Origin of the sequence: Klebsiella sp. JN_Kp126 (genome assembly GCF_033843325.1) — a bacterium.
In the GTDB taxonomy this organism is placed as follows: domain Bacteria; phylum Pseudomonadota; class Gammaproteobacteria; order Enterobacterales; family Enterobacteriaceae; genus Klebsiella; species Klebsiella michiganensis.
The window spans coordinates 115,184-165,350 of the sequence record NZ_JAWXQV010000042.1 but is presented as its reverse complement, the minus strand read 5'-3'; the positions used below and the strand labels follow the sequence as shown (position 1 = coordinate 165,350).

50 protein-coding genes and 2 pseudogenes (1 of these 52 only partly in view) are annotated in these 50,167 nt (G+C 56.6%); 21 read left to right on the top strand and 31 right to left on the bottom strand.

The genetic code is table 11. The features are described 5' to 3' along the window. On the top strand, positions 1 to 199 hold a 199-nt coding region (locus tag SIK97_RS03705; RefSeq protein WP_319610924.1), incomplete at its 5' end, for a hypothetical protein. A gap of 372 nt (positions 200 to 571) precedes the next feature. Here SIK97_RS03705 and SIK97_RS03700 read toward each other — a convergent pair. Further along, positions 572 to 724: pseudogene (locus tag SIK97_RS03700) on the bottom strand (NmrA family transcriptional regulator); the annotation flags it as partial. Between the two features lie 69 nt (positions 725 to 793). On the opposite strand from SIK97_RS03700, the gene SIK97_RS03695 reads away from it, so the two are divergent. Next, positions 794 to 1,357 carry a DJ-1/PfpI family protein gene (locus SIK97_RS03695; RefSeq protein ID WP_025107032.1) on the top strand — a complete coding sequence of 188 codons (564 nt, stop codon included), beginning with the start codon at positions 794 to 796 and terminating at the stop codon, positions 1,355 to 1,357. 235 nt (positions 1,358 to 1,592) lie between these two features. Then, positions 1,593 to 2,138 carry a chorismate mutase gene (locus SIK97_RS03690; protein ID WP_171972735.1) on the top strand — a complete coding sequence of 182 codons (546 nt, stop codon included), beginning with the start codon at positions 1,593 to 1,595 and terminating at the stop codon, positions 2,136 to 2,138. 170 nt (positions 2,139 to 2,308) lie between these two features. On the opposite strand, the gene SIK97_RS03685 is transcribed toward SIK97_RS03690, so the two are convergent. The 8 genes and pseudogenes from SIK97_RS03685 to SIK97_RS03650 all read right to left on the bottom strand — a co-directional run bounded on the left by SIK97_RS03685 (position 2,309) and on the right by SIK97_RS03650 (position 11,546). Then, positions 2,309 to 3,532, bottom strand: coding sequence for an acyl-CoA dehydrogenase family protein (locus SIK97_RS03685; protein ID WP_025107003.1), 1,224 nt, complete (start codon positions 3,530 to 3,532; stop codon positions 2,309 to 2,311). 10 nt (positions 3,533 to 3,542) lie between these two features. Then, a complete protein-coding gene (locus tag SIK97_RS03680; protein WP_047724003.1) occupies positions 3,543 to 4,964 on the bottom strand; it encodes an MFS transporter in 1,422 nt (473 codons plus the stop codon). Positions 4,965 to 5,139: 175 nt separating this feature from the next. Next, entirely contained in the window at positions 5,140 to 6,018 is an 879-nt protein-coding gene (locus SIK97_RS03675) for a MetQ/NlpA family ABC transporter substrate-binding protein (protein WP_032719786.1), read from the bottom strand. Beyond that, positions 6,015 to 6,713 carry a methionine ABC transporter permease gene (locus SIK97_RS03670; protein ID WP_025107000.1) on the bottom strand — a complete coding sequence of 233 codons (699 nt, stop codon included), beginning with the start codon at positions 6,711 to 6,713 and terminating at the stop codon, positions 6,015 to 6,017. Before SIK97_RS03670 ends, SIK97_RS03675 begins: the two co-directional genes overlap by 4 nt. Then, complete coding sequence (locus tag SIK97_RS03665; protein ID WP_032749403.1) at positions 6,710 to 7,729, bottom strand: methionine ABC transporter ATP-binding protein; 1,020 nt, start codon at positions 7,727 to 7,729, stop codon at positions 6,710 to 6,712. The genes SIK97_RS03670 and SIK97_RS03665 overlap by 4 nt, the downstream gene beginning before the upstream one ends. Further along, a complete protein-coding gene (locus SIK97_RS03660) occupies positions 7,726 to 9,132 on the bottom strand; it encodes an LLM class flavin-dependent oxidoreductase (protein WP_025106998.1) in 1,407 nt (468 codons plus the stop codon). Before SIK97_RS03660 ends, SIK97_RS03665 begins: the two co-directional genes overlap by 4 nt. A 143-nt stretch (positions 9,133 to 9,275) precedes the next feature. Beyond that, positions 9,276 to 9,446: pseudogene (locus SIK97_RS03655) on the bottom strand (FAD-dependent oxidoreductase); the annotation flags it as partial. A gap of 483 nt (positions 9,447 to 9,929) precedes the next feature. After that, positions 9,930 to 11,546 (bottom strand): peptide ABC transporter substrate-binding protein, encoded by a 1,617-nt coding sequence (locus SIK97_RS03650; RefSeq protein WP_046877372.1) that lies wholly within the window; start codon positions 11,544 to 11,546, stop codon positions 9,930 to 9,932. A 189-nt stretch (positions 11,547 to 11,735) separates the two neighbouring features. Between SIK97_RS03650 and mpaA the strand changes: the two genes are divergently transcribed. Then, positions 11,736 to 12,449, top strand: coding sequence for a murein tripeptide amidase MpaA (mpaA, locus tag SIK97_RS03645; RefSeq protein WP_004850230.1), 714 nt, complete (start codon positions 11,736 to 11,738; stop codon positions 12,447 to 12,449). Here mpaA and ycjG read toward each other — a convergent pair. Continuing rightward, positions 12,440 to 13,405, bottom strand: coding sequence for an L-Ala-D/L-Glu epimerase (gene ycjG, locus SIK97_RS03640; protein WP_032749410.1), 966 nt, complete (start codon positions 13,403 to 13,405; stop codon positions 12,440 to 12,442). The two genes, mpaA and ycjG, sit on opposite strands and share 10 nt — an antisense overlap. A gap of 101 nt (positions 13,406 to 13,506) precedes the next feature. Here ycjG and tpx point away from each other — a divergent pair, with 101 nt between their 5' ends. Beyond that, positions 13,507 to 14,013 (top strand): thiol peroxidase, encoded by a 507-nt coding sequence (gene tpx, locus SIK97_RS03635; protein ID WP_032749412.1) that lies wholly within the window; start codon positions 13,507 to 13,509, stop codon positions 14,011 to 14,013. A gap of 45 nt (positions 14,014 to 14,058) precedes the next feature. On the opposite strand, the gene SIK97_RS03630 is transcribed toward tpx, so the two are convergent. The 3 genes from SIK97_RS03630 to SIK97_RS03620 form a co-directional block, all read right to left on the bottom strand. Beyond that, a complete protein-coding gene (locus SIK97_RS03630) occupies positions 14,059 to 15,114 on the bottom strand; it encodes an AbrB family transcriptional regulator (protein WP_032749413.1) in 1,056 nt (351 codons plus the stop codon). 115 nt (positions 15,115 to 15,229) lie between these two features. Next, positions 15,230 to 16,771, bottom strand: a complete 1,542-nt coding sequence (gene tyrR / locus SIK97_RS03625; protein ID WP_004850219.1) for a transcriptional regulator TyrR — start codon at positions 16,769 to 16,771, stop codon at positions 15,230 to 15,232. 184 nt (positions 16,772 to 16,955) lie between these two features. Continuing rightward, entirely contained in the window at positions 16,956 to 18,269 is a 1,314-nt protein-coding gene (locus SIK97_RS03620) for a 6-phospho-beta-glucosidase (RefSeq protein ID WP_032749414.1), read from the bottom strand. A gap of 114 nt (positions 18,270 to 18,383) precedes the next feature. On the opposite strand from SIK97_RS03620, the gene SIK97_RS03615 reads away from it, so the two are divergent. Beyond that, on the top strand, positions 18,384 to 19,313 hold the full coding sequence (locus tag SIK97_RS03615; protein WP_047724007.1) for a LysR substrate-binding domain-containing protein: 930 nt from the start codon (positions 18,384 to 18,386) through the stop codon (positions 19,311 to 19,313). A gap of 90 nt (positions 19,314 to 19,403) precedes the next feature. On the opposite strand, the gene SIK97_RS03610 is transcribed toward SIK97_RS03615, so the two are convergent. The 7 genes from SIK97_RS03610 to pspA form a co-directional block, all read right to left on the bottom strand. Beyond that, positions 19,404 to 20,465 (bottom strand): YcjF family protein, encoded by a 1,062-nt coding sequence (locus SIK97_RS03610; protein WP_032749415.1) that lies wholly within the window; start codon positions 20,463 to 20,465, stop codon positions 19,404 to 19,406. Further along, positions 20,462 to 21,859 (bottom strand): YcjX family protein, encoded by a 1,398-nt coding sequence (locus SIK97_RS03605; protein WP_032750153.1) that lies wholly within the window; start codon positions 21,857 to 21,859, stop codon positions 20,462 to 20,464. The genes SIK97_RS03610 and SIK97_RS03605 overlap by 4 nt, the downstream gene beginning before the upstream one ends. An 88-nt stretch (positions 21,860 to 21,947) precedes the next feature. After that, positions 21,948 to 22,262 carry a thiosulfate sulfurtransferase PspE gene (gene pspE / locus SIK97_RS03600; protein WP_014229028.1) on the bottom strand — a complete coding sequence of 105 codons (315 nt, stop codon included), beginning with the start codon at positions 22,260 to 22,262 and terminating at the stop codon, positions 21,948 to 21,950. A gap of 33 nt (positions 22,263 to 22,295) precedes the next feature. Continuing rightward, positions 22,296 to 22,526: a phage shock protein PspD gene (pspD, locus tag SIK97_RS03595; protein WP_004101464.1), complete on the bottom strand. Its 231-nt coding sequence runs from the start codon at positions 22,524 to 22,526 to the stop codon at positions 22,296 to 22,298. Between the two features lie 19 nt (positions 22,527 to 22,545). Further along, the gene (gene pspC, locus SIK97_RS03590; RefSeq protein ID WP_004850207.1) at positions 22,546 to 22,905 is read right to left on the bottom strand and encodes an envelope stress response membrane protein PspC; all 360 of its coding nucleotides are present in this window, start codon (positions 22,903 to 22,905) and stop codon (positions 22,546 to 22,548) included. Continuing rightward, complete coding sequence (gene pspB, locus SIK97_RS03585) at positions 22,905 to 23,129, bottom strand: envelope stress response membrane protein PspB (RefSeq protein WP_004101459.1); 225 nt, start codon at positions 23,127 to 23,129, stop codon at positions 22,905 to 22,907. Before pspB ends, pspC begins: the two co-directional genes overlap by 1 nt. Before the next feature lie 50 nt (positions 23,130 to 23,179). After that, a complete protein-coding gene (gene pspA, locus SIK97_RS03580; protein ID WP_004121203.1) occupies positions 23,180 to 23,848 on the bottom strand; it encodes a phage shock protein PspA in 669 nt (222 codons plus the stop codon). 152 nt (positions 23,849 to 24,000) lie between these two features. Here pspA and pspF point away from each other — a divergent pair, with 152 nt between their 5' ends. Beyond that, positions 24,001 to 24,990 (top strand): phage shock protein operon transcriptional activator, encoded by a 990-nt coding sequence (pspF, locus tag SIK97_RS03575; RefSeq protein ID WP_014838225.1) that lies wholly within the window; start codon positions 24,001 to 24,003, stop codon positions 24,988 to 24,990. Here the strand turns inward: pspF and SIK97_RS03570 are convergent. Beyond that, entirely contained in the window at positions 24,981 to 26,372 is a 1,392-nt protein-coding gene (locus SIK97_RS03570) for an MFS transporter (protein ID WP_057173754.1), read from the bottom strand. The genes pspF and SIK97_RS03570 overlap by 10 nt on opposite strands. A gap of 25 nt (positions 26,373 to 26,397) precedes the next feature. Then, on the bottom strand, positions 26,398 to 27,567 hold the full coding sequence (locus SIK97_RS03565; RefSeq protein WP_032719778.1) for a M20 aminoacylase family protein: 1,170 nt from the start codon (positions 27,565 to 27,567) through the stop codon (positions 26,398 to 26,400). A gap of 169 nt (positions 27,568 to 27,736) precedes the next feature. On the opposite strand from SIK97_RS03565, the gene SIK97_RS03560 reads away from it, so the two are divergent. The 4 genes from SIK97_RS03560 to sapB all read left to right on the top strand — a co-directional run bounded on the left by SIK97_RS03560 (position 27,737) and on the right by sapB (position 33,466). After that, a complete protein-coding gene (locus tag SIK97_RS03560) occupies positions 27,737 to 30,043 on the top strand; it encodes a helix-turn-helix domain-containing protein (protein ID WP_047724008.1) in 2,307 nt (768 codons plus the stop codon). A 170-nt stretch (positions 30,044 to 30,213) separates the two neighbouring features. After that, positions 30,214 to 30,498, top strand: coding sequence for a hypothetical protein (locus tag SIK97_RS03555; protein ID WP_004850195.1), 285 nt, complete (start codon positions 30,214 to 30,216; stop codon positions 30,496 to 30,498). A gap of 362 nt (positions 30,499 to 30,860) precedes the next feature. After that, positions 30,861 to 32,504, top strand: a complete 1,644-nt coding sequence (gene sapA, locus SIK97_RS03550; RefSeq protein ID WP_004850192.1) for an ABC transporter substrate-binding protein SapA — start codon at positions 30,861 to 30,863, stop codon at positions 32,502 to 32,504. Further along, on the top strand, positions 32,501 to 33,466 hold the full coding sequence (gene sapB, locus SIK97_RS03545; protein ID WP_014229022.1) for a putrescine export ABC transporter permease SapB: 966 nt from the start codon (positions 32,501 to 32,503) through the stop codon (positions 33,464 to 33,466). Before sapA ends, sapB begins: the two co-directional genes overlap by 4 nt. Before the next feature lie 397 nt (positions 33,467 to 33,863). On the opposite strand, the gene SIK97_RS03540 is transcribed toward sapB, so the two are convergent. From SIK97_RS03540 to SIK97_RS03530, 3 genes are all read right to left on the bottom strand, one after another. Next, positions 33,864 to 34,517, bottom strand: coding sequence for a hypothetical protein (locus tag SIK97_RS03540; protein WP_139134503.1), 654 nt, complete (start codon positions 34,515 to 34,517; stop codon positions 33,864 to 33,866). 36 nt (positions 34,518 to 34,553) lie between these two features. Continuing rightward, the gene (locus SIK97_RS03535) at positions 34,554 to 35,381 is read right to left on the bottom strand and encodes a hypothetical protein (RefSeq protein WP_047724009.1); all 828 of its coding nucleotides are present in this window, start codon (positions 35,379 to 35,381) and stop codon (positions 34,554 to 34,556) included. A gap of 637 nt (positions 35,382 to 36,018) precedes the next feature. Continuing rightward, positions 36,019 to 36,333 (bottom strand): Arm DNA-binding domain-containing protein, encoded by a 315-nt coding sequence (locus tag SIK97_RS03530; RefSeq protein ID WP_268652013.1) that lies wholly within the window; start codon positions 36,331 to 36,333, stop codon positions 36,019 to 36,021. A gap of 189 nt (positions 36,334 to 36,522) precedes the next feature. On the opposite strand from SIK97_RS03530, the gene sapC reads away from it, so the two are divergent. From sapC to osmB, 9 genes are all read left to right on the top strand, one after another. Continuing rightward, on the top strand, positions 36,523 to 37,413 hold the full coding sequence (sapC, locus tag SIK97_RS03525; protein WP_004139490.1) for a putrescine export ABC transporter permease SapC: 891 nt from the start codon (positions 36,523 to 36,525) through the stop codon (positions 37,411 to 37,413). Then, on the top strand, positions 37,413 to 38,405 hold the full coding sequence (gene sapD, locus SIK97_RS03520; RefSeq protein ID WP_004850183.1) for a putrescine export ABC transporter ATP-binding protein SapD: 993 nt from the start codon (positions 37,413 to 37,415) through the stop codon (positions 38,403 to 38,405). Before sapC ends, sapD begins: the two co-directional genes overlap by 1 nt. 1 nt (position 38,406) lies before the next feature. Continuing rightward, a complete protein-coding gene (gene sapF, locus SIK97_RS03515) occupies positions 38,407 to 39,216 on the top strand; it encodes a putrescine export ABC transporter ATP-binding protein SapF (protein WP_004850180.1) in 810 nt (269 codons plus the stop codon). A gap of 237 nt (positions 39,217 to 39,453) precedes the next feature. Continuing rightward, positions 39,454 to 40,242: an enoyl-ACP reductase FabI gene (gene fabI, locus SIK97_RS03510; RefSeq protein ID WP_004121225.1), complete on the top strand. Its 789-nt coding sequence runs from the start codon at positions 39,454 to 39,456 to the stop codon at positions 40,240 to 40,242. Positions 40,243 to 40,424: 182 nt separating this feature from the next. Beyond that, on the top strand, positions 40,425 to 41,582 hold the full coding sequence (locus SIK97_RS03505) for a carboxymuconolactone decarboxylase family protein (RefSeq protein WP_014229020.1): 1,158 nt from the start codon (positions 40,425 to 40,427) through the stop codon (positions 41,580 to 41,582). Positions 41,583 to 41,663: 81 nt separating this feature from the next. Further along, on the top strand, positions 41,664 to 43,598 hold the full coding sequence (locus SIK97_RS03500; RefSeq protein WP_032749434.1) for an exoribonuclease II: 1,935 nt from the start codon (positions 41,664 to 41,666) through the stop codon (positions 43,596 to 43,598). Between the two features lie 176 nt (positions 43,599 to 43,774). Then, positions 43,775 to 43,957, top strand: coding sequence for a hypothetical protein (locus SIK97_RS03495; RefSeq protein WP_004121231.1), 183 nt, complete (start codon positions 43,775 to 43,777; stop codon positions 43,955 to 43,957). Between the two features lie 70 nt (positions 43,958 to 44,027). After that, a complete protein-coding gene (locus SIK97_RS03490) occupies positions 44,028 to 44,777 on the top strand; it encodes a DNA-binding transcriptional regulator YciT (protein WP_014229018.1) in 750 nt (249 codons plus the stop codon). Between the two features lie 277 nt (positions 44,778 to 45,054). After that, on the top strand, positions 45,055 to 45,273 hold the full coding sequence (gene osmB / locus SIK97_RS03485; protein WP_004139496.1) for an osmotically-inducible lipoprotein OsmB: 219 nt from the start codon (positions 45,055 to 45,057) through the stop codon (positions 45,271 to 45,273). Positions 45,274 to 45,370: 97 nt separating this feature from the next. Here osmB and yciH read toward each other — a convergent pair whose 3' ends face one another. From yciH to pgpB, 5 genes are all read right to left on the bottom strand, one after another. Then, the gene (gene yciH / locus SIK97_RS03480) at positions 45,371 to 45,697 is read right to left on the bottom strand and encodes a stress response translation initiation inhibitor YciH (RefSeq protein ID WP_014229017.1); all 327 of its coding nucleotides are present in this window, start codon (positions 45,695 to 45,697) and stop codon (positions 45,371 to 45,373) included. Beyond that, the gene (gene pyrF / locus SIK97_RS03475; RefSeq protein ID WP_014229016.1) at positions 45,697 to 46,434 is read right to left on the bottom strand and encodes an orotidine-5'-phosphate decarboxylase; all 738 of its coding nucleotides are present in this window, start codon (positions 46,432 to 46,434) and stop codon (positions 45,697 to 45,699) included. The genes yciH and pyrF overlap by 1 nt, the downstream gene beginning before the upstream one ends. Positions 46,435 to 46,625: 191 nt before the next feature. Continuing rightward, the gene (gene lapB, locus SIK97_RS03470; protein WP_004850164.1) at positions 46,626 to 47,795 is read right to left on the bottom strand and encodes a lipopolysaccharide assembly protein LapB; all 1,170 of its coding nucleotides are present in this window, start codon (positions 47,793 to 47,795) and stop codon (positions 46,626 to 46,628) included. A 6-nt stretch (positions 47,796 to 47,801) separates the two neighbouring features. After that, positions 47,802 to 48,110 (bottom strand): LapA family protein, encoded by a 309-nt coding sequence (locus SIK97_RS03465; RefSeq protein ID WP_014229014.1) that lies wholly within the window; start codon positions 48,108 to 48,110, stop codon positions 47,802 to 47,804. Positions 48,111 to 48,245: 135 nt separating this feature from the next. After that, entirely contained in the window at positions 48,246 to 49,013 is a 768-nt protein-coding gene (gene pgpB / locus SIK97_RS03460) for a phosphatidylglycerophosphatase B (RefSeq protein ID WP_004850159.1), read from the bottom strand. 162 nt (positions 49,014 to 49,175) lie between these two features. On the opposite strand from pgpB, the gene ribA reads away from it, so the two are divergent. Continuing rightward, complete coding sequence (gene ribA, locus SIK97_RS03455) at positions 49,176 to 49,766, top strand: GTP cyclohydrolase II (RefSeq protein WP_004121245.1); 591 nt, start codon at positions 49,176 to 49,178, stop codon at positions 49,764 to 49,766. Between the two features lie 57 nt (positions 49,767 to 49,823). Here the strand turns inward: ribA and acnA are convergent, their stop codons facing one another. Next, positions 49,824 to 50,167: the end of an aconitate hydratase AcnA gene (gene acnA / locus SIK97_RS03450; protein ID WP_025106987.1), read on the bottom strand. 2,329 nt of this gene lie beyond the right edge of the window; 344 of the gene's 2,673 nt are visible here — the last part of the coding sequence; its start codon lies off the right edge, out of view; its stop codon occupies positions 49,824 to 49,826.

Genomic DNA, 50,167 nt, shown 5'->3' with positions numbered 1-50,167 from the left:
GGTGTGTGATGACCCGGATATAGTAGAGCAAAGCGCCAAAAAATATCAACCAGCCGGTTGCAAAGTCCATTATAAGACTTTCCTCAGGCATCTTAAGGAAAATGTAAAAATGAAATGCATGAGACAAACAAAGCCGGTATGTAATAACAACCATTTGCTTACAATAAAGGCAGAATGTATACCTCATGCAGCAATATGAATTAAATTCACATCTGAATACACAGAGTTGATTGATGCAAATCAATATGCAGGTAAACACTTGTCATTCCGGATACTGAAAAGAACACAAACAGTGGGCGTAAGAAATAAATTATTTTTTATCGTTTACCGGCCATGAAAAAGCCCAGCGCCGGGCATGAATATGGTTATAATTAATGGCTGACAGGATTAATATAAAACTTACAAATAATACTTGTCAGATATCCGGTATCGATGGTTAAACCGGACAACATATAGATTCGCGCTGAGCGTAAAAGAAATAGCGGCATTTCATTCAGCGGATATATTAAAACAGAGCTTACAATAATACCTCTCGCTCATTAATTTCTGCCTGACGCCGGGCAAAACGGGTTTACCGCTTAAAGGCCCGGCCGGCAGAGATTGCCAGCGCCCGTTCGAAAGCAGCGCGTCCTGTTCCCGCCAGCCAGGACTCAATGGATTGCAGCTGCGTATTCATTTGCCGCATCGCCGCCAGATCGGCATGCCCCGCCAGCCGTCCGTCATCCCCAGGTTCGCATTCCCTCTCCCGCCAGGCTATATCTTAGACACCTTTCTTCATACAGGAGTGAATAAGATGGGCAAAAAGATTCTGATGCTGGTGGGCGATTACGCCGAAGATTACGAAACTATGGTGCCGTTTCAGGCATTACAAATGATCGGTCATCAGGTTGATGCGGTCTGTCCAGATAAAACAAAAGGCGACTTCATTATGACCGCGATCCATGATTTTGACGGCGCCCAGACCTACAGCGAGAAACCCGGGCACCGCTTTGTTCTCAACGCCGATTTTACAACGGTGAAAGAACAGGATTACGACGCACTATTAATCCCCGGCGGCCGGGCGCCAGAATATCTGCGCCTGAATGCGGAAGTGCTTAAACTGGTGCAGGCATTTGACGCAGCGCGTAAACCGATTGCCGCCGTTTGCCACGGCCCTCAGCTGTTGGCAGCTGCGGGGGTATTAAAAGGCCGTACCTGCAGCGCCTATCCGGCCTGCGCGCCGGAAGTGCGGCTCAGCGGCGGACATTTTGCCGACATCGGTATCGATCAGGCGCATGTGGATGGCAATCTGGTGACCGCCCCCGCCTGGCCCGCTCATCCGCAATGGCTGGCGAAATTTGCCGAATTGTTGCAGTAGCAAACCTGACAAATATAAAAGGCCGGAACGGATCATCGGGGACTACCGTCTGAAGGCGATGCTGGCGCAAAATTTTTAACCCCGCTGTAAAAGAGAACCGTAAGCCCGGGTCGGGTTTACGGTTTTTTTATCATCACAAGACTGTAAAATGCGCTAGCTACGCTTTCTGCGAAATGTTTCTTCAACTGACCGGGAACGCCTTTACAGACTTCCTGTTTATCGACGTCGGAGATTTATGATGCCGTACAAGCTTTATACAGCCGTGTTGCTTCTCGCTGCCGCAAGTTTCTCTGCAACGGCAATTTCTGCTTCAACCCCTTCGATTGGCAATTTGATCAATGAACGTTTGTCCTTGATGAAAGATGTTGCCGGATATAAAGCGCAACATCACCAGGCGGTTGAAGATCTACAGCAAGAGAAGAAGGTTCTGGAGAGCGCCACTGCTGATGCTGATTCGCTGGGATTAAAAGGCGAGAGCGTAAGGCCATTTATTCAGGCGCAGATGGACGCCGCCAAGGCGATTCAGTACCGCTATCGCGCCGACTGGTTGGCGGCGCCGGAAACTGACTGGCAACCTCGCCCGCTTCAGGATGTCCGGACGCAAATCGGCCAACTTAGCCATCGTATTCTGCAAAGTGTGGCGGCACGATTAAAGTCCGGGCAACCTCTGACGGAACAGGGCCAGGAGGCATTTATGCACGCCGTGCAGCAGAAGAATTTACACGAGCAGGATAAGCATAGGATCTGGGAAACAATGAAAGGGATTTCGTTGAAAGATTGAGTAAAAAGCCCCGCCCAAGCACTGAGGAATCCCCAATATACTGGGGTGTTAGCCAGCCAGACCCGGCACGATCGCAGCCCCCAGTCGTCCATGATCCGGGGGATGCTCCCCCGCTCAATCGTGATGGGGGTGCCAACGATCCTTACGGAGAGGCTCCTTCGCCGTGTTTCTCAGCCCTGCGATTTCTCGCCGTCGCCAATCTGCCAGATAAAGGTTGGCGCTTCGCCGTTAACCAACCAGTTACCGATATTTCGCGCCTTATAAATCACCGGATTGTGCGATGCCACGGTGCGCGCGTTGCGCCAGTGCCGATCCAGGGCCTTACTCACTCGCGTATCCGACGCGCCGAGGGCGTTGAACAGCTCAGTAGCCGCACGCGGGATCCAGTCGCTGGCAATCACCTGCGCCTGCGCCGCTTCGACTTCAGCCAGACGATTGCGCTGTTCAATGAGCGCTTCGTCGCCGCTGGCATGCGCAAGGTAGGCCTGATGCAACGATTCCGCCGCCTGCAATACCGCCGCCCGCGTCGCCCAACTCCAGCTACTGATTTGTCCCACAACCTGGAGTACCTGCGCATCGTCGCGCGGCACGGCGGCATTGCCGTGGCTGTACATCCGGGTCCGCTTTTTCACGCCTTCGGCGACGTCACGCTCAACTGCCAGGCCAATTCCCGCCAGCGTCGCCAGCAGGATATGCTGATAAAACGCGGTCTGATAACGAAAGCGCTGCGCAAAGTCGTAGACGTGATCCTGCTCCACCTGCGCCTGTTTGAAGCGGGTCGTACCGCTGCCGGTCAGACGCTGACCGAAGCCGTCCCAGTCATCCTCGCGTTCAACGCCGGCCTGGCTCGTGCTCACCAGCGCAATCACATCGCCCTGGTTGTCGCTGCGCCGGGCGAAAACATCTATCCAGTCGGCAAACAGCGTACCTGTGCTATAGAATTTCTCACCGTCCAGCCGCCAGCCGCCTTCAACGGGCGTTACGCGGGTGAAAACCTCCCCCAGCCTGACCGCGCCGATTTCGGTCCAGCCGCTGCCCACCAGCTCGCCGTCGAGGAAGCGACGGAACCAGCGATCGCGCGCCGGCGAGTCAGGTTGATTGAGGCGGTCTTCAACGAAGGCGAAATGCGCCCGCAGCGCCTGCGGCAGGTTGGAGTCGGCCTGAGCCAGCTCAATAAGCAGCGCAATTAATTGCGGCAACGACGCGCCCCAGCCGCCTTTTTCCCGCGGAATGCGTACCGTGCCAAATCCGGCCTCTTTCAGCCAGCGGATCTGCTCATCGGGCAGGATGCGGTTTTGTTCGCGCCCCGCCGCTCCCTGCGCGATACGGGCAAAAATCGGTCGGAAGGTCGCCGCCAGCTGTTCATAGTCGGTGCCGGTAGAGAGTAAAGTCATTTTCTGTTCCTCAATGGTGGCTGTCGTCAATGTCATATTGGGTAGGCTCATGGCGTACCGCGAGCAGGAAGAAAATCGGGATAATGGCGGCCAGCGATACGACCCAGAACATTTGCGTACCGAGCGATGCCTGCAGCAGCGGCAGCACAAACAGCGCCAGCGCGCTGCCAATACCGGAAAGCGCGCGGCTGAAGCCAACCCCGGTGGCGCGAATCGCGGTTGGGTATGAAAGCGCCGGATAGATCATCAACTGCGCGCCGGGACCAAAGCCCTCGGCAAACAGCCACAGCCCCAGCATCGCAATCGCCAGCGCTACACCCAGCGCGGCCTGCGGCTGCCCCACCAGCGCGAGGACGATCAGGGCGATAAACTGCAGTGCGAACCCGGCGATCGCGACGTGTCGCGACGGGTATTTCCATGCCAGGTGCATCCCCAGCAGCCCACCAGTAAAGGCGAACAGCGCATTGAGTCCCAGCGAGGCGGAGATGGTTTCGAACACGCCAGCACCAAGGAATTGGGCGAGAATGGACGGCAGGAAAAAGGCGATCGCCGTATACTCAAATGAGATACAGACGTTCATCACCCCGGCGACAATAGTGCGTTCGCGGTACGGTTTTGCAAATAGCACGCGAAAGCTCACTTTGGGCGGCGGAGCAGGACGTTCTGGCGGTGCTTCGTGAGCGTTGATCCCGTAAGAGTCGCGCAGAATACGCACAGCCGAGGTCAAATCGCCCTGGTTGGCCGCCCATAACGGCGATTCATTCATGAATTTACTGCGCACGGCAATAATCAGCAGCGCCGGAACCGCGCCGAACAGCAGCGATGCGCGCCACAGCCAGTCCAGATGTTCTTTTGGCAACAGGAAATAGAGCCCAAAGATGATTAAAAAACAGACCGTCGAGGCGGCGTACCACATCGGACACCAGGCCGCGAGCCGCGCGGCCTTATTACCCTTCCCGCTAAAGCGGGAAAACTCGGCCAGATAAGACATGGCGACCGGGAGATCGATCCCGACGCCAATCCCCATCAGGAACCGCGCGCCGATTAATACCCAGACATTCGGCGCCAGTCCCGCCGCAACCGCCGATACCACAAAAAATAGCATATCGGCCATAAACACCGAATAACGGCCATATTTATCCGTCAGCCAGCCGCCGATTAAATTACCGATAATCGTGCCGACCATTATTGACGAGGTGACAATGCCGGTTAAAAGCGGCGAGAGCTGGAATTCCCGCACCACATCATCAATACCGTAAGAGAGCGTGGTTAAATCATAAGCGTCGAGGAATACACCGCCGAGCGCGAGGAATACAATCATCCGCGCATATTTACTCTGCTCCCTGCCGGAATTAATTAATCGCGCCACATCCCCGACGCTACTCACCGGTGCCGAAACGGCACCAGCATTATCAACAGACAGAGTACTCATATTATTTACCTTATATAATTGTGCAGGTGACTCTGGTTATAAGCCGGGCTTTAGCATATTAAAAACAATAAATAACCATATAATTATCAATATATTCAATAAGTTAATAAATAATGACGCCAGTAACCGGGCGAGCAAATGCCCGTCCGGTTATTATCGTTTCATCAATGATGTCTTAGTTTGCTGAGACCGGAACCAGTACGTCTTTGACCAGCGGATCGTCAGTGGTCTTTAACCACGTCTGAATACGCGGATCGGAAAAAGCCTGTTTTAATTTGACAATATTCTCCTGCGATAAATACGGTGTACCGATGACTAACTGCGAGGCAAACGTTTTAGGCGCAGGCGGGAATAATATGCCTTTTTCTCGCGGGACTTTTCCGGCATCAAATTGTGAGACATAACCAATAGCGGCATCCACTGAATTCAGCGCACGCGGCATGGTTAATAAATCCAGCTCTTTAAAATTGAACTTGTGCGGGTTGCCGACAATATTTTTCAGTTTCGCCGTGCGCGGCTCAACCGCCGGATCGAGTGAGATTAACCCTATCCTTTGCAGCAACCATAATGCCTGCCCCTGGTTAGCGCCATCATCCGGCACGACGAGGGTCGCCCCGACGGGCAAATCCTGTACCGATTTATAGCGGTCGGAATAGATCCCGAAGGCCCACTGAAAAACCGGCACGGTCGTCGAAAGCGCAAAGCCGTTGGCGTCCACCACCTGCTTAAGCCACCACTGATGTTGATAGATAGTGCCGGCATACTGCCCCTCCGCCACGGCTCTGTCCGCCTGTACCGGATCCTGTACGCCCACCGCCTCCAGCTTCAGGCCATAATCGGGCGCAATATGCTGACTGATGTACTCAATAATTCGCTGCTCGCCCGCCATCGCCGGTTCGTAGTGAATTTTTAACGTCGTACCGAAAACGACCTGCGGCGCCTGCGCGTATCCGCGCCACCACCAGAATACGACGGCCAGCGCCGCGATCGCTGCCAGCGCCGCCAGCCATGGCCAGCGGCGGGCTTTACGGAGTTCAAACTGTTCTGTTGTCATGAAGAAATCCCCTGAGTGTGGCGAAGCTTATTGACCAGACGGTCGCCAAAGAATTGAATGATCTGAATCGTGGCGATCAGCACGACAATGGTGGCGATCATGATGTGATTGTCGAAACGCTGATAGCCGTACACGACCGCCAGATAGCCGATCCCGCCCGCACCGATAGTGCCGGCAATCGCCGAATATTCGATCATCGACACCAGGTTAAGCGTGACCGCCGCCACCAGCGCAGGCAGCGCCTCGCTGAGCTGCGCGTGGCGGATTATCTGCCAGCGCGAACCGCCGCACACCAGCCCCACCGCGGTAACCTCCGCCGGGAGTTCGCGCAGGGCGTTTTCCACCAGACGGCCAAAAAATGGCACGCCAGCGGCAATCATCGGCACCACCGCGGCAGGAATGCCTATAGTGGTACCCGTAAGCCAGAACGTAAACGGGATAATCGCCGCCATTAACACCAGAAAGGGCAGAGAGCGCCCCATGTTGACGCCCCAGTTAAGCACCTGGTAAAGCGCGGGATGCGGAAATAATCCTCGCGGCGAGGCGTTGAATAACACCACGCCCACCACGCCGCCAAGGGTCACCACAAACAGCATCACAATGGCAACCATCAGCCAGGTTTCCCCATAAGCAGGCAGCAGCAATGTATGGATTTCATGCCACGGCGTATCCTGGCTTATCACTGTCGGTTTCATACCGCCTCCTGTAGCTCGGGGGCATGTGCAAGGATTTCCGCCGCAATGCCCAGCTGCGCTAAAAGCGCGATCGTTCGATCCGCTGACAGTCGTTGTCCCTGAAATCGGACGCCGACCTGTAAACGCCCCGCCAGTTGACCGTTGATCACTTCCACATGGCCGCCGAGCAAATCTATCTGTAGCGCATGCTGGTGGCTCAGACGGCTGATCCAGTCAGTCGCCACCGGCACATCCCAGCGATAACTCAGGCGCAGCAGCAGATCGCTGTTAACAGCGATGGGCGACAGCGGCAATAGCTGCTGACCAAGCAGGGAATCCGGACGGGCCAGCAGCTCTTTCACCTGCCCGTACTGGACTATCGCGCCATCGCGGATTTCCGCCACCGCATCCGCCGCGGCGCGTACCGCATCCATTTCATGAGTAATCAGGACTATCGCCAGCCGGTACTCATCACGTAGCTGTCGGAGCAAACCCAGCACCGTGGCGGTCGCCTGGGGATCCAGCCCAGACGTGGCCTCGTCCGCCAGCAGTACCGACGGACGTAATGCCAGCGCGCGAGCGATACCAATGCGCTGACGCTGTCCGCCGGAAAGCTGGGATGGATAGGCCTCCGCTTTGTGACTCAGCCCTACGCTCTCCAGTAGTTCACCGACCCGCGCCTTAATGTCGCGTTCCACCACGCCCAGATACTCCAGCGGCACCGCGATGTTTTGCCACGCCGTTTTGCGATTCAGCAGCGCTGAGGATTGAAAAACGGTGCCGATCGCGCGCCGTTCACGCCGCAGCGCCTCCCCTGACAGTAATGACAAGTCTTTGCCGTTAACCTTGATACTGCCGCTATCGGGGCGTTCCAGCAGGCTGATGCAGCGCGCCAGGGTCGATTTCCCCGCACCGCTCGGCCCTACCACCGCAGTGATGGAGCTGGCGGGCACCCTGAGCGATAATCCCTTCAGAACCTCGCTGACGCGGCCATCCGCCGTGCGGTAGCGTTTATGCAGATTATCGATATCAATCATGCCGCCGTCTCCTTCGCCCCGACATCGTTTCGCACGCCGCGACGGTAGTCTGCCCCCGGATGCGGCGCGGTCAGGCGCGGCCCGGCGCCGAACAGTTTTTCGCGCAGCGTGCCTTGCCGGTAATCCTGCTTAAAGACGCCGCGTTTTTGCAGCTCTGGTATTAATAGCTCCACCACGTCGCGGAAGGTTTCATGCGTCACGGCGTAGGCCAGATTGAAGCCATCGACATCGGTTTCCTCGACCCAGGATTGCAGTTCATCGGCCACCGTTTCCGCACTGCCGACGAGCAGCGGGCCAAAGCCGCCGATGCCCACCCAGTCCGCCAGCGCTTCCACCGTCCATTGACGATTCGGGTCGGCGGTGGAAAACGCCTCAACCGCCGACTGGATGGCGTTGGTATGCAGGTATTTCAGCACCTGGTCCGGCCGATACTGACCGAAGTCAATACCGGTCCAGCCGGAGATCAGCGCCAGCGCGCCCTCATAGCTAACGTATGATTTGTATTCCTGCCATTTGGCCTGCGCCTCGCGATCGGTTTCGCCCACGATCGCCGTTTGCAGATTGAAAATCAGAATGCTGCGCGGATCGCGCCCGGCTTCCGCGGCGCGACGACGAATATCCGCGACCGTCTTCTTCAACAGAACTTTCGACGGCGCAGCGACAAAAACGCACTCGGCATGCGTGGCGGCAAACTGTTTTCCGCGGCTGGAGGCCCCCGCCTGATAGAGAACCGGCGTGCGCTGCGGCGACGGCTCGCACAGATGGATGCCCGGAACGGAGAAAAAGTTGCCCTGATGGTTAATCGGATGGATTTTCTGCGGATCGCTAAAAATTCCCCGTTCGCGATCGCGCAAAACCGCGCCGTCTTCCCAACTGCCTTCCAGCAGTTTATACACGACGTCGAGGTATTCATCGGCGTAGTCGTAGCGCGCATCATGATCGGTCTGCGCCTGATACCCAATATTGCGGGCGCCGCTTTCCAGATACGAGGTAACAATATTCCAGCCCACCCGTCCTTTGGTCAGATGATCGAGCGTCGACAGCCGACGGGCGAATGGATAGGGATGCTCAAATGACAGCGATGCGGTCAGACCAAAGCCAAGGTGTTCCGTCACCAGCGCCATCGGGGTTATCAGCGCCAGCGGATCGTTTACCGGCACCTGCGTCGCCTGACGAATCGCCGCATCGCCGTTGCCGTTAAATACATCGTAAACACCAAGCACATCGGCAATAAACAAGCCGTCAAATTTGCCGCGCTCCAGAAGGCGCGCCAGATCGACCCAATATTCCAGATCTTTATATTGCCAGGAGCGGTCGCGCGGATGGGCCCACAGGCCCGGCGACTGGTGACCGACACAGTTCATATCAAACGCGTTAAGGCGAATCTCTCGTTGCGATGGCATAGCGCTCTCCACGGTGTGTCCAGGTACTGGCACACGCTTATTAATGAAAAGGATAAAAGGGGAAAAAATCAGGACTCGGGACATCGGGCGGACAGGCTGAAACCCAGCGTCGCCAGCGTTTCTCCGGCAATAGCGGCAGCACGATCGGCCACCTGCGGCGCTTTCCGATAACGATGCACATCCCAGTAGTTACGCAGATGATGCAGGAAGCGCTGGCGCAGCGTTCCCTGCCGATAGTCGCCAGGCCATTCCTCGCTTTCTCCGCTAAGGTTGCTCTGCGAGAGCAACCTACGGCGAGAGAACGCCAATATGTTGATATTTTCGTCAGCTTTCTGCGTCATTATCCATTTCCTATATAACCATATTCGATATTTATCGAAGACTTATTTTAATTTTGTTATATGGGTGTTAGCGATAATCATGCCAAAGGCTGCGCATTATTTAATTCATGTTAATCAATGGTTTTAAAAAATAGGCTTGCGCAAGAGCTGTTGCGAATGCGCCAACTGATGCACACAGCCTGTTGTATTAGCAACAGCCGGGCAAGGCGTGCTCTGGTTGCTGGTGCCAGTACTATTACGTTGCGACGCCTGCAACGCGTGCGAGCTAAAGTTGTTCACTGCGTTGACGACTCTGCTTTAATCCTGAACGAATAGCAGCATCGGAAAGTGGGAGTTTGGGGCTGAAACGACCTGGATGAAGATACTCAGAATGCGAAAGGAGACACTGGCGCTGTAAGCCGCGCCAGTTGTGGGTTTAGCGATGGTTGCCTGATGTTAGCAGAAGGTCAGTACGCATCAGTGCTTCAGGATATACATTGTGCGGCTATAGGCCACGTCCTCCGGATTGGCTATCGGATACCCTTTCAGCCACGGTTTAATCAGACGCCCGTTAGTGTACTGATAAATCGGCGCGATGGGCGCTTTCGCCATAATGATTTTTTCCGCCGCGTTGTAATCGTCATTGCGCGCCTTTTCCGACGTTTCCAGCGCCGCCTGGGTCAGAATTTTGTCGTAGGCCGGATCGTTGAAACGGGAGATATTACCGCTGTGGGTCGAGGTGAGCAGCGACAGGAACGTCGACGGTTCGTTGTAATCCCCGACCCATGAGGCGCGAATCACATCGAAGTTGCCGGTATTGCGGCTGTCGATATAGGTTTTCCACTCCTGATTTTGCAGCTTCACGTCGACGCCCAGATTTTTCTTCCACATGGAAGCCACCGCAATCGCGATTTTCTGGTGGTTCTCCGAGGTGTTGTACAGCAGCGTCAGCTTCAGCGGACGGTTCGGACCGTAGCCCGCCGCCTGCAGCAGCGCTTTGGCCTGGGCATTCAGCTCGGCCTGGCTCATGCTCTCGATTTGCGTCGGCTGCGGGGTAAAACCTGCGGTCACGTCCGGGGTGAAGCGCCAGGCCGGTTTCTCGCCGGTACCCAGAATTTTCTCCGCCATCAGACGGCGATCGATAGTCATGCTGAGCGCCAGGCGCACGCGCTCATCGGCGGTTGGCCCTTTCTGCGTGTTAAACGCGTAATAATAAGTACCCAGCTGCGGCGGGGTATAGACCTGCCCCGGAATATCCTTCAGCAGCTTCTGGTACAGATTTTTCGGGAACGACTCGGTGATATCGATATCGCCGGCCAGATAGCGTTTGGTGGCCGCCGATTCCTGGTTAATGGGCGTAAATGTGACCTGCTGGATCACCGTTTTGCCGTTATCCCAGTAGTGCGTATTGGGAACCACCACCAGCTTTTCATTCACCACGCGATCTTTTAAGACATACGCGCCGTTGCCAATCAGGCTTCCCGGACGCGTCCAGTTGTCGCCGCTCTCCACGTTAGCCTTCTGCACCGGATAGAAAGCAAAGCTCGCCGTCAGATTGCTGAACCACGGCAGCGGTTTATCCAGCTGCACGCGCAAGGTACGCGCGTCCACGGCGGTGACGCCGAGGGTATCCGGCGCGGCTTTACCATCAATAATATTTTGCGCATTGGCGATTCCGGCCAGCGCAGCAAACCAGGCAAACGGGGAGGTGGTTTTAGGATCAACCAGCCGCCGCCAGCTATAGACGAAATCCTCCGCCGTTACCGGCGTTCCGTCGGACCAGCGGGCGTTATCGCGCAGGGTAAATGTCCAGACGCGATTATCATTGCTCTGCCAGCGAGTCGCCACGCCTGGGATCAGATTGCCTTTCTCGTCCTGATTGACTAAACCTTCAAAAAGATCGCGGATAACCTGAATTTCAGGCAGACCGACGGCTTTGGCGGGATCTAAGGAGGCGGGTTCATCTTTAATGTGCCGCACCAGCACCTGTTTTTCGGCTAATACGGTGCCCGGCGGGACATCGGCGGCCCAGGCAAGAGAAGAGACGCTGGCTAACCACAGCGCGCCGCATGTCAATGTGACAGGATACTTCATAAGATCCCCTTTAAAATAAAAAAACCAGAGCTGGCAGTGCGATAATTATTTGTTTCATCACCTGAAATTGCAAACGGCTTGTGAAAGAAAGTTGACATATATGCTGATTTCGTCCTCGCTGGAAACTATTTGATTCCGGGACGGTTTTACACAACACTGCTGAAAAATAACCTGACAACAGGATGCCCTATGCCCGTTTCTCGTCCTCGCCCTCAGCGCGGTGATTTTCCGCCCGGCACACAACGCTATGGCCAGTCTCACCTCGGCGCGCCGCTGCTGTGGTTCCCTGCACCGCTGGCCGATAGCCGCAGCGGCCTGATCCTTGCCGGTACCCACGGCGATGAAAACGCATCGATTGTCACCCTCTCCTGCGCGCTACGTACGCTCAAACCCGAGCTGCGCCGCCATCATGTCGTGCTGGCGGTCAACCCGGACGGTTGCCAGCTGGGGCTGCGCGCCAACGCGCGCGGCATCGACCTGAACCGGAATTTTCCGGCGGCAAACTGGAAAGAAGGCGAAACGGTTTATCGCTGGAACAGCGCGGCGGAACAGCGCGATGTGGTTCTGCTCACCGGCGAAAAACCCGGTTCAGAACCGGAAACCCAGGCGCTGTGCCAGCTGATCCACCAGATCCATCCCGCGTGGGTGGTTTCGTTTCACGATCCGCTGGCCTGTATTGAAGACCCCGGCCACAGCGCGCTGGGGCAGTGGCTTGCCGGGGCGTTCAGCCTGCCGCTGGTGGGCAGCGTCGGCTATGAAACGCCCGGCTCCTTTGGCAGCTGGTGCGCGGATATCGGCCTGCCCTGCATCACCGCCGAATTCCCGCCGATATCCGCCGACGAGGCGACGGATAAATACCTTCAGGCGATGACGGACCTGCTGCACTGGCATCCTCAAAGATGAAGCACGCCGGTGCTGAAATGCAGCGCCGGCTCAACGTCCACCGCCAGCCAGGTCGGGCCATCGAGGTCGGCAAATCGGGCCAGCGGCGCCAGCGGCAGCGCCGCGCTGATGGCTCTTGAGGTACACAGCATGCAGCCCAGCATCCGCGCAAATCCCAGGCGCTCCGCATCCTCAGCCAATAGCAGCGCTTCGGTCAGACCGCCGGTCTTATCCAGTTTGATATTGACCATCTCATAGCGGCCGCGCAGCGCCGCCAGGCTGTCGCGCGTATGACAGCTCTCATCGGCGCAAATGGGCAGCGGGTGGATAAAATTCTCCAGCGCTTCATCGGCCCCAGCCGGAAGCGGCTGTTCCAGCATCGCCACGCCGATATCTGCCAGTAGCTGACAGCGCTCGGCCAGGCCATCGCTGCGCCAGGCTTCGTTGGCATCCACGATGAGCGTTGCCTGCGGAACCGCTTCACGAATGGCAATCAACCGCTCGCTAATCAGATGATCGTCGAGCTTCACTTTCAGCAACGTGGCCCCTTTTTCCCACAGCGCCGCCGCGCTCGCCGCCATCTGGTCCGGCGTGCCGATAACCACCGTTTGCGCCGTAACCACCCGGTTGGGCAGCGTCACGCCCAACAGCTGCGCGATGCTCTTACCCGCGCTGCGCGCCTGACAGTCCCAGAGCGCGCAGTCCACGGCGTTACGCGCGGCCCCGGGGGGCAGCAGGTGCTGAATCTGCTCACGAGAGACGCCGCGTTCAATCTGTTCGCCAATCGCCATAATCTGCGCCATCACCGAGGCTATACTCTCTCCGTAACGAGGATAGGGCGTGCACTCACCTGTCCCCTTGACGCCATTCTCTTCAATCTCCACCACCACGACTTTTGCCTCGCTGCGGCTGCCGCGGGCGATCACAAACGGAGTATGTAACGGCCAGGCTTCTTCATAGACTCGCAGATTTCGCATTCCCTGAACCTCGCAGGTAAGTATTAAAAGGATTTGCCGTGCTGATGACGGATGTCATACACTAGCCGCGACGTTAACTATATGTAAACAGGAAGATAACCATGTCACAAACCGTGCATTTCCAGGGCAACCCCGTTTCTGTTCAAGGCACCATTCCGCAGGCAGGCGCTAAAGCGCAGCCGTTTACGCTGGTGGCCAAAGATCTCTCTGACGTCGCGCTGAGCCAGTTCGCCGGCTCCCGTAAAGTGCTGAACATTTTCCCAAGCATCGATACCGGCGTTTGCGCGGCATCGGTACGTAAATTTAACCAGCTGGCGTCTGAACTGGACAACACCGTCGTGCTGTGCATTTCCGCTGACCTGCCGTTCGCGCAGTCTCGCTTCTGCGGCGCTGAAGGCCTGAACAACGTTGTCACTCTGTCTACCCTGCGCGGCGCGCAGTTCCTGGCCGACTACGGCGTCGCTATCTCCGCGGGCCCGCTGGCCGGTCTGGCGGCGCGTGCTGTGGTCGTCATTGATGAAAATGACCAGGTTGTTTACAGCCAGCTGGTGAATGAAATCACCGAAGAGCCGGACTACGACGAAGCCCTGGCCGCGCTGAAAGCGTAATATCCCCGCCAGGTAATATAAGCCCTCGTTAACCGGGGGCTTTTTTTATTGCCGCGCCGCATAGCGGGAGATGAAGCGCGCAATCGCCGGGCCGGTCAATAAGATGGTGAACAGGCGCAGCGTCTGCATTGCCATAATAAACGACATATCCGCCCGCGTACCGGCGGCGATAATCGCCACCGTGTCCAGTCCGCCCGGACTGGTTGCCAGATAGGCGGTCATAAAGTCCAGCGGCAAAATCTGCGTCAGCCCATAAGCCATCAGCGCGCACAGCAGGATCAGGCCGATAATCGATGCCAGGATCTGCGGCAGGGTTTTCAGCGCCAGCAGGAAAATCTGTTTATTAAACTTTAGACCAACGCTCCAGCCGACGGCGGCATAGGCCAGCGCCAGCAGCCATTCGGGAAGTTCGAGCAGCAGCCAGCCTTCTCCCTGCACCAGCGCGCCAATCAGCATCGGGAAGAGCATCGCCCCGGAAGGAAAGCGCAGCCGCAGCCCAAGCCACCCCGCCGCCGCCGTCAACAGAAGCGTAAGCGGCAGCTGCCGGCTGATCGGCGGAAACCAGGCGACCTGCTGAGTCATCTCCTGCGCTTCACCGCCGAGCGCGACGCGCACCACCAGCGCCGCGGCGCCGGCAACAAACAGCACCCGCAGATACTGCATCAGCGCGACCAGCCGGACATCGGCGCCGTACTCCTGGGCCATAATCACCATCGCCGAGGCGCCGCCCGGCGAACTCCCCCACGCCCCGGTGGCGCCGGGCAGGTCGCTGTAGCGCACCAGCAGCCATCCCGCCAGCGCGCTGATAGCGAGCGTGGAAAAGAGAATCAGCAGCACCAGCGCCCAGTTTGCCAGCAGAACGCCGAAAATGGAGGGCGTCAGGCTGCGGGCAATCATGCAGCCGATAATCGCCTGGGCGGCAATAAAAAAGGGACGGGGTACGCGAATTGCCGCACCGCGCAGGCTCAGGGTGATGCCGGCAATCATCGGCCCCAGCAGCAGCGCGGCGGGAAGGTGAAACCAGAACAGCACAAAAGAGATCGCGCTGGAGAGCGCCAGCAGTTTCATCCATTGAAAAAAATGACTACGCCAGATCCGCATGCGTATGCCTGCCATAAAGAGGGTAAAAACGCAGTATATACCGATTCATTTGACGCCAGCCCCCTCCCTTTTCTGGAAATGCCGGCCGGCGGCGCAGGCAGCCGGCCGACGGGCATTACTCATCGCCCTTTTTCTGGCTCAGACCATATTCACGCAGCTTGTTGGCGATAGCGGTATGCGAGACGCCAAGACGCTTGGCCAGCTTACGCGTGCTGGGGAAGCTGCGATAAAGCTGGGTGAGCACCGAACGTTCGAAACGGCGGGTAATATCATCCAGCGAGCCTTCCATCGCTTCTTCGCCTACCGCCAGCGAGGAGACGTCGTGATCCGGCAGCAGAATATCCTGAGGGCGCAGCTCGAAACCGTCCAGCTGCGTCAGCGCGCGATAGATCGCATTTTTGAGCTGGCGCACGTTGCCCGGCCAGCTGTAGCGCATCAAAACGCTGTTCAAATCAGCGGAGAGTTTCGGCCGCGGGATGCCCTGCTCATCGGCAAAACGCGCCACGAACAGCTCGGTCAGCGGCATGATGTCCTGCGGGCAATCGCGCAGCGGCGGCAGATACAGGGTCAGGACGTTAAGACGATAGTAGAGGTCCTCGCGGAACAGCCCTTTTTGCACCAGCTCCACCAGGTTTTTCTGGGTAGCGCAGATCACCCGGACATCAACGTGGACTTCATGATCTTCACCAACGCGGCGGAAAGTTCCATCGTTGAGGAAGCGCAGCAGCTTGGTCTGCATGCGCGGCGACATTTCGCCAATTTCATCCAGCAAAACCGAGCCGCCGTTAGCCTGCTCGAAGAAGCCTTTCTTGCCCTGAACGGCGTCGCCGAACAGCTCGCTCTCCACCGCGTCTTCCGGGATGGAGCCGCAGTTCAGCGCCAGATAAGGTTTCCCCGCGCGCGGGCTGGCCAGATGGCAGGCGTGGGCCAGCAAATCTTTCCCTGTGCCGGTATCACCGACGATCAGCAGCGGCGCGCTGAGCATGGCCAGCTTACGGGCCTGCTCGACAACGTGGCGCATTTTCGGGCCTACGGCGAGGATCTGGCTAAAGGCGCTGGTGTCCTGAATGGTCATCGTTTGCAGCTGGCGCCCCATACGGACCGTTGAACGCAGCATCGCTACCGCGCCGGTCAGTACCTTCTCGCCGTGTTCGCCTTCGAGATAAACCGGGGTGATCTCCAGCAGGAAGTTCTGCCCGTTAACCACCACGTGCTCGGCGTGGGACTCCTGCGGACTGTTCTCCAGCCAGCGCTGGACGTTAAAATCGGTAATCAGCTGCGCGACCGGGTGGCTGCGCAGCTTCTCCTGACTCTGGCCAAACAGCTGGCAGCTGGCCGGGTTAGCCAGTTCGACTTTTCCTTTGGTGTCGAGAGACAGCACCGGCTCAGGCATCGCCACCAGCAGCGCGCTGAGCGCCAGATGTTCGCGCTCTGACGGCATCCACGCCACGGTGCGCACGTCGGTGACGCCGGCGATACGACGAATTTCCGCCATCAGGCTGCTGAAGCTGGCGAAATCCAGCTCGGCGAAGTTGAGATAAATTCGGCCAATAGGGTCAATATCGATGCCCCGCAGGTCGATACCGCGCAGCACCAGTAAATCGAGCAATTCACGAGTCAGACCAAGACGGTCTTCACAAAAGACTTCAAGACGCATAGGCGTTTTCACCCTAAAGAGGCCAATAACCGATGAATGATAGGACAGTTATTTGCTGGCGTGAAGATAGCTGTCAACAATTATTGACAGTATGGCGGAAAAATGGCCTTTCTGCCGTAAAGTTATGCGCCCGGAGGTAAAGTAGCCGATCGGATAATCGGCTATCATGAAGCAGCAATTGCAACTATTGATGAAACGCGGGCAGTAGTTTCCGGTTATGCTCGATGACCTCATCCAGCGCCTGTTCAAGCCTCTCGCCGCTGACGATCAGCGGGTTGAGCACCAGCGCGCGCCACGCGGTATGCCGATTGCCGGTTATCGCCGCTTCAATGGTCAGACGCTCGAAAGACTTCATCAGTTGCAGCAGGCGCAGCGTATCTTCCGGGAATGACGCCACGTTCAGCGGCTGCGGGCCGGATGCGGTAATCAGTGAACTGACCTCGACCGCGCAGTCGTCAGGCAGGCCGTTAATCGCGCCATTGTTGCGGGTGTTAACGTGCATAATAATTCGTTTATCGTTGTAGATACTGTTCATCAGTTCACAGGCGGCTTCAGAATAATATTGCCCGCCGCGCCCCTCCAGGGCCTTCGGTTTTACCGCCAGATTCGGGTCGCTGTACTGGGCGAACAGCTCTTTTTCCAGCAGCTTCACCACCTCGCCGCGCGTCCCCTCGCCATCAGCCTCCGCCAGTTCCTGACGCAGCATGTCGTCCTTCATATAGTAATAACGCAGGTAGGCGCAGGGGATCATCCCCAGTCCTTGCAGCAGATGCTGCGGCCAGCGGAATGGCGGAATATTGCGCGGTACCAGCGGGTCGTTGCCCGCGGCAATCTGCGCTATCGCCTCCGGTAGCCACTCTTTCCCTTTGTGCAGGATCTGCCGCACGAAGATAAAGTGGTTCAGACCCGCGACCTGCATGATGAAATCATTTTCATTTGAGCAATTAAGCAACTGCGCCACGCCCTTTTGCATAATTACCGGCACATTACACAGGCCCACGGCCTTAATCTTGCTATGGCGCAGCACCGCTTCCGTCACCATGCCCGATGGGTTGGTGAAGTTGAGCAGCCAGGCATCCGGGCACAGGCGTTCCATATCCGCCGTAATTTCAAGAGCGATGGGGATCGTCCGACAAGCGTTGGCGAAACCGCCCAGTCCGTTAGTTTCCTGGCCAATCAGGCCATATTTTAACGAGATGCGCTCGTCGCTGATGCGCGCATCCAGGCACCCGGCGCGAAACTGCGAGCACACAAAATCAGCCCCCTGCAACGCGCTTTCCCGGTCAAGCGTCGCCACCACCTCAATAGATAAACCGGCTTTAGCAATCATGCGCCGCGCCAGCCCGGCAATAATGTCTACCTTCTCTTTGCCGTCTTCAATATCCACCAGCCACAGCGACTTAACCGGCATCTCAGCATGCCGCTTAAGTAAACCTTCGATCAGTTCCGGGGTATAGCTGGAACCGCCGCCTATCACCACAATTTTAAGTCCGGACATGGTATATCTCCATTTGATATAAGGTATAACTATTTAAAACCACCATAACTGGCGTAACAAACGAAATAAAACGGCGCATGCATGAATGTGAGTAATGCATAACGGAGAATGATCATGCTGGAGCAACAAAGCATCCTGGCGCTGCTGCAAACATTTGAGGTGACGGCAAGGCACCTGAGCTTCACCCTCGCGGCGCATGAAATGAATCTGACCCAAGGGGCGGTCAGCCATCGGATCCGCAAACTGGAGATGCACATCGGTTTTCGTCTGTTTATTCGGCTGACGCGTAAGCTGGCGCTGACTGAAGAAGGCAAACGCCTGCTGACCACGCTAAGCCACTCGCTGCGCGCGATTAATGATGAAATCGAAGACATTCGCGAGCAGGATCTGCGCGGCACATTGCATGTCGGCATTGCTCCGACGCTGGCGCATCTGTGGCTAATGCCCCGCCTGCCGCGCTTTCAGGCGCAGTGGCCGGGGCTAAATTTACAGTTCCGCGTGCGCGCCGGGGTGATGGACTTTAACGAAGAGCGCGTGGATTTGGCGATTTACTACGGGGCGACACTGTACCCCGATCTGTATCAGGAGCGGTTGATGAATGAAAGCCTGCTGCCGGTATGTTCGCCGGAATATCAGCGCCAGCACCAGCCGCTGAGCGCGGGGAAAGCGTCGGGCGTGGTTTGGATCCATGCTTCCGAATCGACGGATATTCAGGATCTTTTTGCCGAATGGCGGCTATGGTGTCAACAAACTCAGGCTGAATTACCTTTCGAAGGACGTTATTACGCCGTGAATAACCACTCCATCGCGATCCAAATGGCCGAAAATGGCTTAGGGGTGATGATGGGCCGCCAGACGCTGATTCAACCTCTTCTGGATGTGGGTAAGCTGGTGGCGTTAAGTCCGCATCGGGTGCCATCGCCGTTTGGCTACAACCTGATTTGTCCGCAAGAGAACCGCTCGCGTCCGCGTTTTCTCGCCTTTAGCGAATGGTTAAAACAGGAGTGTGGTCAGGATAAATCCCCGGTCCGAGGCGGCGCTTGACGCGCCTGTCCGGGCTACCAGACCGCAGACGGCAGGAACCCGTAGCCCGGCTAAGGCGTTCACGCCGCAAGCCGGGAATGCTTAAGCGACTTATTTTTCCGCGCCGCTTTTGCTCTTCTGCAACGTCTCTTTTAGCTGGCCGATCAGCTCGCGGCGAAAATCACCCAGCCGCGGTTTATCGTCGGCGATCCACGGCAGCGGACGGCACAGCTCCATCGCCTTAATACCCAGCCGCGCCGTCAGCAGACCGGCGCCAATTCCCTGCGCCGCGCGCGCCGATAGCCTGGCCGCGAGATCCTGCGACATCCAGTCCATCCCGACTTCCCGCACCAGCTCGCTGGCGCCGGCAAAAGCGATATTCAGCAGCACCAGGCGGAACAGGCGCAGGCGGCTGTAGTAGCCCAGTTCAATACCGTACAGAGTGGCGATGCGGTTGATCAGACGTAAATTACGCCAGGCGATAAACGCCATATCCACCAGCGCCAGCGGGCTGACGGCAATCATCAGCGTCGATTCCGCCGCCGAACGGCTAATCTCACGCCGCGCCTGCGCATCCAGTACCGGCTGCACGATCTGCGCGTACAGGCTCACCACTTCACGATCGTTCTGCGTTTCATGGATCGCCGCATACCAGCGCTGCAGCGCCGGGTGCGAGTGATCCAGCCCCGCCTGCTGGGCCAGCTTTTCGCAAAAGGCGCGCCCTTTGCCAACCGCATGGCTGTGCATCAGGTCCCGCGCCTCATCGCGCTCGTGTGCGCGCTGGCGTAGCCGCCACAGCCGGCGCCATTCGGTCGCCACCGAACCGACGCCCGCCCCGACGATCAGCGCGCCGGCAGCGCAGCCGCCGAGGGCGATCCAGTCCTGCGTTTGCCAGGCGGTCATCGTCCACTGCACGCCCTGCGCCACGACGCTGACGCCAAAAATAGCCAGCCCGGCGCTGACCATCTTTCGCCACAGGCTGCGCTTAGGTCGCAGCACCGATTCCACCACCGCTTCCGCCGCGCCCTCTTCTTCTTCCGGCGCGCCGAGCCGCGCAGGAGCGAACTTCTCCGCATCGGCACCGTCAAAAGCGCGCGCGGATTTCAGAATTTGCGCCTTTTCCACCTCCAGCGGGCCATCGAAATCGATACGCGGTTTTAAAGGTTCGGTCATCGCAATTTATCTCCGATCAAAAATTCCAGCGCCGCGTCAAGGCGAATATGCGGCAGCGGTTTATCAACGTCCATTACCTGCGGGCGAAAGTTTTCAAACTGAAAGCCCTGCTGCTCCCAGAAGGCCTGACCCGGCAGGCGCGCGGGCACTTCTCCGGGATAGACGGTCAGCGGCTGTCCGTCGCTTAGCCGATGCCCCCGCAGCGCAGGGATCTTCTCACCGTTCACCTCGATAAGGCCGCTCTGCGTCGCCTGAATCGACGCCAGCCCCAGACAATCCATGCTGATGCCTTCAAACGCCGCGTTCTGCCAGGCATCCTGAATCAGCTGCTGCAGCAGCGACACCATATTGCTGTGCTGATCGACGGTGACGTGATCGGCTTTGGTCGCGGCGAACAGCAGCTTATCGATAACCGGTGAGAACAGGCGACGAAACAGCGTGCGCTGCCCGTAGTGGAAGCTTTGCATCAGCTGCGTCAGCGCGAGACGCATGTCGTTAAACGCCTGCGGCCCGCTATTAAGCGGCTGCAGGCAATCCACCAGCACGATCTGCCGATCGAAGCGCAGGAAATGATCTTTGTAGAAGCCCTTAACCACTTTCTCGCAATAGTATTTAAAACGCTCGCGCAGCATTCCGGCATTGGTCTGTTTGTCCGCCTGCGCCAGCTTAGCTTCACCGGCGGCATCAACGTCCGGCCAGGGAAAGAACTGCAGCGCCGGCGCGCCGGACATTTCGCCGGGCAGCACAAAGCGCCCCGGCTGAATGAAGTGCATCCCTTCGCGCTTACAGGTATGCAGATAGTCGGTCCACGCCGCGGCGATCTCCGCCAGACGGGTTTCATCGGCGGGCGCCAGCGGATCCAGTCCTTCGCATAGCTGACGCCAGCGCGCTGACCACTCCGCCCTCTGCCCCTGCAGTAATCCGGTCATCTGCCGTGACCAGGTCAGATAGTCCTGGGCCAGCATCGGCAGATCCAGCAGCCACTCGCCGGGATAGTCGACAATCTCCAGGTAGAGGGTCGAGGTCTCTTTAAAATGGCGCAGCAGCGAATCGTTGGAGCGATAGCGCAGAGCGAGGCGGATTTCGCTGACGCCGCGGGTGGGCGTTGGCCAGACCGGCGGCTGACCGTACAGCTGGGCCAGCCCTTCGTCATAGGTAAAACGCGGAATGCCGAAATCCCGCTGCGGGACGCGCTTGACGCCCAGCAGGCGTTCTTCACGCGCTGCGCTGAGCAGCGGCAGCCGCGCCCCGGCGTGAATATTGAGCAGTTGATTTACCAGCGCGGTGATAAAGGCGGTCTTGCCGCTGCGGCTAAGGCCGGTGACGGCCAGGCGAAGATGCCGGTCAACCCCACGATTCACCAGCGCATTAAATTCTGTTTTGAGTCGCTTCATCGCCATCCTGTTGAGCCTGAAGAACGAGGGAAATAGACATGAGGGCTAATCATAAAGTGCAATAGCCCCGCTGCGACGGGGCGGAAAATTATTTGCTGGCGCTTTTCGGCCTGGCGATCTGACTGAGGCCGCCGGCATTCACCACCTGCGTGTAGCCCATTTCGCTCAGCATCTGCTGAGCCTGGCCAGATTGCCGGCCAACGTTGCAATAGACGTGAATGGTATCGTTTTTATCCGGTACTTCAGCCGCAATCCGCGTTTTTAAATCCGCCAGCGGGATATTCACCGCCCCGTCGACGTGTTCTTTTTGATACTGCTGCGGAACGCGGACGTCAATCCAGTGCTCCGCCGCGAAGACGGGTAAGGCCATGGCCAGCGCTAAACCCAGAAGCAGTTTTCGCATTTTATCATCCTGATAGAGTGAGTTTTTAGGCACTCATAACATACGCCATCCGCGACGTTTAGAAAACCGCTGCGCCGCCCGGCTGAGCATCGGTTCCAGAACAAGCATCAGCAGCATTTTCAGCGGCCGACGCGCGACGGATTTTACCGCCCAGCCTGCGACGCCCGCCGGGCCGTAGCGCAGCGCGGTGAGCAGCACCAGCTTGCCTGCGATTTTCAGACCCGGTTTGACTTTTTGCCCGGCCTGCTGCCATTTCATGTTCATTATTAACCTCAACTTTCAGTTATAGCTGGCGAAAACGACTGCGTAGCGAAAAGGTGTCGGAAGTGACGTAGCGTTCCATTTCACGCAGACGACGCTCCCCTGCTGCCAGCTCCTTATCCGCGGCGGCCAACAGCTCTCCGCTGCTCGGCGTTTTTTCACCATACAGCTCGCTTTCCGGCATAGGATCCAGCGCAAACGAGAGAATGATGTAGGCCACCACCACAAACAGGAACAGGCCAAAAATCATTGCCAGTACGGTAATCAGGCGCACCAGCTTAACCGGCACGTCCAGGTACTGCGCGATGCCGGCGCAAACCCCTTTCACCATGCCCTGCTGCGGAATGCGCCACAGTTTTTTACTCAGATCCAGTCCGCTCATTATTTCTCTCTCCAGTTCGGATGCTCAGCGTCAAGAATCGCCTCCAGCGCCTGAATACGCTCGCGCATGCGCTTCGCGTCATCGGTCAGCTGCAGCAGGCGCTGCTGTTCGTTCTGCGATAGGCTGCCGCTGGCGGTGCGGTTGTTGTAATGCAGCCAGAGCCAGACCGGCAAAACAAACAGCACAAACAACGTCAAAGGGATGGCGAGAAAAAGCATGCTCATGTGAACTCCTTGCTGATGGCGGCGGCACGTCTTGGTGCCGCCCGAAGACATTACTGGTTATTTTGATTCATTTTGGCTTTCAACGCCGCCAGCTGCTCGCTGATTTCATCGTCCGCTTTCAGATCGGCGAACTGCTGATCCAGCGATTTATCTTTACCGAAGCGGTGGCTTTCGGCTTCGGCTTCCATATGATCGATGCGGCGTTCAAACGATTCAAAACGCGCCATCGCCTCGTCAATCTTACCGCTGTCCAGCTGACGGCGAACGTCGCGGGAGGAGCTTGCAGCCTGATGACGCAGCATCAGCGCCTGCTGACGGGCGCGGGTTTCGCTGAGTTTGTTTTCCAGCTCGCCAATCTCTTTTTTCATCCGCGCCAGCGTTTCATCAACCAGCTGCGCTTCGTTTTCCAGGCTGCCGATAAGGTCGGTCAGCTTCTGCTTTTCGATCAGCGCCGCACGGGCCAGATCCTCTTTCTCTTTACGCAGCGCCAGCTCGGCTTTTTCCTGCCATTCCGCCTGCTGGGCAACGGCCTGTTCAATACGACGGCTCAGCTGTTTCTTTTCAGCCAACGCCCGCGCCGAGGTCGAACGGACTTCAACCAGCGTGTCTTCCATCTCCTGGATCATCAGCCGAACCAGCTTCTGCGGATCTTCCGCTTTCTCCAGCAGAGAGTTAATGTTGGCGTTCACGATGTCGGCAAAACGAGAAAAAATACCCATAATTTCAATCCTCATAGTTCTGGTGTCAGGCACCGGCCTGTGCCATGACTAATACAAATGCCGTGCCAAGTTTTTATCTTATTGATTTTAATGGAAGTGGTTGTTATCTGGCCAGCGCATTGCTAAAGTGACCTGGTGAATCACACTACTAAATGGCGAAATTCATCATGGCGGATTACAAGGACAACCTGCTCGGCGAGGCCAATAGCTTTCTTGAGGTGCTGGAGCAGGTCTCAAGACTGGCGCCGCTCGATAAACCGGTGCTGGTTATTGGCGAGCGCGGAACCGGCAAGGAGCTGATTGCCAGCCGTCTGCACTTCCTCTCTTCCCGCTGGCAGGGGCCGTTTATCTCCCTGAACTGCGCGGCGCTCAATGAAAATCTGCTCGATTCGGAGCTGTTCGGGCATGAGGCCGGCGCCTTTACGGGGGCCAGTAAACGTCACCCGGGGCGCTTCGAGCGCGCCGACGGCGGTACCCTGTTTCTCGATGAGCTGGCCACCGCGCCGATGCTGGTACAGGAAAAACTGCTGCGCGTGATTGAGTATGGCGAACTGGAGCGCGTCGGCGGCAGCCAACCGCTGCAGGTTAACGTCCGCCTGGTGTGCGCGACCAACGCCGACCTGCCACAAATGGTGGAAGACGGACTTTTTCGCGCCGACCTTCTCGACCGTCTGGCCTTTGATGTGGTGCAACTGCCGCCGCTGCGCGAGCGCCAGAGCGACATCATGCTGCTCGCCACCCAGTTTGCTATCCAGATGTGCCGCGAGCTCGGACTGCCGCTGTTTCCCGGCTTTAGCGAACGCGCCGCCATGACGCTGCAGAACTACCGCTGGCCGGGGAATATCCGTGAATTAAAAAACGTGGTTGAACGCTCGGTCTACCGCCACGGCAGCAGCGAGCGCGAGCTGGATAATATTATTATTAACCCCTTCCGCCAGCAGCACGCGGCGACGCCCGTCGAAGTGGAGAAGACGCCTGGCCCCACGCTGCCGCTCGATTTACGCGCTTTCCAGCAGGAGCAAGAAAAAAGCCTGCTCGAGAGAAGCCTCGAACAGGCGAAGTACAATCAAAAGCAGGCGGCCGAACTGCTGGGGCTAACCTACCACCAGCTGCGGGCGCTGCTGAAAAAACATCAGCTTTGACCTGTACGCGGAAGCAGCAGCGCGCTCACCGCCATTGAACCCAGGCAGAGCGCGGCGTTAAACCACAGCGCATACTGCGCCGCGCTGGCCATGCCGAGCGGTAAAAACAGCGCAAAAAGTGACGCTGTCACCGCAATACCCATCGCTCCGCCGAGCGAACTGCCCATCTTATAGATCCCCGAGGCCACGCCTACCTTATTCTCAGGAGCGTTAACCACCGCGGTGTCCGTTGACGGGGTGGCGTAGCAGCCCAGGCCGAAGCCAAACAGCACGTTGCTGAAAAAGACCGTGACGATATAGGTCGATTTATCGAGGAAGGTGCAGGAGATAAGAAGAATACCGACCGCGGTAAAGACCGGGCCGCTCATCATCGGCAAACGCGCGCCGTAGCGTTGCAGCAGCTTCTCGCCCACCCGAATCATCGCCAGCACGGTAACCAGATAGCCGAGCGTCATCATTCCGCTCTCCAGCGGGCTCAGATGATGCCCCTGCTGGAGCCAGATGCTGGCAATCATCATCGTACCGATGGCGCCGTTGAGCATAAAGTTCGACAACACCGCGGCGCTGTAGGCCCGATTGCGAAACAGCGCGAAATCAATCAGCGCCGCGTCGCCCTTACGCTGGCCGCTGCGGATAAAAAACAGCCCCGATGCCAGCGCGCCGGCCAGCATCGCCAGCGAGGTTGCGCTGGTCCAGCCCCAGCCGTGGCCTTTGCTGATAAACAGATTTAGCAGCACCAGCGCAAGGATCAGGCTGAGCAGGCCGCTGATGTCCAGCTTATGCTGCTGCGCGCCGGCGCTGCGGCTTTCCGGCGTACCGCGCAGCAAAAACAGCGCCGCCAGCGCTACCGCGATGGAGAAAACAAAGATCCAGCGCCAGCCCAGACCGGTGGCGATCGCGCCGCCGACAAACGAGCACAGACCGCTGCCGCCCCACGAGCCGATGACCCAGAAGCTGACCGCCCGCTGGCGCGCTTTGCCTTCATACCAGGTTTTAATTAACGCCAGCGTCGCCGGCATTATGCAGGCGGCCGACAGCCCCTGTAAAACGCGCCCGGCCAGGAACAGCGCGGGTCCCTGAGAGAGCACCAGCATTGCGCTACCGACAATGCTGAGGATCAGGCCCAGGGTAGTCATGCGCATGCGGCCGAATTTATCCGCCAGCCCGCCGCTGGCGACCACGAAGCAGCCGCTGAATAAGGCGCTCAGGCTCACCGCCAGGGTCAGGGTTTCCAGCGAAATATCGAGGCTGCTCTTCATCGCCGGAACCACGTTAATCACCGACTGGGCAAACAGCCAGAAGGTCAGAACGCTCAATACAATACCCGCCAGCAGACGATCGGTGCCGACGAACTGCGCTTCGCTTAGCGATACAGAACTCATAGCAGGGTCCTCTTCGTTGCGGACATTAACGCAAATAGTGTTCCGTCAGGGCGCACCACAGCGCGGCGCCTTTCAGCAACAGCGCATCGTTGAAGTCGTATCCCGGGTTATGCACCATGCAGCGATCCGCTTCGTCCCCGGCCCCGATGGTGAAATAGCAGCCGTTCGGATTGCGCTCGAGCATAAAAGCAAAATCTTCGCTGCCCATAAACGGCTTCACCTCGCCGACCTGCGCCTCGCCAAACAGCGCGGTCGCCACCGTGCGGACCATCTCATTGGCAGCCGGATCGTTCCTTAAAACCGGGCTGCCGTTAACGTGGGTTAAGGCGGCGCTGGCGTTAAAGCTCTCGGCCTGAGCAACGGCGATATCGTGAATGCGCTGCAGGACGGTCTCGCGAACCTGTTCGTTTAAGGTGCGCACCGTGAGCTTCATTAACACCTTGTCGTTGATAATGTTCGGGGCGTGCCCGGCCTGAATGCTGCCCACGGTCACGACCGCTGGTTCAAACGGCGTGATGTTTCGGGAAACAATGGATTGCAGCGCCAGGGTGATATGACAGGCAACCAGCGTGGCGTCGACGGTATGCTCCGGTACCGCGCCGTGTCCGCCCACCCCTTTGACTTCAATATGGAGAGTGTCCGAGGAAGCCATCATCGCCCCATCGCGCAGGCCAATCCTGCCTAACGGCTGCCCCGGCATATTATGCAGGCCAAAAATGGCATCGCAGGGGAACTGGTCAAACAGGCCGTCTTCCAGCATGACCCGACCGCCGTAGAGCAACTCCTCGGCAGGCTGAAAAATAAGCTGCAGGGTGCCGTTAAACTGCCGGGTGCGCGCCAGATATTCCGCGGCGTACAATAGCGTGGTGGTATGGCCATCGTGGCCGCAGCCGTGAAAACGACCGTCGACCCGGCTGGCCCACGCTTTGCCGCTCATCTCCTGCATCGGCAGCGCGTCCATATCCGCCCGTAGCCCCAACCGTTTTTTACCCTCGCCGACGCGTAAAGTACCGACCACGCCGGTGCCCGCCAGACCGCGGTGAACCTGATAGCCCCATTCGCCGAGCAGGCGGGCAACCTCTTCGCTGGTTTTATGCTCTTCAAAACCAATTTCCGGCTGCTGATGGAAGCGGCGGCGAAGCGCGACAAACTGCGCCTCGTTAACCTGTAATGCCTCAATAATCGGGTGTGTCATTTTTATTATTCCTGTGTTGTGTTTGCACGACACTTTCGAGTTTATGCATCCCTGTTGGCTTTAAAATGCGCTTTTTTGTTTTATAGTGACGGATTATTAATGAGTGTTTTTCATACAAAACGGTTATGACAAAAAATGAGGTGCTGTTTTTTGTCTTCAGGAGGCGACGGTGGAGCATCATTCAGGCGACTTTCAGGTTGTGGTTCGCGATATCCGGCAGCTGAGCCAGCAGGAAAACGATGCTCTGACGCTGCTATGGCTGCTTGAGGGCAGCGTCGAACTCCGCGATGGCGAGACGGGTCGGTACCTGCAGGCCGATGAACTGGCGATAGTGAATCGTCATCGCCGCTGGAGCCTGCACAGCAAGACGGAGAACGTCGTGATGGCGCTGTCGCTGAACGCCGGATGGCTGACCCGCCTCGACGGCGATTTTTTTGCCTCCGCCTACCAGAGCAGCAGCGAAACCCGCGATGCCGAAGACACCCTGCGCTACCTGATGCGCCAGCTGCTGGTCCTCGGTCTGGTCAATCCGCAGGCCCACTACCGGCTGGAGGCCAACCGCTGGCTTAGCGAAATTGCTCTCCTGCTGGCGTCACGCTTCAGCCGTCCCCTCACCGCCCAGGCGTCTCGCGGAGCCGAACGCTGGAGCCAGCGAATTAACAGAGTGGTGGCGCGAATCGACGCCAACTATCAACGGCGCCTGTCGCTGCAGGAGATAGCCGCCGCGGAGTTTGTTTCTGAGGCCTGGCTCTCGCGTCTGTTCCGCAAAGAGGTGGGCGTCAGCTTTATGCAGTACATCACCGGGCTGCGCCTGCGCAAAGCCGCGGAGCAGCTGACGACGACGCGTCAATCGATACAGCAGATCGCTCAGCAGCAGGGCTTTGCCAGCAGCCGGGTGATGAGCGACCTGTTTAAACGCGAGCACGGCCTGACGCCGCGCCAGTTCCGCCAGCAGCACCCGCAGACGGCGGTCGAATCTCTCCGCCCGCACCTACAGCAGACCGAGCGATGGCAGCCGGTGTCAATCGATCGGCTGTACGCCCGGCTCAACGCGCCGCAAACCTACGGTCTGGATAGCCCGCCGCTGCGGCTCAGCCCCCAACAAACCCGCCATCTCGATGTTCGCGAACTCCCGGCGCGCGGCGCGCCGCTGCGTCACACCCGAATGGTGATTACCGTTCGTGAACTGGACGATCTGCTGCGCGAGGATGTCCGCCGCGAACTGGAACAGCTGCACGACGCGCTGCCGATATTCGCCATCGATATTCACGATCCGTTTCTCAGCAGCCGCCTGTTCGGCACCGGCTGGGACGATCCGCAAATGGCCGGGTATGCCTGCTGGTATAACCTGCAGCGCATTTTTAGCTGGCTGGCGACCCAGGGCTTGGCGGTGATACTGCATACCGGGCTCACCACCCGCGGCGACCTGCTGCAACGTTTCCTCTCTCTGTCCGCTAACCATTTTCCGCCAGCAACCCTCGCCAGCTGGCACTTCGTCTGGCACTGGTCCCCTCAGGCCAGCGACGAGGCCCGCCAGCACGCCTGGCGGCAACAAAAGGCGATCCTGCAGAGGCTATCGCCGCAGTCGGCGCTGGGGATCTGGCACCGTTTCCCTCAACAGGTGGAGGACGATCCCCTTCTGCGTTCACCGCTGCTGGTCGAGGCGGATTTTCTGGCCTGCCAGGCCGATGCTAATGAACTGCTGGATCTCGCGCAGGTGGATAGCCAGAAACTGGCCGCCAGCGAAAACTATCCGGTACACAAATTGCGCAAACTTCATAGCGCGCTGCGCCAGCGGCAGCTCCTGCTGCCGCTTTGGCTGCTCTCGTGGAATACCCTCACCGGCGATACCCGCGATACCAACGGCCGTTTCTTTCGCGGCGCGCTGCTGATGGATAATCTGCTGGGACTGGCGGATCAGGTTTGGCTCGCGGGATTCTGGCTGAATTCAGGGCTGCAGGGGGAAGCCCGCGCCAACGGCAAGCTGGATACTTCCAGCCTGGCGCTGCACTATCTCCACGGTCTGCCGCGACCGGTCTACTGGGTGCTATGGCTGTGGCGCAGGCTGCGGGGCGAGGTGGTGATCAACGACAAGAACTTGCTGCTGCTGCGCCATAACGGCCATTATCAGCTACTGCTGCGCAACACGGTAGTTTTCAATCCCTGGCTTTCCAGCGAGGAGGCGTTTATCCAGCGCTTTAGTCAGCCCTGGAGCGTGCGCCTGCTCGGCCTTGAAGGACGCTGGCGAATCAAACATCATCTGTTCGATCGGCACCATGGCGCGCTCTTCCCGCTGTTTGAGGCCTTTCGCAGCCAAAGCGGGCCTGACGATGAGGACTATCGCTGGCTGATGCACAGAGCGCGTCCGGCGCTGCGCGTCAGTGAAGAGACGCCGGATAGCGACCGCTGGCAGCTTGTCGATTCGCTGGAGAGCAATGCGCTGGCGCTTTATGAATTCACGCCGCTCGGCGATTGAAAAGTGACAGCGTCACTACCCTGTTTCTTTCTGCAAGCGGCCTGTGCCGTGAAAAATAGCTTTTGCTTGCGAGGCAGCCCGTTCGCATGGGGTTAAAAAATTGTAACTAGCAAGATATCCTCATGTGAACTATCATCAGCGCATCATGACTCAATGGACTGAAAATAAAGATGATTCCGGTTAATCCTTCAACGCTCGGCCGCTATGCGGCGCACGTCAGCCTGGTCCATACCATGAAAAGCCACCGCGCGCCGGCGCTCTCGGTCATGATGATCTTTTCGGACCTGCTTATCCGCTCAACCGAAGATGCATATCGTCAACAGGGCTGGACAATTACGCCGCAAAACAGCGGCCTGGTACTGCGTACTTATGTTGCCCACCATCACGATGGCGAAAAGCTGGAAATTAATCCCAAAGATTACATCGCCCGCTATAACCGACTCCTTCCCCTGTAGCGCCTCGACCGCCAGCCAGCCGTACAGCCACGGCTGGCTGGAGAAACCGCCAATAAAAAGATACCATGTGGCGGATATCGGGGCTTCGACGCAAATAAGCGCCATGCTCAATACCCATAGCTTCCTCAAGCCGTGCGGCAGATGAATCGAAAATACGCTTTGCTCAACCCCTCGCTTGCCTGATGACAAACGTCGGATGATTTACGAGGTATACTCGAAGTTAATCAGCGGTATGAATTTGAATCAGTTGGTCAAATAACCGACGCAGCCTCGCTTATATTATCTCCATGAGCAATAAGGTGGTGGTAAATGTTATTTAATATTAATAAGATAGAGCCTTGCTCTTTAATCAAAAAGAAACTATGCGCCTGAAATTGTCTTCTCTCCTGGCAGCGGTATGTATGCTGTACGGGCAAGCTTTTGCCGCGCCAGCGCTGCCTGCGCACGCGGATATTCGCGATAGCGGCTTCGTTTATTGCGTGAGCGGTCAGGTCAACACCTTCAACCCGCAAAAGGTCAGCAGCGGCCTGATTGTCGATACCCTGGCCGCCCAGCTCTACGACCGGTTGCTTGACGTCGACCCCTATACTTATCGCCTGGTTCCCGAACTGGCAGAAAGCTGGGAGGTGCTGGACAACGGCGCAACCTACCGCTTCCACCTGCGCAACAACGTGCCTTTTCAGACCACCGCCTGGTTCAAACCGACCCGTAATTTTAATGCCGATGACGTCATTTTCACCTTTGGCCGCATTTTTAATCGCGACCACCCGTGGCACAACGTTAACGGCAGCAGCTTTCCCTATTTCGATAGCTTACAGTTTGCCGACAGCGTGGAAAGCGTGCGTAAGCTGGATAGTCATACCGTCGAGTTTCGCCTCAAACGCCCGGACGCCTCGTTCCTGTGGCATCTGGCCACCCACTACGCCTCGGTGATGTCGGCAGAGTATGCCGCGAAGCTGGCGCAGAACGATCGCCAGGAACTGATCGATCGGCAACCGGTCGGCACCGGTCCGTTCCAGTTGGAGGAGTATCGCAGCGGTCAGTACATTCGCCTGCAGCGCCATCCGGCCTACTGGCGCGGTAAACCGCTGATGCCGCAGGTGGTGGTCGATCTCGGCTCCGGCGGCACCGGCCGCTTGTCAAAACTGCTGACCGGCGAGTGCGACGTGCTGGCCTGGCCCGCCGCAAGCCAGCTCTCTATTCTGCGTGACGACCCGCGTCTGCGCCTGACCCTGCGCCCGGGAATGAACATCGCCTGGCTGGCGTTTAACACCGCTAAGCCGCCGCTCGATAATCCTGAGGTACGCCATGCGCTGGCGCTGGCCATCAATAATCAGCGCCTGATGCAGTCGATCTACTACGGCACGGCGGAAACCGCCGCGTCTATGCTGCCTCGCGCCTCCTGGGCCTACGATAACGACGCCAGGATCACCGAATATAACCCCACGGAAGCCCGCGCCCGGCTGAAAGCCCTGGGGCTGGAAAACCTAACGCTTAAGCTGTGGGTGCCAACCAGCTCGCAGGCCTGGAACCCCAGCCCGCTGAAAACCGCCGAGCTTATTCAGGCGGATATGGCGCAAATTGGCGTGAAGGTGATTATTGTGCCGGTCGAAGGCCGGTTCCAGGAGGCCAGATTAATGGATATGAGTCATGACCTGACGCTGTCCGGCTGGGCAACGGACAGTAACGATCCGGACAGCTTTTTCCGTCCGCTTTTGAGCTGCGCGGCGATTACCTCACAAACCAACTATGCTCACTGGTGTCATCGCGAATTCGACGAGGTGCTGCAAAAGGCGCTCACTTCCCAGCAGCTAGCCTCGCGCATTGAGGCCTACAAAGAGGCGCAGCGCATTCTTGCCAATGAACTGCCGGTACTGCCGCTGGCCTCCTCCCTGCGTTTGCAGGCCTATCGTTACGACATGAAAGGCCTGGTGCTGAGCCCGTTTGGCAACGCCTCTTTCGCAGGCGTCTCGCGGGAAAAAGAAGACGAGGTGAAAAAACCATGATTATTTTTACTCTGCGTCGCCTGCTGCTGTTGCTGATTACCCTCTTCCTGCTGACCTTTGTCGGTTTTAGCCTGAGCTATTTTACGCCCCACGCGCCGCTGCAGGGCGCCTCGCTGTGGAACGCCTGGCTATTCTGGTTTGAGGGCGTGCTGCACTGGGATTTCGGCGTTTCCAGCATCAACGGTCAGCTGATTTCCGAGCAGCTTAAAGAGGTCTTTCCCGCTACCATGGAGCTCTGTATCCTCGCCTTCGGCTTCGCGCTGGTGATCGGGATCCCCGTCGGTATGCTGGCGGGCATTATGCGCAACAAATGGCAAGATACCCTGATCAGCGCCCTGGCGCTGCTGGGCTTTTCGATTCCCGTCTTCTGGCTGGCGCTGCTGCTGACCCTGTTTTTCTCCCTTACCCTGGGCTGGTTTCCGGTCTCCGGGCGCTTCGATCTGCTGTATGAAGTGAAATCGGTCACCGGCTTTGCGCTGATCGACGCATGGCTATCCGACTCCCCGTGGCGCCATGAAATGATCGTCAGCGCGGCGCGCCACATGGTGCTGCCGGTGCTAACCCTGGCGGTAGCGCCGACGACGGAAGTGATCCGTTTGATGCGTATCAGCACCAGTGAAGTATACGACACCAACTATGTCAAAGCCGCCGCCACCCGCGGCGTATCGCGGCGGACGATTTTACACCGCCACGTCCTGCACAACGCCCTGCCGCCGGTGATCCCGCGCCTGGGACTGCAGTTTTCCACCATGCTAACGCTGGCGATGATTACCGAAATGGTCTTTAGCTGGCCGGGGCTGGGCCGCTGGCTGATTAACGCGATTCGCCAACAGGACTACGCCGCGATCTCAGCGGGCGTGATGGTCATCGGCGCGCTGGTGATTATTGTGAACGTGATATCCGATATTCTGGGTGCTATGGCTAACCCACTGAAACATAAGGAATGGTATGCCCTACGATAGCGCTTACCGATATCAACTTTAAACCATTTAAAATCATATTGTTAAATGGGAAAAGTTTCGGTTGTTAATTGGTTTTAATACACAAATTTGTACACATTGTTTTAGCTGTTCGCTCCGACAGTCGTTTGTTATGTGACTGTCGGAGCTATTCCTCCCTTTGAGCCATACTTTCAGTCTGAAGACCGCAGGTAACCATGTGCGGACGCTTTGCTCAATCACAAATCCGTGATGAATATCCGGGCTGCCTGGCCGGATAGTCAGAGTGCGATCTCCCCTTTAACCCGTATCATGACAACGTAGCGCCGGGTACTAAAGTTTTGCTGCTGGGTCGCGGCACCGGCATAAATCGGCCGGAGACTTGATATGAAATTTCATTGTATCAAACGACCGGCCAATCTTAATTTAATAGTGAAACATCAATATTCACGGCTTGATTCATAACTCCCCCCATGACTGACGTACAATATAAAGTCACAGGCAAACCTGAACTTTCAGCACCTGAGTAAATCATGGGAATGTTTTCCCGTAAATTTGTCGTTGCAGGTCCCGATACCCATCCGCCAGTACCGACAATGGCACGTGTTACTCGCACATCGTTAGTATTATCTGTTATGCTGAAACCATAGCTATGAGATTGATTACCCGTCGCATCCGTTACCATTATTGAGAATAAATGCTCACCAGCCTGCCTTCCTCCAATAGTGAAAGGAAATACAACAGTCTGGCCACTTAAAATGGCTTGAGAGTTCCATGTTCTTGAGTTTGAATTTTGAGCAACGTCTACCACTGCTACCCGATTGGTCAGATTTTGAAAACGAATATTCAGGCGAAGAGAGTGTGGAGCCGGAGCTCTATCTGCTATTGTTCCGGCAAGAGACAAAGTGCTACTTACAATCCCCATTGCGGCAGAAACAAGTGAAACTAGCGGCCCAATAATCATCGGATTTTTTTCTGCAGAAACTCTGGATTTATTCAAAAATCGCCATGCAGAGCGAGCGACCTCAGCCGTTCTATTCCTGTTATTTGCAGCAAAAAAAGTTTCAGGTTTCATTTTTAACTCCATTACATCGGTTAACTTTACAGATTTTCATGAGCGGACATTTAACGGCGTAAAAACTATTTTTGTACTCATCGTTGTGGATGCAGCCGTTGCAATCTGCGTTTCCATTAGTGCGATACCAAATGATGGTAGATTGGTTCCCGCTGCCGCGCGAAAACCAACGTAATTCAATGAACGTCCTGACACGTTATTGACGCCAACGTTCAGTTCGAAAACCTCATGATTCGTTGAGATAAAACCATGGACTCTTTCCAGGAAAACGGTGTTAGCATTTCTGCCAACAAACACTTCGAAGTTAAAGACCCCAGCCTGTGAAGCGTTTGTGGTTACTGGCAGAATATTTTCATCAGTAGAGATTGCGCTAAAGGAAAAGCTCAGTCTTTGTGTACTATTTGCATTCGGTAAATGACTTTCGCTAAATGAGCTGGACTCTCCGGGAAACATGATCTTTGGCACTTCATTATAATTGTAACCGTTTGGAACGTTTACCTGCCCAGGTACAACTATCATATCCGCGTCATTTTTGAACATAATATTATGTTTAACGCGCCCAGGTACTGCAGTCGCAAAAGACAAAGCTGAGTCAGCTATATCGATGACCCCACCGATCAAATCTAAAATCCCTGAAACCCCCGCTATTGCTACTCCCGGTGGAATTTTATGAGTTTCAGCATTTTCTAAACTCATTGGTTCAATCATACCAATGGTATTTTGGCGAAGCGCATATCCCTGGCCAATCTCTCGCGCCGCGTCGCTGGGAAAATGAAATCGATATAGCAGACCTGTATTAGGAATAGTTCTTGAGCCAATGAAATTATTATTTACATTGGCAAGGTTGTTTTTCTTTTCATTCATTTAGATGAGGACCTCTCTGGTTACCAAAAAAAAGCCATCTATCGCTTTTTAAACGATGACATTAATAATGAGATTAGCCGGCGCACCATGATTCATTCTTGCGCCAGGGTTATTCAATAACTATAAAAATCAGAACTTCAATAAATGCTCTTAATAAAATATAAGTGTCGTCGCTTAGAAATCAAAAGTGAACTTAAAGTGCCATAAAAATAACGGGTAGTGCAATTGTTAGTTTCTATGGTAGTGAACATTTCAATAGGGCCGAGCTATGGCACAATAATAACTGGCGTGCAAAATTGACTTTGGTCAAAGTTATTTTCAAAAGCGTTAAATCAAAATTAAACGCAGTATCAAAAATAATTAATACCCCAAGTGGTAAATATAGGGTTCCTTACAAAACAAAAGGTTTATTCTCGCGAAATATCCAACAAATAGTGGATGGCAGCTAAATCAATAAACTCTCGACCTGTTACCCGTGGCCGCTCAGATGAGCAAATTTCTATCAACCAGTAAAAGTCGCCTTATACGCACGCACCTGAAGCAGGGGATATCAACCTGGCCGGCCGTCTGAAGCGCCAACCAGCAGAACAGACGAAGTTGAAAAAGTCCCGTAAGCTCACCTCTTTTAAAATCAGGTTTACAATCCCTTCAGGGATACAGTAAACGATGGCGTCTTTGGTGGTGAAAGCATCGTTTTTCTCTGTTGCTTGCAGAGCGTCTGGCGTCTTGAGTCACCCCCTTCCGCCAGCCAGGGTCTACATTGCAGCCCCTGCTCTCTTGAGTAAGATAATGAAGCGAACGGATAATCGCCAATCGTCAGCTGTACGGCTTTGCCGTTCCATCTGTACCAATAAAAGAATGTTATACTGCCGTTTATGGATAGTCTGACGGCCCGTCCATGAGAATCTGAAATAACTTCAACTTTGTTTCTTTTCTCACCAAGAGCTTTCATACCTGGTGTCAGTCACCATGCGTACATTCCAGGGCGATATGCGCCTGAATGTACACATTTTGGTAAATTGGGTATCTTCACGGCAAGTCGGATTAGACAGTTTGGCAGCATGAATGAGCGGAAACCCGCACAGTGAGCGGATACATTAAAAAGAAGTCAGCATGATTAACAAACATAAAACAGGTTCATATGCCCTACGATAGCGTCTATCTGGAGAAGCGCCCGCCGGGTGCGCTGCGCACCGTATGGCGAAAATTCTACGGCGATACGACCGCCATGATCGGCCTGTACGGCTGTGCGGCGCTGGCGCTGCTGTGCGTTTTCGGCGGCTGGTTCGCTCCTTACGGCATCGATCAGCAGTTTCTCGGCTACCAGCTGCTACCGCCGTCCTGGTCGCGGTACGGCGAAGTGTCGTTCTTTCTCGGTACCGACGATCTCGGTCGCGACGTCCTGAGCCGCCTGCTGAGCGGCGCGGCGCCGACGGTCGGCGGCGCGTTTGTGGTGACGCTGGGCGCCGCCCTGCTGGGACTGGTGCTTGGCGTGATTGCCGGTTCTACCCACGGCCTGCGGTCTGCGGTGATGAACCATATTCTTGACACGCTGCTGTCGATCCCGTCGCTGCTGCTGGCCATTATCGTGGTCGCCTTCGCCGGGCCGCACCTCAGCCACGCGATGTTCGCCGTCTGGCTGGCGCTTCTGCCGCGGATGGTGCGTTCGGTCTACAGCATGGTGCATGACGAACTGGAAAAAGAGTACGTTATCGCCGCCCGCCTTGACGGGGCCTCGACGCTGAATATTTTATGGTTCGCGGTGCTGCCGAATATTACCTCAGGCCTGGTCACCGAGATCACCCGCGCGCTGTCGATGGCGATCCTGGATATCGCTGCGCTGGGCTTCCTCGATCTCGGCGCTCAACTGCCTTCCCCCGAATGGGGAGCGATGCTCGGCGACGCGCTGGAGCTGATTTACGTGGCGCCGTGGACGGTGATGCTGCCGGGTGCGGCTATCATGATAAGCGTCCTGCTGGTTAATCTGCTGGGCGACGGGATCCGCCGCGCCATCATCGCCGGGGTGGAATAATGCCATTACTCGACATCCGTAATTTAACCATTGAATTCAAGACCAACGAAGGCTGGGTGAAAGCCGTAGATCGCGTCAGCCTGACTCTCGCCGAGGGGGAAATACGCGGCCTCGTCGGAGAGTCCGGCTCCGGCAAAAGCTTAATAGCTAAAGCGATATGCGGCGTCACCAAGGACAACTGGCGGGTAACCGCCGACCGCATGCGCTTTGACGACATCGATCTGCTGCGTCTGTCGGTGCGCGAGCGGCGTAAGCTGGTGGGCCACAACGTCTCAATGATTTTTCAGGAGCCGCAATCCTGTCTCGACCCTTCCGAACGGATCGGCCAGCAATTAACGCAGAATATCCCCGGCTGGACCTTTAAAGGACGCTGGTGGCAGCGCCTGGGCTGGCGCAAGCGGCGCGCCATCGAGCTCCTGCACCGCGTCGGGATCAAAGACCATAAAGATGCGATGCGCAGCTTCCCCTACGAGCTGACGGACGGAGAGTGCCAGAAGGTCATGATCGCCATCGCGCTGGCTAACCAGCCGCGGCTGCTGATCGCCGATGAGCCGACTAACGCCATGGAGGCCACGACGCAGGCGCAAATCATCCGCCTTCTGACGCGGTTAAACCAAAACAACAACACCACCATTTTGCTGATCAGTCATGATATGCAGATGCTCAGTAAATGGGCGGACAAAATCAACGTGATGTACTGCGGGCAGACGGTGGAAACCGCGCCGAGCGAAGAGCTGGTGACGATTCCTCATCACCCTTACACGCAGGCGCTGATTCGGGCGATTCCCGATTTCGGCAGCGCCATGCCGCACAAGAGTCGGCTCAACACCTTGCCGGGGGCGATCCCCTTGCTCGAACAGCTGCCCATCGGCTGCCGGCTCGGGCCGCGCTGCCCCTATGCCCAGCGCGAATGTATCGAAACGCCCCGGCTGGTGGGCGCCCGTAACCACCTCTATGCCTGTCATTTCCCGCTGAACATGGAGAAAGAGTGAAATGGTCGAAACATTGCTTGAAGTGCGCAATCTGAGTAAGACCTTTCGCTACCGCACCGGCTGGTTTCATCGGCAAACGGTGGAGGCGGTTAAGCCGTTAAGCTTTACCCTGCGCGAGCGCCAGACGCTGGCGATTATCGGCGAGAATGGCTCCGGCAAGTCAACGCTGGCAAAAATGCTCGCCGGAATGGTCGAACCCAGTACCGGCGAACTGCTGATTGACGATCGCCCGCTGGCGTTTGGCGATTACTCTTTCCGCAGCCAGAAAATTCGCATGATCTTTCAGGATCCGTCGACCTCGCTCAATCCTCGGCAGCGTATTTCGCAAATCCTCGATTTTCCGCTGCGCCTGAATACCGACCTTGAACCCGAGGCGCGGCAGAAGCAGATTATCGAAACGTTGCGAATGGTTGGCCTGCTGCCGGACCACGTCAGCTACTACCCGCATATGCTGGCGCCGGGACAGAAACAGCGTCTGGGCCTGGCGCGCGCGCTGATCCTGCGTCCGAAGGTCATCGTCTGCGATGAAGCGCTGGCGTCGCTGGATATGTCAATGCGCTCGCAGCTGATAAACCTGATGCTGGAGCTGCAGGAAAAACAGGGTATCTCCTACATTTACGTGACTCAGCATCTGGGCATGATGAAGCACATCAGCGATCAGGTGCTGGTGATGCATCAGGGCGAAGTGGTCGAACGCGGCAGCACCGCCGACGTTCTGGCGTCTCCGCTGCACGAGCTGACAAAACGCCTGATTGCCGGTCATTTCGGCGAGGCGCTGACTGCCGATGCCTGGCGTAAAGACGGTAAATAAACCGAGGCGTAATTTGCACGGCGCTAGCGCCAGGTCGCCGTCATATCCGATGGTATACTCTTGTATACACGGTAGCCAAAGCGCGATATGACGTGGCGAATGGCAGAAAAATATCGTGACACAAGGGGTCGTCAGTGGGATATAATTCCCGGCTAAATTTGAGTTATTTTGAAATAACAATGCTAACCAAATGATTGTTAAAGTAAAAATACGCAATAACGATAAGGATTAAAAGCTATGGGTTTTCTTTCCGGTAAGCGCATTCTGTTGACTGGCCTTGCCAGCAAACTGTCCATCGCCTACGGCATCGCGCAAGCCATGCACCGTGAAGGGGCTGAACTGGCGTTCACCTATCAGAACGAAAAACTGAAAGGTCGTGTGGAAGAATTTGCCGCCGCGCTGGGCTCTAATATCGTCCTGCCGTGCGATGTCGCGGAAGATGAGAGCATCGAGTCTCTGTTCACCGAGCTGGCAAAAGTGTGGCCGAAGTTCGACGGTTTCGTCCACTCTATCGGCTTTGCGCCGGCAGACCAGCTGGACGGCGACTACGTTAACGCGGTGACTCGTGAAGGTTTCAAAATCGCTCACGATATCAGCGCCTACAGCTTTGTGGCGATGGCGAAAGCCTGCCGCGGTATGCTGAACCCGGGCTCCGCCCTGCTGACGCTCTCCTACCTGGGCGCAGAGCGCGCCATCCCGAACTACAACGTGATGGGTCTGGCGAAAGCCTCTCTTGAAGCTAACGTGCGCTACATGGCGAACGCCATGGGCCCGGAAGGCGTTCGCGTTAACGCCATCTCTGCCGGTCCGATCCGTACCCTGGCGGCTTCCGGTATTAAAGATTTCCGTAAGATGCTGGCGCACTGCGAAGCGGTCACCCCGATCCGTCGCACCGTCACCACTGAAGACGTGGGCAACAGCGCAGCATTCCTGTGCTCCGACCTGTCTGCCGGCATCTCCGGCGAAGTCGTTCACGTTGACGGCGGCTTCAGCATCGCCGCCATGAACGAGCTGGAACTGAAATAAGTTCGTTACCCTCCTCGCGCCCGCGAGGAGGGGTATTTCCCCCGCGCTTTCCTTCTGTTATTCCAATCCGCTATTTGTTAGCACGGATCAATATTTTCTCCCGCTCCAGGGTTAAGCCAGGATAGTTCCGCATAGCATGACCGCGAAACGGCGGTTTGCCACATACCGAACAAGGAACGCCCATGGAGCAACGCCGCGTTAACGGCAAAAACCACTGGTATCATGAGACCCAGTCAACAATCTGCCCGGTGGATGTATTGCCGCTCGTCCCTGAAGCCGCCCATGTCGAAGATCGTTTTCTACTCGATCTGACTCTCCCCCGGGAGCTGCTCGAGGCGCATGCGCGCTGGCTTACGCCGGCCCGTCGGCTGGCAGATGCCCTCTTTCCCGCGTCAGTGACGGTTAACCGTCTACAGACATTTAGCGCCTATGACCGGCTAAGTACGGCGCTGACCGTCGCCCAGGTTTATGGCGTACAGCGCCTGTGTAATCACTACGCCGCTCGCCTGGCGCCGCTTCCCGGCCCGGACTCCTCGCGAGAGAGCAACCGTCGTCTGGCGCAAATTACCCAGTATGCGCGTCAGCTCGCGAGCTCTCCTTCGCTGATCAACGCGCTCGCCCGCAGCCAGCTGGACGAAGTCGGCCTGACCAGTCGCGATATTATCCTTATCAATCAGATAATTGGCTTTATCAGCTTCCAGGCCCGCGCTATCGCCGCCTTCCATGCCGCGCTGGGTTACCCGGTGCGCTGGATCCCCGGCATGCCGCAGCAGGAAGATGCCCCGGAAGCGCTTTTCGTCGCGAGGGAGAGTGACTGGCAGCCAGGACTTGACGACGCGGACTTACGCTACGCCGACGATGAGCGTCAGTCTCTTTTAGCGAACTGGCGAAAACATCCGGGCCTGTTTGAACTTGCCCCGCTGCTGGCGGCTCAGGAACCTCCTCTGGCTCTGCAGGAACAGCTTCTCACCCACCTCAGCGATCGGCAACCGTTCGCCGCGCAGGTGGCGCTGATCGCTGCGCGGATTAATGGCAGCATCAGCTGCTTTAACGCGTGGGCCTCGCGATGTCCAGATTTAGCCGATCTCACGGACGCTTTGCGTGGTAATGAATCCGGCGTCCAGCCATGGGGAGACAACCCGTCAATGGAACGCCAGCTTCTACAATCCGTACAGCTTTTGACCCGCGCGCCCGACCGCTTCAGCGCCGCCCAGCTAACTCCCCTCACTGATTACGGGCTTTCCCGTAGCGCGGCTATCGATCTACTCGCCTGGTGCGGGCTGTGCGGTTGGATGAATCGGCTGAAAATCGCCCTCGGGAATGTACGTCAGGAGACGTAAAATGCTGAAACAGCGCTTGCTGCGGCAGGCATATTCGCGTAAAAATGTCAGCCGCTCTTTTAGCCACGAAAATACGAAATTATGTTTCAGGACAACCCGCTGCTAGCGCAGCTTAAACAGCAACTGCATTCCCAGACTCCGCGCGTTGAAGGGGTCGTTAAGGGGACGGAAAAAGGATTTGGCTTCCTCGAAGTCGACTCGCAGAAAAGCTATTTCATTCCGCCGCCGCAAATGAAAAAAGTGATGCATGGCGATCGTATTATCGCCGTGGTCAATACTGAAAAGGAACGCGAAAGCGCTGAGCCTGAAGAACTGGTTGAGCCGTTCCTGACGCGTTTTGTCGGCAAAGTTCATAAGAAAGACGATCGTCTTTCCATCGTTCCTGACCATCCGCTGCTGAAAGATGCCATTCCTTGCCGCGCCGCGCGCGGCGTAGAGCATGATTTTAAAGAGGGTGACTGGGCCGTTGCCGAAATGCGCCGTCATCCGCTGAAAGGCGACCGCGGTTTCTACGCTGAGCTCACCCAGTACATTACCTACGGCGACGATCATTTCGTTCCATGGTGGGTCACCCTGGCGCGTCATAATCTGGAAAAAGAAGCGCCGGACGGCGTGGCGACCGAGATGCTTGATGAAGGTCTGGAACGCCGTGATTTAACGGCCCTGGCTTTCGTGACCATCGACAGCGCCAGCACCGAAGATATGGACGATGCGCTGTACGTTGAGCAAACCGCTGACGGCAAGCTGCATCTGACCGTCGCTATCGCCGATCCGACCGCGTGGATTGCCGAAGGCAGCAAGCTGGACAACACGGCGAAAATTCGCGCCTTTACCAACTATCTGCCGGGCTTCAACATTCCGATGCTGCCGCGCGAGCTCTCGGACGACCTCTGCTCTCTGCGCCCCAACGAGGTTCGCCCGGTTCTGGCCTGCCGCATGATCCTCGCGGATGACGGCACCATCGAAGATGATATTCAGTTCTTCGCGGCGACCATCGAGTCGAAAGCGAAGCTGGCCTACGATGATGTTTCCGACTGGCTGGAAAATAACGGTGGCTGGCAGCCGGGAAGCGAGACTATCGCCCAGCAAATTAAGCTGCTGCAGGAGGCCTGCCTGCGTCGTAGCGAATGGCGTAAAAACCACGCGCTGGTATTCAAGGACCGCCCGGATTACCGCTTTGTGCTTGGCGACAAGGGCGAAGTGCTGGATATCGTCGCCGAACCGCGTCGTATCGCCAACCGCATCGTTGAAGAGTCAATGATTGCCGCCAACATCTGTGCCGCCCGCGTGCTGCGCGACAAACTCGGTTTCGGCGTTTATAACGTCCACACCGGTTTCGATCCGGCCAACACCGAGCAGCTCGCGGCCTTACTGAAGACTCACGATGTGCACGTTGACCCGGTGGAAGTGCTGACGCTGGAAGGCTTCTGCAAGCTGCGTCGCGAGCTGGACGCGCAGCCGTCTGGTTTCCTCGATAGCCGTATTCGTCGCTTCCAGTCGTTTGCGGAAATCAGCACCGAGCCGGGCCCGCACTTCGGCCTGGGTCTTGAGGCCTATGCGACCTGGACTTCCCCGATCCGTAAGTACGGCGATATGATTAACCATCGTCTGCTGAAAGCAATTATCAAAGGGGAAGCGATCTCCCGTCCGCAGGATGACGTTGCGATCCAAATGGCTGAACGCCGTCGCCTCAACCGCATGGCGGAGCGCGATGTTGGAGACTGGCTGTACGCCCGCTATCTGAATCCGCAGGCCGGCACCACTACCCGGTTTGCAGCTGAGATTATCGATGTCAGCCGCGGCGGCATGCGCGTGCGTCTGGTTGATAACGGCGCGGTTGCCTTTATCCCGGCGCCGTTCCTTCACGCCGTGCGCGATGAACTGGTGTGCAGCCAGGAAAACGGCACCGTGCAGATCAAAGGCGAAGTCGTCTACAAAGTCACGGATGTTATCGACGTCACGATTGCCGAAGTGCGCATGGAAACCCGTAGCGTGATTGCGCGTCCAGCCGCCTGATAGTTCACCTGTGCGGCTCCCTTATATGGAGCCGCATTTTAGCCCTTCCCGTTGTTTTTCTGCGCGTTGCCCACGAATCATTGTAGATGAGTTAGTTTGTGCGTTTTTTTCGCTTCTCTTTTTCATCCGTTTTTAGCATCATTGATTTTATTCACATTTGTAACCAGGATAACGCCATGTCAGATCTGAATGCCCGCCTGCTCGCCCAACGAATCGATACCGTGCTGGATATTCTGGTTGCCGGGGATTATCACTCCGCAATCCATAATCTGGAAATTCTGAAAGCTGAACTGCAGGCGCTTTCCAGCGACGAGCAGGAAAATAAACCCGGTCAGCCTAAAGCGCCGTGGGAAATTTGATAATCTTCATCGTCGCCATCGGCCATCCAGGGCCGATCGCGCCCAAATAGCCCTTAACTGCGAAGTTGCTATGAACGCCCGACAACAAAGTATTTTGCAAATGGTCATCGATAAAGGCCGTATGAGCGTGGCCGATCTCGCGAAGATGACCGGTGTCTCTGAAGTCACCATTCGCCAGGATCTGAATTCACTCGAGAAACAGAGCTACCTGCGGCGTACCCACGGCTTCGCCGTTCCGCTGGATAGTGAAGATGTGGAAACCCGCATGATGACCAACTTCGCCATTAAGCGAGAGCTGGCTGCGCGGGCCGCTACGCTCGTTTCGTCCGGAGAAACGGTGTTTATCGAAAACGGGAGCTGCAACGCCCTGCTCGCCCGTACGCTTGCCGAACGCGGCGATATCACTATCATCACCGTCAGCAGCTATATTGCGCATCTGCTGAAAGAGACGCCCGGAGAAGTCATCCTGCTGGGCGGGATCTATCAAAAGCGCAGTGAAAGTATGGTGGGTCCGCTAACCCGCCAGTTTATTCAGCAGGTCCACTTCAGCAAGGCCTTTATTGGCATTGACGGCTGGCAGGCTGAAACCGGATTTACCGGACGGGATATGATGCGTGCTGACGTGGTCAACGCGGTGCTTGAAAAGGGCTGTGAAGCGATTGTGCTCAGCGATAGCTCGAAATTCAACGTGGTTCATCCCTATCCGCTCGGCCCGATAGGGCGCTTCAACCGCATTATCACCGATGATAATCTCAATGATGCCGTGCGCAACCAGTTAACCCAGTGCGGTTTAGCCGTCGATATCGTTAACCATCCCTGATCCTTATTTCTGCCTTACCGCCGCTTTGCCGGGCTCTCCCCGGCATCGCCCTGGTCTGAGACTTTTCTGACACCTGAATTCAGACTTTTTACCTGCCTGAAAAATTTATAGAAAGTAGAATTAATGTTAGCGATATAACAGGAAGTAACTATCACCTGCGTGAATAGAGCAACACCTGCGCAACTAAAGCTTCATGGAATACCCCCCGGGCTGGCGTAACAAGCTATGCTTAAGGGAAGTTGTATCCATGAATAGATTATTCAGGAGAAAAAAAATGATGACTTCAATGAACAAAAAAATGGCCGCTGTGGTTCTGGCCGTCACTGTTGCAATGTCTCTGAGCGCTTGTTCTAACTGGTCTAAACGCGACCGTAACACCGCTATCGGCGCAGGTGCCGGTGCACTGGGCGGTGCGGTATTAACGGACGGCAGCACTTTGGGTACCCTCGGCGGCGCGGCAGTCGGCGGGATTATCGGCCACCAGGTGGGTAAATAATATTAACCACGAACAATAAAATGAAAGTTTATATTTGCTGACCAGTACACCAGCACAAAAATAAAGGCCACGATATTTATCGTGGCCTTATTATTAATCAACCGCCAGCCAGCTTAACCTTCATGCCTTTGGCTTCCAGAAGCGATTTGAGCAAGTCACGCTTATCGCCCTGAATCTCAATCACGCCATCTTTTACCGCCCCGCCGCAGCCGCATTTCTTTTTCAGCTCGGCAGCCAGCTTAGCCAGCGCGTCGTCACTTTCATCTATTCCGCTAATCAGACACACGCCCTTCCCCTTGCGCCCGCTGGTCTGGCGCTGGATACGTACGATACCGTCCCCTTTCGGACGCGCCTGTACCGCTTTGGGCTCATCAATACGACCGCTGTCCGTTGAATAAACCAGACGACTGTTGGAATCGCTCATCATACCCCCTTATTCAACGATGCGTTGATACCGCGCAGGGTGGCGGCCGGATCGGCAGACTGCGTTACCGGACGACCAATCACCATGTAATCTACCCCCGCCGCCTGCGCCTGTTCCGGCGTCATAATGCGCCGCTGGTCACCCGCGTCGCTACCTTGCGGACGAATGCCAGGCGTCACCAGCTTGAACGCCTGGCCCAGCTCTTGTTTAAAGCGAACCGCCTCCTGCGCCGAACAGACAACGCCATCCAGCCCGCAGCGCTGGGTCAGCGCCGCCAGCTTCGCGGCGTGGTCCGCCGGAGATAGCGTAATGCCCAGATCCTGCAGATCGCTGGCTTCCATGCTGGTTAACACCGTTACCGCAATTAATAGCGGCGCATCTTTTCCGAAAGGCAGCAGGGCCTCACGTGCGGCGGTCATCATACGCGCGCCGCCGGAGGCATGAACGTTAACCATCCAGACGCCAAGCTCTGCCGCTGCGGCGACCGCACGCGCCGTGGTATTCGGGATATCGTGAAACTTTAGATCGAGGAAAATCTCAAAACCGCGCTGGTGCAGGTCGCGAACAAACTGCGGCCCCAGCAGGGTAAACATCTCTTTACCAACCTTGAGCCGGCAGTCGCGCGGGTCGATACGGTCGACAAACGCCAGCGCTTTATCACGGTTATCATAATCGAGAGCAACGACGATGGGAGAGGATGTGACAACGCGGGAAGAAGATGTTGCAGTAGACGTCATGACCGGACCTTAATTGTTGATGAGCGCCGGTTCGGCGCAAAAAAGGTAAACGGGCAGCATTCTACCTGCGATAAGCCGAAAATAACAGGCTGCATTTCCCTCCCTGCCGGACGCCTTAATAGCCGTAGCCGGAGGAGACGGACATAATAATTCATAAGTATGTTGTAACTAAAGTGCGGCTTTTTTTAAAATTACTGCCCGTCGAGTCCGCGAATGGGCTTAATGGTTGACCACGACCGGCAGGATGGACAGTGCCAGTACAGCGTATGGGCGGTAAAGCCGCATTTCTGGCAGCGGTAGCGCGGCTTGCTGCGGACCTGCTCGCCCACCATGTGGCGCAGCACGCCCAGGCTCTCCTTCGCGCGCCCCTCTTCGGCTTCATTGATGTGGTAATCGATGAGCTTATGGAAAACGCGCATCGTCGGATGACGCTCCAGCTGGCGAGTCACGTAGTTTTGCGCGGCGTCAACCCCTTCCCGCTGTTCGAGGATCTGCGCCAGCATCAGATCGGCCGTCGCGCCGGTATTTTCCTCCGCGCAGCGGCGCAAAAATGCTTCCCACTCGTCGGTTTTCCCTAACTGCTGGTAACAGGTTTGCAGCATCTCCAGGGTTTCACCCACCAGCTCTTTATCCTGCTCAATCACCCGCTCCAGGCTCTCTACCGCCTTGGCATAGTCGCCCTTCTCCATCCATACCCGACCCATCATGATGGAGACGCGAGCGCTGTTGCGATCCGCCGCCGCGCCTTTTTTCAGCAGCGCCATCGCCTTATCCAGATCGTTGCCCGCCATTTGCTGCAGCGCCAGTTCACACCAGAAATTGGCGATTTCGCCGCGATGTTTCTCTTTCCCCAGCTTAACCAGACGCTCGGCCACTTCTATCGCCGACTGCCAGTCGCTGGTTGCCTGATAAATTTGCAGCAGCTGCTGCAGGGCGCTCAGGCGAAAATCCGTTTCATCCACCAGCTGTTTGAACATCCCCTCCGCCCGATCGTAGAGCCCGGCGGCCATATAATCGCGCCCCAGCTGCTGAACCGCCAGCAGGCGCTGGTCGTAAGTCAGCGAGGCGCTTTCCATTAAGCTCTGGTGGATGCGGATAGCGCGGTCAACTTCACCACGCGAGCGGAACAGGTTGCCCAGCGTCAGATGGGCTTCGACGGTGCCGGTATCCTCTTTCAGCATATCGAGGAACAGATCGACGGCTTTATCCTGCTGATTGCTCAGCAGGAAGTTGACCCCTGTAACGTAGTCACGCGACAGACGGCTCGCATCGTCCTGTTTGGACTGTTGTGCACTTCTGCGCCCCATGTACCAGCCATACGCTGCGGCAACGGGCAAAAGCAGAAACAACAACTCCAGCATAAATGATTATTCCTTCACCGCAGGAACACCGGCTTCCGCAGGCGTAGCGCTGGCTGGCGCGATCTGATGCTCCAGACGCTTAATTTTACGCTCAGCGCGCGCCAAAGAGACGCGAACGCGCAGCCAGAAAAGACCGCAGATCAGCCAGCCGATAGCAAAACCGGCAGCAAAAAGCACGGCCAGCAGCGTCGAAATACGGAACTCACCCTGCGCGAGGAGATAGTTGAACGTGACCACCTGGTCATTCTGCGCGCCCAGCGTCACTGAAATGACGAAGATGGCTAACACCAGTAAGAAAATAAGAAAATATTTCACATGACTTCCCGTTCTGTGGGTTGCGCGAAAAAATCCCGCGTTCAGCCCTATAAAGTACCATTTTCGCCGCAGCGGTGAAATGGAAATGCATGACACCAGTACAGGATATGCGGCCTGACAGGGGTAATATCAACATTATTCCGGCGCTGCCGCCCTTTTTTTAATATCCTGCGCCTCTTCTCCCGGCGGCGATAGCGGGCCGCAGAACCGCTGGGCAAGCCAGGTCGCCAGGGTCACCAGTAGCCAGGAAATCAGCGTTGCGACGATCAGATCCTGCGGCCAGTGCATGCCCAGCGCCAGGCGGCTGCCCATCACCGCCGTCGCCCACGTTAGCAGCAGCGCCAGGGTGACCCAGCGACGCCGCGGCCACAGCAAACCAACGCCGAGCAGCGCCCAGCTGGCAGCGAACATCGTATGGCCAGATGGGAAAGCGAAGCCGGTCTCTTTTTGCCAGTGCTTGCGCAAAAATCCGGGGATTTGCTGCTCTTGCGCCAGCTGCTCATGCACCAGTTTAGCGCGTTCTTTGCGTTTCAACGCGTAGAATTGCGTGACCGGCACCTGCTGCGTCTGCTCCAGCCAGATGACAAAGGGACGAGGCTCCTGGACGCGGCTTTTAATCCACGTCTTCATTCCCTGCCCAACCAGTATCGCTGCGGCCAGAATGAGAAACAGCATTATCGCCGCTCGCAGACGAAAACGCAGGCACCACAGAAACCAGGCGCATAAGATAACGTGCGTAATGATGCCCCATGGCTGCGTCACCGTTTCGGTCACCCAGTACAGCAGCTTCATCGTCCCTGCCGACAGCCCGGGATGCCATTTCCAGCCCGAAATCCAGATCGCTGCAGGCATGATTAATAACAGGGCCGCGCCAACGGCGGTTCGTCTGGCAATCAACAGCATCTCGTCTCCTTATTCATTAACCTCAATATCATAACGGAAAGTAGTTCGTTTGTGCGCTTTGCGCGCAGCTAACCCGACGCAATTAGGAGAACGTCGCGCCATTGTGGCAAAATAGCGGCAAACAGAAGCACAGTCAGGTGCTGATAGAATCTGGAGAATCACATGCAGCTTAAACGTGTGGCAGAAGCCAAACTGCCAACCCCATGGGGCGATTTTCTCATGGTGGGTTTTGAAGAACTGGCAACCGGGCAGGATCACGTCGCGCTGGTATTTGGCGATATTTCGGGGCAATCCCCGGTGCTGGCTCGCGTACACTCTGAGTGTTTAACGGGCGACGCCCTTTTTAGCCTGCGCTGTGATTGCGGATTTCAACTGGAAGCGGCGTTGTCGCATATTGCCGAAGAGGGGCGCGGCATTCTGCTGTATCACCGCCAGGAAGGGCGCAATATCGGTCTGCTGAACAAAATCCGCGCCTACGCGTTACAGGATCAAGGCTATGACACCGTGGAAGCCAACCATCAGCTGGGCTTTGCCGCCGATGAACGCGACTTCACGCTGTGCGCAGATATGTTTAAGCTGCTCAACGTCGACCAGGTACGCCTGTTGACCAACAACCCGAAGAAGGTCGAAATTCTGACTGAAGCGGGAATTAACATTGTGGAACGCGTGCCGCTGATTGTGGGACGCAACCCGAAAAATGCCCACTATCTGGATACTAAGGCTGCCAAAATGGGGCACCTGCTGAGCAAGTAATTCCGTTGAAAAATGAAGGGCCAGCCTGTGCTGGCCCTTTTTATATCAGACGCGGGTTTACAGCATATTGCGGATCACATAGTGCAAAATACCGTCGTTCTGATAGTAGGTCAGCTCAGTCGCGGTATCGATGCGGCAGCGGCATTCAATCACTTCCTGCCGGCCATCCGCACGCGTCAGCGTGACCGGCACCGTCATACCGGGCTGCAGAGCCTGCAGGTTGCTGATATCTATCCGCTCCTCGCCGCTCAGTCCCAGCGTTTTACGCGTCACCCCCTGCGGGAATTCCAGCGGTAAAATCCCCATTCCAATCAGGTTGGAGCGGTGGATACGCTCGAAAGACTCGGCAATCACCACCCTGACGCCGAGCAAACGCGGTCCTTTAGCCGCCCAGTCGCGGC

Coding starts and splice junctions, on each gene's coding strand:
- sapC (WP_004139490.1), top strand. CDS start 36,523: ATGCCCTACGATAGCGTCTATCTGGAGAAGCGCCCGCCGGGTGCGCTG.
- sapD (WP_004850183.1), top strand. CDS start 37,413: ATGCCATTACTCGACATCCGTAATTTAACCATTGAATTCAAGACCAAC.
- SIK97_RS03630 (WP_032749413.1), bottom strand. CDS start 15,114: ATGCGGATCTGGCGTAGTCATTTTTTTCAATGGATGAAACTGCTGGCG.
- pspA (WP_004121203.1), bottom strand. CDS start 23,848: ATGGGTATTTTTTCTCGTTTTGCCGACATCGTGAACGCCAACATTAAC.
- fabI (WP_004121225.1), top strand. CDS start 39,454: ATGGGTTTTCTTTCCGGTAAGCGCATTCTGTTGACTGGCCTTGCCAGC.
- SIK97_RS03495 (WP_004121231.1), top strand. CDS start 43,775: ATGTCAGATCTGAATGCCCGCCTGCTCGCCCAACGAATCGATACCGTG.
- pspD (WP_004101464.1), bottom strand. CDS start 22,526: ATGAACATGAAATGGCAGCAGGCCGGGCAAAAAGTCAAACCGGGTCTG.
- SIK97_RS03610 (WP_032749415.1), bottom strand. CDS start 20,465: ATGACCGAACCTTTAAAACCGCGTATCGATTTCGATGGCCCGCTGGAG.
- SIK97_RS03570 (WP_057173754.1), bottom strand. CDS start 26,372: ATGAGTTCTGTATCGCTAAGCGAAGCGCAGTTCGTCGGCACCGATCGT.
- SIK97_RS03660 (WP_025106998.1), bottom strand. CDS start 9,132: ATGCCATCGCAACGAGAGATTCGCCTTAACGCGTTTGATATGAACTGT.
- sapB (WP_014229022.1), top strand. CDS start 32,501: ATGATTATTTTTACTCTGCGTCGCCTGCTGCTGTTGCTGATTACCCTC.
- SIK97_RS03670 (WP_025107000.1), bottom strand. CDS start 6,713: ATGAAACCGACAGTGATAAGCCAGGATACGCCGTGGCATGAAATCCAT.
- tpx (WP_032749412.1), top strand. CDS start 13,507: ATGTCACAAACCGTGCATTTCCAGGGCAACCCCGTTTCTGTTCAAGGC.
- SIK97_RS03695 (WP_025107032.1), top strand. CDS start 794: ATGGGCAAAAAGATTCTGATGCTGGTGGGCGATTACGCCGAAGATTAC.
- SIK97_RS03690 (WP_171972735.1), top strand. CDS start 1,593: ATGATGCCGTACAAGCTTTATACAGCCGTGTTGCTTCTCGCTGCCGCA.
- ribA (WP_004121245.1), top strand. CDS start 49,176: ATGCAGCTTAAACGTGTGGCAGAAGCCAAACTGCCAACCCCATGGGGC.
- lapB (WP_004850164.1), bottom strand. CDS start 47,795: ATGCTGGAGTTGTTGTTTCTGCTTTTGCCCGTTGCCGCAGCGTATGGC.
- SIK97_RS03650 (WP_046877372.1), bottom strand. CDS start 11,546: ATGAAGTATCCTGTCACATTGACATGCGGCGCGCTGTGGTTAGCCAGC.
- SIK97_RS03500 (WP_032749434.1), top strand. CDS start 41,664: ATGTTTCAGGACAACCCGCTGCTAGCGCAGCTTAAACAGCAACTGCAT.
- SIK97_RS03685 (WP_025107003.1), bottom strand. CDS start 3,532: ATGACTTTACTCTCTACCGGCACCGACTATGAACAGCTGGCGGCGACC.
- ycjG (WP_032749410.1), bottom strand. CDS start 13,405: ATGCGAAATCTGCGAGTCTATGAAGAAGCCTGGCCGTTACATACTCCG.
- yciH (WP_014229017.1), bottom strand. CDS start 45,697: ATGAGCGATTCCAACAGTCGTCTGGTTTATTCAACGGACAGCGGTCGT.
- osmB (WP_004139496.1), top strand. CDS start 45,055: ATGACTTCAATGAACAAAAAAATGGCCGCTGTGGTTCTGGCCGTCACT.
- tyrR (WP_004850219.1), bottom strand. CDS start 16,771: ATGCGTCTTGAAGTCTTTTGTGAAGACCGTCTTGGTCTGACTCGTGAA.
- sapF (WP_004850180.1), top strand. CDS start 38,407: ATGGTCGAAACATTGCTTGAAGTGCGCAATCTGAGTAAGACCTTTCGC.
- SIK97_RS03530 (WP_268652013.1), bottom strand. CDS start 36,333: ATGAAAGCTCTTGGTGAGAAAAGAAACAAAGTTGAAGTTATTTCAGAT.
- sapA (WP_004850192.1), top strand. CDS start 30,861: ATGCGCCTGAAATTGTCTTCTCTCCTGGCAGCGGTATGTATGCTGTAC.
- SIK97_RS03555 (WP_004850195.1), top strand. CDS start 30,214: ATGATTCCGGTTAATCCTTCAACGCTCGGCCGCTATGCGGCGCACGTC.
- SIK97_RS03605 (WP_032750153.1), bottom strand. CDS start 21,859: ATGAAGCGACTCAAAACAGAATTTAATGCGCTGGTGAATCGTGGGGTT.
- SIK97_RS03680 (WP_047724003.1), bottom strand. CDS start 4,964: ATGAGTACTCTGTCTGTTGATAATGCTGGTGCCGTTTCGGCACCGGTG.
- SIK97_RS03540 (WP_139134503.1), bottom strand. CDS start 34,517: ATGAAACCTGAAACTTTTTTTGCTGCAAATAACAGGAATAGAACGGCT.
- SIK97_RS03535 (WP_047724009.1), bottom strand. CDS start 35,381: ATGAATGAAAAGAAAAACAACCTTGCCAATGTAAATAATAATTTCATT.
- SIK97_RS03615 (WP_047724007.1), top strand. CDS start 18,384: ATGCTGGAGCAACAAAGCATCCTGGCGCTGCTGCAAACATTTGAGGTG.
- pspB (WP_004101459.1), bottom strand. CDS start 23,129: ATGAGCATGCTTTTTCTCGCCATCCCTTTGACGTTGTTTGTGCTGTTT.
- pyrF (WP_014229016.1), bottom strand. CDS start 46,434: ATGACGTCTACTGCAACATCTTCTTCCCGCGTTGTCACATCCTCTCCC.
- SIK97_RS03505 (WP_014229020.1), top strand. CDS start 40,425: ATGGAGCAACGCCGCGTTAACGGCAAAAACCACTGGTATCATGAGACC.
- SIK97_RS03675 (WP_032719786.1), bottom strand. CDS start 6,018: ATGACAACAGAACAGTTTGAACTCCGTAAAGCCCGCCGCTGGCCATGG.
- pspC (WP_004850207.1), bottom strand. CDS start 22,905: ATGAGCGGACTGGATCTGAGTAAAAAACTGTGGCGCATTCCGCAGCAG.
- mpaA (WP_004850230.1), top strand. CDS start 11,736: ATGCCCGTTTCTCGTCCTCGCCCTCAGCGCGGTGATTTTCCGCCCGGC.
- pgpB (WP_004850159.1), bottom strand. CDS start 49,013: ATGCTGTTGATTGCCAGACGAACCGCCGTTGGCGCGGCCCTGTTATTA.
- pspF (WP_014838225.1), top strand. CDS start 24,001: ATGGCGAAATTCATCATGGCGGATTACAAGGACAACCTGCTCGGCGAG.
- SIK97_RS03665 (WP_032749403.1), bottom strand. CDS start 7,729: ATGATTGATATCGATAATCTGCATAAACGCTACCGCACGGCGGATGGC.
- SIK97_RS03565 (WP_032719778.1), bottom strand. CDS start 27,567: ATGACACACCCGATTATTGAGGCATTACAGGTTAACGAGGCGCAGTTT.
- pspE (WP_014229028.1), bottom strand. CDS start 22,262: ATGCGAAAACTGCTTCTGGGTTTAGCGCTGGCCATGGCCTTACCCGTC.
- SIK97_RS03620 (WP_032749414.1), bottom strand. CDS start 18,269: ATGTCCGGACTTAAAATTGTGGTGATAGGCGGCGGTTCCAGCTATACC.
- SIK97_RS03490 (WP_014229018.1), top strand. CDS start 44,028: ATGAACGCCCGACAACAAAGTATTTTGCAAATGGTCATCGATAAAGGC.